Source organism: Mycobacterium sp. NGS63 (assembly GCF_059812295.1).
Genome location: NZ_JCALCJ010000008.1, coordinates 170,394 through 226,657, shown reverse-complemented (window position 1 = coordinate 226,657; position 56,264 = coordinate 170,394). Strand labels below are relative to the sequence as shown.

Genomic DNA, 56,264 nt, shown 5'->3' with positions numbered 1-56,264 from the left:
TTTTTGGCGATCTTGCCGTTCATCATGGGTTCGCTGTCGATGTCGGTGCCGGGCGAGGTGGGCTTCGGCATCCCGAACCCGATGGGCGCCGCGCCCAACGAGCCGGGTCAGATCCTGGTGCTGCTCAACGTCGGCGCGGTCTTCATGGGCACCGCGCTGACCATCCGGGACCTGATCGGGGAGCGGGCCATCTTCCTGCGCGAGCAGGCGGTGGGCCTGTCGACGACGGCCTACCTGCTGGCCAAGGTCTGCGTGTACACGGTGTTCGCGGTCGTGCAGTCGGCGATCGTGACGATCATCGCGCTGCTCGGCAAGGGCGGCCCGACGCAGGGCGCGGTGGCGCTGGGCAAGCCGGGCCTCGAGCTGTTCGTCGACGTCGCGATGACCACCGTCGCCTCGGCGATGCTGGGGCTGGTGCTGTCGTCCATCGCCAAGTCCAACGAGCAGATCATGCCGCTGCTGGTCGTGGCGGTCATGTCGCAGCTGGTGTTCTCCGGCGGGATGATTCCGGTCACCGCCCGCATCGGGCTCGACCAGATGTCGTGGGCGACCCCGGCCCGGTGGGGCTTCGCGTCATCGGCGTCGACGGCCGACCTGATCAAACTGGTGCCCGGCCCGCTGACGCCGAAGGACTCGCACTGGCGCCACACCCCCGGCGCGTGGTGGTTCGACATGGGCATGCTGGTGCTGCTGAGCGTCGTCTATCTCGGCTTCGTGCGGTGGAAGATTCGCCTCAAGGGCGGGTGACCTGCGAGGGGTGGTGCCGGGCGGCGTCGTCATCGGTACTGGTTGCGGCTTGGGTGTCTGCTGAGGTTCGGCTTCGGCATCGTGTGTGAATCCTTGGCTTTGACTGTGAAGCCTGGGCGGTGAAATCGCGGAAGCGCCGCCGTCCGTTCACACTGAAAGCCCTGGGCTCACACTCAACGCCGCAGGCTCGCACCGAAGCAGTCAGGCGCCCTTGCGGACCGCCTCGTCGGCGGCGGCTCGCATCCGGTCGGAAAGCGCAAGCAGCGCATGCTCGCCGACCCCCTGGGGCACCGTGTAGGCCAGCTGGCGTAACTCGACGGCGCAGGTGTGCAGCTCCTGGCGGAGGCGTGACTCGAGAGTGGGCATGACGACTCCCTGTGCGAAAGGTGTGTGCACAAATTCTCGCAGCCTTTGCCCGTATCCGCGATGGGTGCGCAGGGTTTTTACGAGAGGTTTACAGGTTTTTTCAAGGTTGGGCCGCCACGAACGTCTCGTTCGGCACACCGGCGGCGAGCCCCTCGACGTCGAAGGGCCGGCTCAGGCGCGCACGCAGCTTTCCGGGATCGATGAGCAGGCTGATCTCCGCGGTCTGGCGGGCGAACAGCCGCCCGAAAAGCGGGTAGAGCCAACGCATTAGCGCGCGCTCGGCGCGCGTGCACCGCGCCGCGCAGTAGCCGACGTGACCGAGCTCGTCGGTGAGGATCTCGCCGTAGAGCCGTTCGATCCGGGCCGCCACGTCGGGCTCGTCGGCGAACAATTCGACGCCGACGCGGCGCAGCTCGTCGAACATGATGCAGCCGGCCATTTCCGCCGCGCCCACGAACGAAAACCCGATCCGCTCGGGGAGGAAAACCTCCATTTTCACGAACTGGCGCATCACGAACGGCGGCACCACCACGTGGAAGGGCAGGCCGAAGACGTCCAGCACGTAGGCCAGCAGGCGGGTGTGATAGTGCTCCTCGAGCGCGAGATACACGCCCTCGGGCGGCTTGTCCTCGCCGCCGATGCGCCCGTACGTGTCGCCCAGGTCCACGCCGAACCGCTCGGCCTGGTTCAGCTTGGCGGTCGCCAGCAGGAACAGCATGTCGCGGCCGAGCCCCGCCTCGGGCCGGCGCCGCCGCAGGTTGCGCAGGAACACCTGCCGGTCGATGGGCCGGCCGGAGCGAATGGGGTTGGCCTCCAACGACGCAAAGAAGTCCTCGCGGTTGGCCAACCGGCGATGCAGCAGGTCGGCCTCGCCGTCGCGACGCGTCAGGTAGGCCTGGTAGCCCTCGATACCCGTGGCGGTCATGGTGCCTCCATTCCGTGAACAATCGTCCGCACGTACCGATCCAGTAGTGCGGCGCGGGGCTTTGACGGGGTGGGCGCCGTCGCCAGCAACGCGAACAGTCCGGTCATGAAGATGACGCCGAGCTCGCCGGCGTCCGCGTCCCGGGAGGCGCGCCCGGCGGCCTGCGCCTCGGCGATCGCGGCGACGGCGAACTCCGCCAGGGGATGCTCGCCGAGCTGGTCCTCGGCGGGCCGCGACGCGGAGAAGTGCAACCCCAGCATGTCCCGGAAAACCACGGGCCCCAGCCGGTGCTCGGCCTCGAGCACCGCGCGCACCAACGCCGTGAGCAGTTCCAGCAGGTCGCCGTGGCGCGTTTCGCCGAGCGCGGCCGCGATCCGGGCCTCCTCGGCCCGCTCCAGCTCGAGCAGCACGTGCTCCTTGGTGGGGAAGTGGAAGTAGAACGTCCCGCGCGCGACCCCGACGGCGGCGGCGATCGCGGCGACATCCGTGCCCGCCAGTCCCGACCTGCCGATCTCGGCGACCGCGGCGTCGAACAGCCGGCCCCGCGTCTGCAGCCGCTGGGCCTCGCGCGGGCTCGGGGCCGGGGCTGTCGTGGGCACGCCGTCACCGTACGCCACTGGCTGACGGTCGTCAATGACGGGTGTCAGCGGCGCGCCGGCGTAACGTCAGTGCGAAATTCGGTGCCCGCTTCACCGTGGCGTTACGCTGGCGCGGCCTGCAGAAGGGGTCAGGGATGGATTTCGAACTCGACGCCGCGCAGCGCGCGTGGCTGACCGAGGTTCGCGAATTCCTCCAGCAGAACGTCACCGCCGCGCTGCGCGCCGAACTCGCCCAGCACGACCTGGAATTCCCCGGCGGCGAGGTGGCCCGGTTCCGCCGCAAGATCGGCGAGCGGGGCTGGTTCGGGCTCAACTGGCCGCGCGAGTACGGCGGGCTCGGCCTGGGCGCCGTCCATCAGCACCTGCTGATGAGCGAGTTCGAATACTGGGGCGTGCCCGGGCCCGACCTGACGGTCACCTCGGTGGCGCCGATGATCATGCGCCACGGCACCGAACGGAACAAGACCGATTGGCTGCCGCCGATCGCCCGGGGCGAAATGATCTGCGCCGTAGGCTATTCCGAGCCGGAGGCGGGTACCGACCTCGCGAGCCTGCGCACCCGCGCGACGCTCGACGGCGACGAATGGGTGATCAACGGCACCAAGATCTGGAACAGCGGCGCCCAGCGCGCCACCCACGAGTGGCTGTGCGTGCGCACCGACCCGAATGCCGTGCGCCACCGGGGGATTTCGGTCGTCATCGTCCCGATCGACAGCCCCGGCATCGAGATCCGCCCGCTGTACGCGTGGTCGGGCTACCGCACCAACGAGGTGCACTTTGACGACGTGCGGGTCCCGGCCACCAACCTGATCGGCGAAGTCGATCGGGGATGGACGTACATCACCGGCGCCCTCGATCTGGAACGCGGCGCGCTGACCAACGCCGGCGACCTGCGCCGCGCCGTGGACGAGCTGCGCCGGCTGGCGCGGGCGCCGCGGCGCGACGGCACCGTGCCCGCCGTCGACCCCGCGCTGCGGCGCCGGCTGGCCCAAGCCGAGGCCGACGTGGAGGTCGCCACGCTGATGGGCTACGAGGCCGCCTCGATCCTGGACGGCGGCGTGATCCCCACCGTGGAGGTCAGCGTCGAGAAGGTCTTCACCAGCGAGCTGCGCCAGCGCATCGCCGACCTGGCGCTCGATCTCCTCGGACCCGACGGCCTGCTGGCGCATCGCAGCGAAAACGCGCCGCTGGCGGGGACTTTCGAACGGCTCTACCGGGCCGCGCCGCTGATGCGCTTCGGTGGCGGCACCAACGAAGTGCTGCGCGACATCGTCGCCCAGCGCGGCCACGGAATGCCCTCGTATGGACGTTAGGCCCACGGCCGAGCGGCGCGAGTTCGGGTCGTCGTTGCGCAAGCTGCTGGCCTCGGAGCGCCCCGATCGCACCAGCCCGGCGCTGTGGCAGGCGCTGGCCGACGCCGGGGTGTTCGGGCTGGCCATTTCGCCGGAGTACGGCGGGGCCGGGGGCACGCTGGACGATCTCGGGGTCTTCTACACCGAGGCCGGGCGCGCGCTGTGCCCGACGACGGTGCACAGCACCATCGCGGCCGCGCTGGCGATCGACGAGCTCGGCTCGCCGGCCGCCAGGGCGCAGTGGCTGCCGGCGCTGGCGAACGGCAGCATCCGCGGCACGACCGCGCTGTGGAGCGCCCGCGACGCCGCCGTCGTCGCGCCGCTCCTGCGCGCCGATCCGGGCCCGGCCGGCTGGCGGCTCACCGGAGCCGCGGACTACGTCGCCGACGCCGACGTCGCCGACGTCGTCGTGGTATCGGCCGCCGCGGCGGACGGGCGCGCGCTGGTCTTCGTCGCCGACCCGCGCGCGCCCGGCGTCACGGTCGAGGCGCTGGCCATGGCAGGCGGGCACCGGGCGTTCACCGTGCGCTTCGATGGCGCCGTCGTCGACGCGGGCGCGCTGCTGGGCGACGCCACCGAACCCGGGCTGCGCCGCGTCGCCAACGTGGCGGTCGCGCTGGGGTCACTCGATCTGGTGGGCGTCGGCCAGGCCGTGCTGGACCGCACCGTCGACTACACCAAGCTGCGCCACCAGTTCGGGCGGCCGATCGCGTCGTTTCAGGCGGCCCAGCATCTGGTCGCCAACATGCACATCGCGTTGGCCGCAGCGCGATTGGCCGCGCATTCCGCGGTGTTCTGGCTGGCCCGCGGCCGGACGGCGACCCGGGAAACGGCGATCGCGCGCATGCGCGCCGCGACGGCGGCCAGGCTGGTCACCCTGGACGCCCATCAGCTGCACGGCGGGATGGGCTACGTCACCGAAACCGACCTGCACCTGTGGACCGAGCGGGCGCGGCTCGGCTCGACCCTGGGCGGCGGCGCAGACGTGGCCGCAGCATGGCTGGAGGAGGCGATGGATGAGTGAAGATCCCCTGATCGACCCCGAGTCGGCGTCGCGGGTGGGCAGCGTCGCCGCGTCCGCCACTGGCGAGGTGAACCGGCGCGACTGGCAACGCTGGGCGGCCGCGGTGGGGGACCGCAACCCGCTCTGGTTCGACCCGGAATACGCCCGGGCCAACGGCTTTCGCGACATCATCTGCCCGCCGCTTTACCTGCAATACTCCGTGCTGGCCGTCACGCACCTCGACGCGCTGCGGCCCGACGGGTCCTCGGGCGCGGTCTCGGGCAGCCTCGCGTTTCCCCGCGCCCCGAAGCGGATGGCCGGCGGGGAGAGCTTCACGTTCCACCTGCCGGCCTACCACCGCGACGAGATCGAGATGGTGCGCACCATCGAGTCCATCGTCGAAAAGCAGGGCCGCTCAGGTAGATTCGTCCTGGTCACCTGGCACACGGTGTACCGCAACCAGCACCGCGACCTGGTGGCCGAAGCCTCGACGTCGATGATCGCCCGCCCCTAGGAATGTGATGACCGATCCGCAGGTGTTCTTCGAAGACATCGCCGTGGGCGACGACATGCCCGCGCTGAGCGTCACCGTCGACGAAACGCAGCTGTTCTTCTTCAGCGCCGCCACCTACAACGGCCACCGCATCCACTACGACAAGGAGTGGGCCCGCACGGTCGAGGGCTACGACGACGTGCTGGTCCAGGGCCCGCTGCAGGCCGCGCTGCTGGCCCGCGCGATCGGCGACTGGATCGGCGGGCGCGGCCGCCTGGTGTCCTTCTCGGTGCAGAACCGGGCGACCGCCTATCCCGGTCAGCTGCTCAGCTTCGACGGGAAAATCACCGCCAAGCGCGTGGACAACGGCTCCGGGCTCGTCGATCTCGACATCGCCGGGCGTCGCGACGACACCGTGCTGATGCCGGGAACCGCGACCGTCGAGCTGCCGCGCCGGGAGGCGCAGTGACGGGACTGCGGGGCGAGGCGGCCATCGTCGGCATCGCCGAGCTGCCCGCCGAACGCCGGCCGGGCGGCCCGCCGCTGTTCACCCTCGACCAGTACGCCGTGCTGGCGAAGATGGTCGTCGAGGACGCCGGCGTCGAACCCGCGCGCGTCAACGGACTGCTCACCCACGGCGTCGCCGAATCGGCGATGTTCGCGCCCGCCACGTTGTGCGAATACCTCGGCCTGGCCCTGGATTTCGGCGAACGGGTCGACCTGGGCGGGGCGAGCGCGGCGGGCATGGTGTGGCGGGCCGCGGCCGCCGTCGAACTCGGCATCTGCGACGCCGTGCTGGCAATAGTCCCCGGCTCGGCGCACGTCCCGCAGTCGGAGAAAGGCCCCCCGGTCGCGCCCAATTGGTATGGGGCGTCGTCGAACAACTACGGGTCGCCGCAGGCCGAGTTCGAGATCCCGTACGGCAACGTCGGACAGAACGCCCCGTACGCGCAGATCGCGCAGCGCTACGGCGCCGAGTTCGGCTACGACCCGGCCGCGGTCGCCAAGATCGCGGTCGACCAGCGCGCCAACGCGTGCGCGCATCCGGGCGCGGTGTTCCACGGAACCCCGATCACGGTGGACGACGTGCTCGCCAGCCCGATGATCGCGGACCCGATCCACATGCTCGAGACCGTGATGCGGGTACACGGGGGAGCCGGGGTGCTGATCGCCAACGCCGACATCGCGCGACGCGGCCGCAACCGCCCGGTCTGGATCACCGGTTTCGGCGAACACATCGCGTTCAAGACCCCGACCTACGCCGACGACCTGTTGCGCACGCCGATCGCGCGGGCCGCCGAAAGGGCCTTCGCGATGGCCGGGCTGGACCGCACCGACGTCGACGTCGCCTCGATCTACGACTGCTACACCATCACCGTGCTGATGAGCCTGGAGGACGCCGGCTTCTGCGCCAAAGGCGATGGCATGTCCTGGATTACCGACCACGACCTGACCTTTCGCGGGGACTTCCCGCTCAACACCGCCGGCGGCCAGCTGTCGTTCGGCCAGGCCGGGATGGCCGGCGGCATGCACCACGTCGTCGACGGCGCGCGTCAGGTCATGGGCCGGGCCGGCGACGCGCAGGTGCGCGACTGCCACACCGCCTTCGTCACCGGCAACGGCGGCATCATGAGCGAGCAGGTCGCCCTGCTATTGCGGGGGGACTAGCGGTGACGCAACCCCTTCCCGAGCCCACGCCGGTATCCCGGCCGTTCTGGGACGGCCTGGCCCAACACCGGATCCTGGTGCAGTACTCGCCGTCGCTGGGCCGCTACGTCTTCTATCCGCGCACGCTGGCCCCGGGCTCGCTCGCCGACGACCTTCAGTGGCGCGAAATCGACGGCGCCGGAACGCTGTACACCTTCACCGTCGCGCGCAGGCCCACCGGGCCGCCGTGGGCGGACGCGGTGCCGCAGCTGCTCGCGGTGGTGCAGTGGGACGCCGGGCCGAAGATCAGCACCGAGTTGGTGGACGTCGGTCCCGGCGACATCAGGATCGGAATGCGGGTGCTGCCGGTGTTCTACGATCTGCCTGAAAGCGGAATCACCCTGCTGAAGTACCGGCCCGCAGGCTGCGAGTCCGCATGACCGACACGGATGTACTCGTCATCGGCGCGGGATTCGCGGGGCTGTACGCGGTGCACCGGGCCGCCTCGGCGGGCCTGTCGGTGCTCGCCCTCGAGGCGGCGCCCGACGTGGGCGGCACCTGGTACTGGAACCGGTACCCGGGCGCCCGATGCGACGTCGAAAGCGTCGACTACTCCTACTCATTCGACGAGGAACTGCAGCAACGCTGGACGTGGAGCGAACGCTTCGCCGCGCAGCCGGAGATCCTGGCCTATCTGCGCCACGTGGCCGACCGCTTCGACCTGCGCCGCCACTACCGGTTCGGCGTCGACGCGGTCGGCGCCGACTTCGGCGAGGGGCGCTGGCACGTGCGCACCCGGCAGGGCCAGACCTACTCCGCGCCATTTCTGGTGTGCGCCACCGGCTGCCTGTCGGCGGTGAATCGCCCCAACATCTCCGGCGTCGACGACTTCGCCGGCGACGTGTACTTCACGGCCGCGTGGCCGCGCGAGGACCCCGACTTCAGCGGCAAGCGAGTGGGGCTGATCGGCACGGGTTCGTCGGGCATCCAAGCGGTTCCGCTCGTCGCCGACCAGGCCGCACGGCTGGTGGTGTTCCAGCGGACCGCGAACTACAGCATCCCGATGCCCAACCGCCCGTGGTCGCCCGAGGAACAGCAGCGGATCCGCGCGGATTACCCCGAGCGCCGGCGGGTCTCGGCCTACGCCTCGGCCGGCACGCCGCACGGCACCTACCACAAGAACGCCGTCGACACCGAGCCGCAAGAGCGGGCCGAGGCCCTGTGGCGGCGCTGGCGCGAGGGCGGGGTGCTGTTCGCCAAGACGTTCCCCGACCAGAACAGCGACCTCGCGGCCAACGACATCGCCAGGGAGTTCGCCGAGGAGCGGATCCGGGAAATCGTCCGCGACCCCGTCGTCGCCGCCGACCTGATCCCGGTCGACCATCCCATCGGCACGAAGCGGATCTGCACCGACGCCGGCTATTACGCGACCTTCAACCGCGACAACGTCCGGCTGGTGAACCTGCGCCGCGAACCCATCGACGCGATCACGGCCGACGGGGTCCGCACCCGCGCCGCGACCTACCCGTGCGACGCGCTGATCTTCGCGACCGGATTCGACGCGATGACCGGCGCGCTGACCCGCATCGACCCGAAAGGGCCGCGGGGAGATCGGCTGCGCGACGTCTGGGCCGACGGCCCCGTGACCTTCCTCGGGCTGATGGTCCCCGGCCTGCCGAACCTGTTCACCATCAGCGGGCCCGGCAGCCCGTCGGTGCTGTCGAACATGGTGCTGCACGCCGAGGTTCAAGTCGATTGGGCGATCGAGCTGATCCTGGCCGCCCGCCACCGAGGGGCGAGCGAGGTCGAACCCCGCCGCGACGCCGCCGACGCCTGGACCGACCACGTCGCGAAGGCCGCCGAGGCAACCCTGTTCCCCAAGGCCGCGTCGTCGTGGTATCTCGGCGCCAACATCGAGGGCAAGAAGCGGGCCTTCATGCCCTACGCCGGGGGATTCGGCACCTACCGGCGCCACTGCGACGCGGTGGCGGACCAGAACTACCCGGGGCTGGTGTTCACGACGCGATGATCGAGACGGTGCAGCAGCTGCTGCGGCAGCGCAAAAACGACGACACCCCCGCGATCGCCCACGGCGAGCGCGTCTGGACCTGGCGGGAACACCTGGCCGAGGCCGAGGCCGAGGCCGCGGCGCTGATCGGCCTGGCCGACCCCGCGCGTCCGCTGCATGTCGGTGCCCTGCTGACCAATTCCCCGGCGATGCTGCGCGCGATGGCGGCCGCGGCGCTGGGCGGCTACGCGTTGTGCGGCATCAACACCACCCGGCGCGGAGCCGGGCTGAGCGCCGACATCCGGCGCTCCGACTGCCAGATCCTGCTGGTCGACGCCGACCACCTGACACTGCTGGACGGCTTGGAGCTCAACGGGATTCGGGTTCTCGACGTGGGCTCACCGCGCTACGCCGAGGCGGTGGCCGCGGCGCCGCCGCTCGTCGCCCACCGCGAGGTCACCTCCGCCGACACCCTGATGATGATCTTCACCTCCGGCACCAGCGGCGACCCCAAGGCCGTGCGGTTCGCGCACGGGATGGCGATCATGTGCGGGGCCAGCCTGATCTTCCAATACGACGTCACCGCCGACGACGTGTGCTACCTGGCGATGCCGCTGTTTCACTCCAACGGCATCGCCGCCGGGTGGGCGGTCGCGATCGGCAGCGGCGCGACCATGGTCCCGGCCAAGTTCTCGCCGTCCCGCTTCATCGACGACGTGCGCCGCTACCGGGTGACCTACCTGAACTACGTCGGCAAGCCGCTGGCGCTGATCCTCGCCACCCCCGAACGCCCCGACGACGCCGACACCACGCTGCGGATCGCGTTCGGCAACGAGGCCACCGATCGCGACATCGACGAATTCGCACGGCGTTTCGGTTGCCGCGTCATCGACAGCTTCGGCTCCAGCGAGTTCGCGGTGATCGTCGTCCGCGAGGACGGCTCCCCGCCCGGCTCGATCGGCAAGCCCTACCCCGGAGTCGCCATCTACAACCCACGCACCCTGACGGAGTGCGCGGTCGCGCGGTTCGACGAGCACGGCGCGCTGGCCAACTTCGACGAAGCCGTCGGCGAACTCGTGAACACCCAGGGCGCCGGGCCGTTCACCGGCTACTACAACGATCCCTCCGCGACGGCGCAGCGCATCCGGCACGGCATGTACTGGTCCGGCGACCTGGCCTACCGCGACGCCGACGGCTGGATCTACCTGGCCGGCCGCACGGCCGACTGGATGCGGGTGGACGGCGAGAACCTGGCGGCGGCGCCGATCGAGCGGATCCTGGAACGGCTGCCGCACGTGAGCCAGGTCGCCGTCTACGCCGTGCCCGACGAGCGGGTCGGCGACCAGGTGATGGCGGCCCTGGTGCTGCGCGACGGAAACGGTTTGGGGCCGGAGGAATTCGAGAAATTCCTGGCCGCCCAGCCCGACCTGTCGCCGAAGGCGTGGCCACGCTACGTGCGCATCAACGACGACCTGCCGGCGACGGCCACCAACAAGATCCTCAAACGCGAACTCATCGCCGCCGGCATCACCGCGCAGGGCGGCGTGCTGTGGGCGCGCGAACCGCGGGGCACCAGCTACGCGATCACCCGGTGACTCAACCGGATTCGACGGGCTCGGGCGCCTCGCCGAACCGGGCCAGCACCAGCGTCGCAAGCACCGCCACCACGAAACCGGCGACGACCAGCCAGCCGAGCCCGGCGCGCGCCGTGTCACCCAGCCACACCACCCCCACGACGGCCGGGGCGATCGTCTCACCGACGACCATGGCGGCCACCGTCGTCGTCACCGAACCGCGCTGCAACGCGGACGTGAGCAACAGGAATCCCGCGATCCCACCCGCGGCGGCCGCATAGATCGCCGGCTGGCCATAGAAGGCGGCCTTGGTCGGGTCATCCACGTCGATGAGGCGCACGCCGACCTCGACCACACCGAATCCGGTTCCCGAGCCGAACCCGAGGGCAAGCGCGCGCTCGCGTTCGGGCAATCGGCCCGCGGCGGCGCCGGCGACGAATACCGCGGCCACGACCGCGATGAGCGACCACCCGAGCCACGCCGGGGGACGGCGGGAGTGCTCCGGGCCGGCCGCGGCGGCAAGCGCGGCGAGGCTCAGGCAGACCACCCCGACGGCCGACCACTCGATCGACGAAAGGCGCGCCGACAACACCCACGCGGACACGATGCCGGTCACCGCGATCGAGGCCGTCAGCGCCGCGGCGACGACGTAGATGGGCACCAAACGCAGCGCCAGCACCTGAAACACGAAACCCAGGCCGTCAAGGGCGATGCCGGCGAGATAGCGCCACTGCCGCACGGCGCGCATCAGCAGCACGGCGTCGACGCCGGAGTTGCTGGCCGGTTCCACCGACCGCGCCGCGACGGCCTGCAACACCGAGGCCGTCCCATAACAGACCGAGCAACCCAGCGCGAGGAGGAACCCAATCAGCACATCCCGACGATACGAGAGATCGACGCCGAGCGTGGCCCAGTCGCCTACAGTTGTTGGCGTGACCAATCGCGCCGGCAGGATCGTCGCCGCGGTGTGCGGCGGCGCCGCCCTCGTTCTGGCCGCCGGATCGGGTGTCGCCGGCGCCGACGTGCCGCTGGGCGGCGGCGCGTGCATCATCGGGCTCAACTGCGGCTGCATTCCCCACCACACATGTCCCACGCCGCACGCCCGTCCGGGGACCGCGCGGACCGACCCACAGAATCCTCCCGCCCCGGCGCATCCCTAGCTCCCTATGATCGACCGATGAGCGCCTGTGGTCTGGATACCGTGGGTTCGCCGGCCTTCAGCGACGAGGACGCGGCCGCGTTTCGCGCCGCCGGTTGGTGGTCGGATTCGACGCTGTCGGGCGCGGTGCGTCGCAACGCCGAATCCGCCCCGGACCGCCGGGCGTATGTCGACCATCCCGGCGCGTGGCTGAGCTGGCGCGAATTCGACCGGGCGGCAACCCAGTTGGCCGAGCAGCTGGCCGGGGCCGGGGTACTGCGCGGCGACCGGGTCGCGGTGTGGCACGGCGATTCCGCGGCCATCCACGTGCTGTTCGTCGCGATCGAGCGCTGCGGCGCCGTCGTCGTCGGCATCGGCGCGCGCGCCGGCACCCGCGAGGTCGGCGCGATCCTGCGCAGTTCGCGGCCGAAGATCCTGGTCAGCGACCCCCAACGCAGAGACGCCGCCGCCGGCGTGGCCGCCGGATTCCCGGTGACCACGCTGGTCTTGGGCGGGGAGCTCGGCGCGTTGCGGATCGACGTCGCCGCTCCGTCCGTCGCCGTGGGGGAGGACGCGCGACTGGGCGCCGACGACGTCTTCCTCATCAACTCCACCTCGGGCACCACCGGCCTGCCCAAATGCGTTGTGCACACCCAGAATCGCTGGTACTACTTCCACCAGAAGGCGGTCGCCAACGGGTTGCTGACGCCCGACGACATCTTCCTGCCGGTCATACCCACGCCCTTCGGCTTCGGCATCTGGACCAGCCACGTCACCCCGATCTACCTCGGCGCCACCGCGGTGATCCTGCACCGGTTCACCGCCCGCGCGGCGTGCGAAGCGATTGCCCGCCACCGGGTAACCGTGTTGTGTTGTGTCAGCACGCAGTTGACGATGCTGATGGCGGACCCCGCCTGCCGCGAGCACGACCTGAGCTCGCTGCGGGTCGTCTTCGCCGGCGGCGAGGCGCTGCCGTACCGGCCCGCCGCGGAGTTCGAAGACCTCACCGGCGCGACGATCCTGCAGTTCTACGGCTCGAACGAGACCGGGATGCTGAGCGCGACGACGCTCGACGATCCCCGCGAACGCCGGCTGCGCACGGGCGGGCGGATCGTCCCGGAAATGGCGGTGCGGCTCTTCGACGGGGACACCGACGTCACCGGGACGGGCCGTGGCCAGCCCGCGTGCCGGGGCCCGGCGACCAGCCTGGGGTACCTCGGCGGGACCGACCACGACAAGTTGTTCACCGCGGACGGGTGGATGCGGATGGGCGACATCTGCGAGATCGATGCGGAGGGCTACCTCACCGTCACCGGCCGCACCTCCGATTTCATCGTGCGTGGCGGCAAGAACATCAGCGCCACCCAGGTCGAGGACGCCGTCGCGACCCACCCCGCGATCGCGGTGGCGGCCGCGGTCGCGATGCCCGATCCGGTGTTCGGCGAAAAGGTCTGCCTCTACGCCGAACTCGTCGATTCCCGGGCCGTCGACCTGCCCGGGCTGGTCGAGCACCTGCTGGCGCTGGGCGTGTCCAAGGAGCTGCTGCCCGAACGGCTCATCGTGGTCGACGAGCTGCCCCGCTCGTCGGGCGGCAAGATTGCCAAAGGCGGGCTGCGCGAGGATATTCGAGGCAGGATGGAGGCCGATCATGAACGCTCCTGACGCACGGCGAGGCGGCCTCGAGGTCTGGGCGCCCTCGGTGGTGCCCCCGATCGGGGTCGAGCTGTCCGACCAGCAGGCGCTGGCGATCGCCTTCCGCCACCTCGCCGGCATCGGCTTCGCGGAGAACATGGCCGGGCACATCACGTGGCAGCCCGAGGGTCAGACGGACATGCTGGTCAACCCCTGGGGGCTGTGGTGGGCCGAACTCACCGCCTCCGACATCTGCGTCGTGGACAGCGAGGCGCGGGTGGTCTCCGGCCGCTGGGATGTCACCCCCGCCATCCACATCCACACCGAACTGCATCGGGTCCGGGCCGACGCCCGCGTGGTGATCCACAACCACCCGTACTACGCGTGCGTGCTGGCCGCGCTGGGCCGCCTGCCCGACCTGGTGCACCAGACCGGCTCGCTCTACCTCGACGACCTGTGCCTGGTCGACACGTACGACGGCGAAATCGACGGCCCCGCGCGCGCCGCGGAGCTCGCCGCGCGCATCGGGGGCGCCAACCTCACCATCCTGGCCAACCACGGCGTCATCGCGACCGGTCGCAACCTGCCGGAGGCCGTCTACCGGGCGGCGTCGATCGAGCGGGCGTGCAAGCTCGCCTACGACGTCATGCTCACCGGGCAGCAGCCGCTGCAGATGAACTGGTCGGACATGGCGGGCATGCAACGGTCGCTGATCGAACGCGCCGCCGACGTGTACTGGGCGGGCGCCGCGCGGATGACGATCAAGGCCGATCCCGAGGTCCTCAAGTGAAATCGATCGACGACCTGGCCACCGACCTGAACTTCACCACGGCCAGGACCGGCGAGCAACGCTCGGTCACGTTCCTGCCGGATCCGCCGCGCGCCAAACGCCGCTACACCGTGATCTCGGCGGACGACCACATCGTCGAACCGCCGGACACCTTCGCCGGGCGGGTGCCGCGCAAGTTCGCCGACCGCGCGCCCAAGGTCGTCGAGACCGGCGACGGGGGACAGACCTGGGTCTACGACGAGCGGGAACTGCCGAACGTCGGATTCAATGCCGTGGTGGGCCGCCCGGTGGCCGAGTACGGCTTCGAGCCGGTCCGCTTCGACGAGATGCGCAGGGGCGCCTGGGATATCCACGCCCGCATCCAGGACATGGACCTCAACGGCATCTACGCCTCGCTGAATTTCCCGTCGTTCCTGCCCGGGTTCGCCGGGCAGCGGCTGCAGCAGGTCACCACCGATCGCGACCTGGCGTTGGCGTCGGTGCGCGCGTGGAACGATTGGCACCTCGAGGTATGGGCGGGGTCGTATCCGGAGCGGATCATCCCGTGCCAACTGCCGTGGCTGCTGGACCCCCAGCTGGGCGCGGCGATGATCCAGGAGAACGCCGCGCGCGGATTCCACGCCGTGACGTTCAGCGAGAACCCGGCCATGCTGGGGCTGCCCAGCATTCACTCCGGTCACTGGGACCCGATGATGGCGGCGTGCGCCGAGACCGGCACCGTGGTGAACCTGCACATCGGGTCCTCCGGGTCGTCGCCGTCGACCACCGACGACGCGCCGCCCGACGTCGCGGGCGTGCTGTTCTTCGCCTACGCCATTTCGGCGGCGGTCGACTGGCTGTACTCCGGGCTGCCCAGCAGGTTCCCCGACCTCAAGATCTGCCTGTCCGAGGGCGGGATCGGCTGGGTCGCGGGGCTGCTGGATCGCCTCGACCACATGCTCAGCTACCACGCGATGTACGGCACCTGGCAGTCGCTGAACGAAAGCCTCACCCCCGCAGAGGTTTTCACCCGCAACTTCTGGTTCTGCGCCGTGGAGGACAAATCGTCGTTCGTGCAGCGCGACCGCATCGGCGTGGACAACATCATGCTGGAGGCCGACTACCCGCACTGCGACTCCACCTGGCCGCACACGCAGGAAACGATCCACGAGCAGATCGGCGACCTGCCGCCGGACGTGATTCGTAAGTTCAGCTGGGGGAACGCGTCTCGCCTGTACCGGCACCCGGTGCCGCCCGAGATCCAGCGCGACCCCGAGGCGTTCTAGAACGCGAAGCGGTTGAGCACGTCGTAGTTGCGCAGCGGTGTGGCGTTGACCAGCCGCCACACCAGCCGCAGCGGCGCCGAGGGGATGCGCTGGCAGACCGCCCCCACCGGGGACTGCTCGAGGAAGCGCAGCCGCGGGTTCCACCGCTCGAGTTCGCGGACGTCGCGGATGCCCCACTTGGTGATGCCCTTGGCGAACAGCTTGGACAGCCGCGGCCCCATCGGCGACGTCGTGTCGAAAAGCAGCTCCCCGCTACCGAATCGATCCGTGAGCCGTTGCAGCAGCGCGCGCACCTCGGCTTCGGTGAGGTACATGACCAGCCCCTCGGCGATGATCAGGGTCGGGCGATCGGCGGGTACCTCGCGCAGCCACGCCTCGTCGGTCACAGACGAGCCGATCATCCGGTAGCCGGCGCGGTCGTCGTAGAGCTTGCGCCGCAACGCGATCACGTCGGGCTGATCGACGTCGAACCATCGCACGGATTCCGGCGGGTGCAGCCGGAACGCGCGGGTGTCCATGCCGCATCCGAGATGCAGCACGACGGCGTCCGGATGGCGGCGCAGGAAATCTGTGCTCCAGTCGTCGAGCTGGGTCGCGCGCATGCTGACCAGATACTGGTTGGTGCCCGGCCGCATGGCCCGGCGCATGCGGGCCCAGTCGTAGTCGATGCGGTCCACCGCCTCGGCGGCCGCCGCGTCACCGAGAATCGCTGCCGGCGAGCGGCTTTCGTATGCCCGCAGGTACAGCGTGCACAGGTTCGTCCATTCCACCGATCCCCACGCCACGTCCGTGAAGTCGACCTTGTCCGTCGAGGTCATCGCTGCTTCTTTCCCTCCCGGTATTCGGTCCACATCCGCATGAGCTGTTCGCCGTACGCCTGGGCGCAGAAGAGACAGAAGTCGCGGAAGTCCTCGACCCGCTGCCGCTGTTCGGCGCGGTCCCCGCCGAGCACGGACAGCGCGAACTCGGCGGGCTCGATGCCCAGGCGCATCAGCGAAAGCTGCGTTTTGAGCACGCTGGTGAACCCGCCCGGCGTGACCCGATAGAGGTGCTGCCGGTCGGGGCTCGGCAGCCGCTCCAGCATGCCGCCCTCCTGAAGCTGGCGGGCGACGGTGCTGATCGAGGCCTTGCTCACCGACAACGCCTCGGCCAACTGGGTCAACGACTGCTGGGGTGGATCGCAGATCAACAGCCACCCGTAGACGCGGCCCATCGTGCGGGTGGCGCCGAGGAGCTCGAAGAACAGCCCGAGGCGGTCGGCGAATTCCGCTTCTTCCGGTGACATCAGGGTCCACTTCGTTAAGTACGTACTTAACGTACAGTATCGCAACCGGGACGGCCGATGGAAGAGCGCAGGCCGCGCAACTAGAGACCGGACGCCAATCGGCGCAGGATGTCGGCCGCGGGCTCGGCGGTGGCGTTCCGGTATCCGGTGCCCGCCCACAGGTGGACGTACTCGGGTTTGCCCGCCGCGGCCGCGGCCTTGCGCATGGGGCTGGTGAGGTGGTGAACGGCCGGGTAGCCCAGCGGGGCCTGCGCCTCGTGGGCGTCGATGAACGCGTTGCGCAGGCCGCGCGCCGGGCGGCCGGTGAAGGCCCGCGTGATGACCGTCTCGGTGTACGCGGGATCGGTCAGCGCCGCCTGGTGGGTGGCCGACGCGCCACTTTCGTTGGCGCGCAGCAGAACCGTCCCGACGACAGCGGCGGTGGCGCCCGTCTGGATCACCTCGGCCACCGCGCCCGGGGTGGCGAGCCCACCGGCGGCCAGGACGGGCAGCGGCACGGCCGCGACGACCTGGCGCACCAGCTCGCCGATCGGCACCGGCGGCGCCAGTGGTGTGCGCGGCGATAGCGTCCCGGAATGCCCGCCGGCGGCCGACGCCTGCACGGCGAGCATGTCGACCCCGGCGGCGTGGGCCTGCGCGGCCTCGTCCGCGGTCGTCACCGTCTGGACGACGACGCTGCCGGCGCGTTGCAGGGCGGCGATCGCGGCGCGGGGCGGTATCCCGAACGTGAACGACACCATCGGCACGGGGTCATCGAGCAGCAGCGCGATCTTCTCGTCGAACCAGTCGGTGTCCTCGACGGGTTCGGTGGGCAGCGTCACATCGAACCGGTCGGCGTCGGCCTGGACGATCGCCGCATAGGCCCGGTAGCCGTCCGGGTCGACTGGCAGCGGGTTCGGCGCAAACACGTTGACGCCGAACGGGATTCCCTCGGCCCGAACGGCCCTGATCTCCGCTTCGACGGCCCCGACCGTCTTGTAGCCGGCCGCCAGCATCCCGAACGCGCCCGCCCGGGTCGCGGCCGACACCATCGCCGGGGTGGTCGGGCCGCCCGACATCGGGGCGGCGACGAGAGGGATGGACATTCCGAACTGGGTCAGCACACGAGCCAGCATTCCATCCCGGCGCCGGACCTGAAAGGATGCTTCAGCGTGAAGCGACCGAACTTTCTGGTGATCGTGGCGGACGACCTCGGATTCTCCGACATCGGCGCCTTCGGCGGCGAGATCAACACCCCGAACCTGGACCGGCTGGCCTGCACCGGCGTCCGGTTCACCGATTTCCATTCCGCACCGGCGTGCTCGCCGACGCGGGCGATGCTGCTGACCGGGACCGACCACCACATCGCCGGGATCGGCACCATGCTCGAGGTCGCGGCCCCCGCGTTCCGGGGCGCGCCGGGCTACGAGGGCTACCTGAACGAGCGGGTGGTGGCGTTGCCCGAGCTGCTGCGCGACGCGGGGTACCTGACGCTGATGTCGGGCAAATGGCACCTGGGCGACACCATCGAGACGTCCCCGTGGGCGCGCGGATTCGAGCGCTCGTTCGCGTTGCTGCCCGCCGGCGCCAGCCACTACGGGGGCGCCGCGGGCGGCGGGTTCTCGCCGGTGCCAACGCTTTACACCGAGGACGACCACTTCGTCAACGTCGGCGACGACTTCTACTCGTCGGACTCGTACACCGACACGCTGCTGCGGTATCTCGGCGAGCGCTCCGACGACGACGACCGGCCGTTCTTCGCCTACCTGCCCTTCCAGGCGCCGCACTGGCCGCTGCAGGCGCCCGACGAAGACATCGCGACCTACCGCGGCCGCTACGACGACGGCCCCGACGCGTTGCGCGAGGCCCGTCTGGGCGCGCTCAAGAAGCTCGGCCTGTGCCCGGCCGAGGTCGTCGCCCACCCCGTCGTGGCCGACGGCGCCCCCGAGTGGGACGAGATGAACGACGACGAGCGCGCGCGTTCGGCCCGCACCATGGAGGTCTACGCCGCGATGGTGGACCGGATGGACCAGAACATCGGGCGGGTGATCGACTACCTGGCCGGCAGCGGCGAGTTGGACGACACCGTGGTGATCTTCCTGTCGGACAACGGCGCCGAGGGCGCGATGGTCGAGGCGATGCCGCTGCGCGGCGCCCAGATCGCCGCGCAGATCGAAAAGAACTGCGACAACAGCCTCGACAACCTCGGCCGCCCCAGCTCGTTCGTCTGGTACGGGCCCCGCTGGGCGCAGGCGGCCACCGCGCCCTCGCGGCTGCACAAGGCGTTCACCACCGAGGGCGGCATCCGGGTGGTGGGCTTCATGACCTGGCCGGGCTTCACCCGGCAGGCCGAGATCGGCACGGCGTTCGCGACCGTCATGGACATCGCCCCGACCGTGCTCGAGCTGGCCGGCGTCACCCATCCCGGCACCGGCTACCGGGGCCGCGAAATCGAACCCATGCGGGGGCGCTCCCTGGTGACGTACCTGTCGGCGGACAGCGACGCGGTCCACGACGCGCAGACGGGCACGGGCTGGGAGTTGTTCGGGCGCCGCGCGATTCGCCAGGGCGACTGGAAGGCGGTTTACCTGCCCGCGCCGTACGGACCGGGCGACTGGCAGCTCTACGACCTCTCCGCCGACCCCGGCGAGATCGACGACCTGGCCGGGTCGCGGCCCGACAAGCTGGCCGAGCTGCTGGGGCTGTGGGACCGCTACGTCGAGGAGACCGGCGTGATCCTCGACCCGGTCTCCGTGTTCGACGTGGAGCTGTGATGCCCGAGACGACCACGTGCGCGGTGATCGGCGGCGGCCCGGCCGGGATGGTCCTCGGGCTGCTGCTGGCCCGGGCCGGGGTCGAGGTCACGCTGCTGGAAAAGCACGGCGACTTCCTGCGCGACTTTCGCGGCGACACAGTGCATCCGACGACGATGCGGTTGCTCGACGAGCTGGGCCTGTGGGACCGCTTCGCGGAGTTGCCATACACCGCTGTCAGCAACGCGAGGTTCGAATCGAACGGGCGCTCGGTGACGTACGTCGACTTCGGTCGCCTGCGCCAGCCCCACCCGTTCGTTGCGATGGTGCCGCAGTGGGACCTGCTGAACCTCCTCGCCGACGTCGCCCAGGCCGAGCCGAGCTTCACGCTGCGGATGAAGACCGAGGCGACCGGGCTGTTGCGGGAGGGCGGCAGGGTCACCGGGGTGCGCTACGAGGGACCCGACGGCCCGGGCGAATTGCGGGCCGAGCTGACCGTGGCGTGCGACGGCCGGGGGTCGATCTCGCGCCGAGAGGCCGGGCTGAAAACCCGCGAATATCCGGTGAACTTCGACGTGTGGTGGTTCCGGCTGCCGCGCGACGGCGAGGCGAAATTCTCCTTCTTGCCGCGGGTGGGTCCCGGCAAGGCGGTGGGGGTGATTCCGCGGGAGGGCTATGACCAGATCGCCTACCTCGGCGCCAAGGGCACCGACCCCGAGTTGCGTGCCCGCGGGATCGAGGCGTTCCGCCGCGACGTCAGCGCGCTGATCCCCGAGTCGGCCGAGTCGGTGGCGACGCTGACGTCCATGGACGACGTCAAGCACCTCGACGTGCGGGTGGATCGGCTGCGCCGCTGGCACACCGACGGCCTGCTGTGCATCGGCGACGCCGCGCATGCGATGTCGCCGCTCGGCGGCGTCGGCATCAACCTGGCGGTCCAGGACGCCGTCGCGGCGGCAACGATTTTGGCGGAACCGCTGCGGCGGCACCGGGTTTCGGATCGCGACCTGGCCGCGGTGCGCCGCCGCCGCTGGTTCCCGACGGCGGTGACCCAGGCGGTGCAACGGGTGTTGCAGCGACGGCTGGTCGGCCCCCTGCTGCGCGGCGCGGACCCGACGCCGCCCGCGGCCCTCTTGGGTGTGGTGGAACGACTGCCGTGGCTGGCGGTGCTGCCCGCGTACTTCATCGGCGTCGGCGTCCGGCCCGAGCACGCCCCGGCGTTCGCCCGCCGCTAACCGGACGCCTTGGCGCGGTCGGATGCTAGCGTCAAGGCCGTGTCCGGACGCGCGAACTCGGTTCGCATCGGAATCCTGGGTGCGGCACGCATCGCGCCGTTGGCACTCGTCGGCCCGGCCAAGGGAAACACCCACGTCGAGGTGGCCGCCGTGGCCGCGCGGGACGCGTCGAGGGGGCGGGCCTTCGCCGCCAAACACGGCGTCCCGCGGGTGCACGACAGCTACGACGCACTGATCGCCGACCCCGGCCTCGACGCCGTCTACATCCCCCTACCCAACGGTTTGCACGGAAGGTGGACTCGGGCCGCGCTGGCCGCCGGCAAGCACGTCCTGTGCGAAAAACCGTTCACCGCCAACGCCGCCGAGGCCCGGGAGATCGCGCAGATCGCGGCGAATTCGGACCGGGTGGTGATGGAGGCCTTTCACTATCGCTACCATCCACTGACCCGGCGCGCCGAGGAGATCATCGCCTCGGGCGAGCTCGGCGAGATCCGGCACGTGGAAGCCGCCCTGTGCTTCCCGCTGCCCCGGTTCTCCGACATCCGCTATAACTATGCGCTGGCCGGTGGGGCGACGATGGACGCCGGTTGTTACGCGGTCCACATGGTGCGCACCTTCGGCGGCTCGACCCCGGAAGTCGTTTCGGCGCAGGCAAAATTGCGCGACCCGCAGGTGGACCGGGCCATGACCGCCGAGGTGAAGTTCGCCGGCGGTCACACCGGCGTGATCCGCTGCTCGATGTGGTCGTCGCGGCTGCTGCAGATCAACGCGCGCGTGGTCGGTGACCGCGGCGAGCTGCGCGTACTGAACCCCGTCCTGCCGCACGTTTTCCATCGGCTCACCATCCGCTCGGCCGGCGGCAGGCGCGTCGAGCGCTTCCCGCGGCGCCCCTCCTACGCGTATCAGCTCGACGCGTTCGCCGCCGCCGTGCTGCGCGGCGAACCGGTGGTAACCAGCCCGCAGGACGCGATCGAAACCATGACCGTCATCGATGCGATCTACCGCGCCGCCGGTCTCCCGCTGCGCGATCCGAGTTAACCCCTTGGCCCGCCGCCGATTCCGGTGAGCAGGCGGCGGCCGGCCGCGACGCAGGGGCGCAGGCGTTCGGCGGGGCTGACGCCGGCCAGCGCCAGTGACCGCCGCGGCACCTCGATTTCGATCACGACGTCGGAGGGGAGCGCGGCCAGGATGTCGCGCAGCGGCAGTTCGCCCTCGCCGGGAATCATGCGCTCGAACATGGCTTCGCGCATATAGTTGTCGCCACGCGGCCGCAGCGTCGTGTCGCAGAGTTGGGCGTAGCCGATGTGCCCGGCGTCGATCGCCGCGACATCGGCGGCGCCGGATCCGGATCGCACCAGGTGCATGGTGTCGATCAACAAACTGAACTCGGGGCGCGCGACGTGTCGCACGGCGGCCAGCGCGGTGGGCACGTCGCCGACGGTCAGGCCCGGCACCGGCTCCACGACGGCCCGGATGCCGCGCTGGGCGGCGAGATCGGTCAGGATGGCGAACTGGTCGAAGGTGCGGCCGCGATCGGGGTCGAGGCTGACGACGTTGATCCGGGGCACGTCGAGTGCGGCCAACGCATCGAGATCGTCGGCGAACGCGTGCGCCTCGGCGTCGGGCGTGATCAGGAACCCGTCGCCGAGCGAGATCGCCACGCCGCGGTCGCCCATGGCGGCGCGCACGTCGCGCCGCAGCTTCGGATCCTTTAGCGAGAACGGCGGATAGTCGAGCGCAATTAGCGGCGCGCCCCGCACGACGGCCGACATGTACCCGCAGCCGAGATCCGCGGTGAGGTTGACGAATTCGACTGGCGGAAGGCCGAATCCGTTCAGGAAGCCGATGCCGAGCCGGTCCATGTTATGCGGGACGACCCGCCAATTGGGCCAGCTGGTCGGCGGCCTGGGGCGTTTGGGTGGTCAGCGCGATCTTGCCGGAGGTGACCGGTTCCACGATCGTCGGCGCCTCCAGGACGAGATCGTCGCGCACGAACGCCACGTGATCGTGCAGGTGCGCGGCGGTGAATTCCGCCCACGCCGCCGCGGACGGCGGATCCAGGGTCAGGCTCACCTCGTAGAACCCCGACGTCAACGACGTGGGCGGGTCCACGTGCGTCAGCCCGAGCCGCATCGACTCGGGCCCGAGCGTGTAGACGGTGGTCCGCACGAGGTCGCAGGTAACCAGGGAGTTCCCCGGCGCGGCAGGCGCACCCGGATTCGTGGCGGGGCACTTGTCGGGCGCGGTCGGCTGCGACTTCTGCACCGGCCGAATCGGCAACGGCTGGATGGTGACCGCGGGCGCCGGCGGTGGTGTCGTCGTCGGAGCGGCGCTGACGGTTGGCTTGCTGGTGGTGGACGCGGGCGCATGCCGCGCCGAGTGACAACCACACGCCAGCGCGCCGATCAGCAGGATGCTCGCGAGCGTGCGGATGCCCATCGCATCATTCCAGCACAGTTTTCCCGCCCTTTACCGACACTACGAATATAGAGTAGGGTGCGGTCCAACGGATCTGTGATGGACAAACGACGAAAGCCCAACCCCACCGAACGCCGCCGCGACCTCTGCGATGCGGCGATCCAACTGCTGGCCCGCGACGGGGCAAAGGGGTTGAGCCATTTGAAAGTCGACCGGCAGGCCGAGGTGCCGGACGGCACGACCTCCTTCTACTTCCGGACCCGCGCGGCGCTGCTGCGCGCCGTCGCCGAGCGGCTGGCCGAGCTGGATCTTGCGAGCCTGCAGTCCATTGCGGACGGGGCGGACGCGCGTCCGGTGCATCGCCCGTCGCCGTCGCGGCTGTCGCAGGTGGTGATCCAGGCCGGCAGCGAGCCGCAGCTGTCGCGGACGAAGGCCAGGTACGAGCTGACCATGCAGGCCACGCGCGACCCGGCGCTGGCCGCGATCCTGCAGCAGGCCACCGACGGGTTCACCAAGCTGCACCGCGAGATCCTGGTGCAGCTCATGCCGCGCGGCGCCGACCTGGACCCCGGCGTGGTGGAGGACCTGAGCAACATCACGCTCACCTTCATCAACGGGCTGCTGCTGCGCTTCGCGCACGGCGACCGGATCATCGACAGCCCCGAGCAACTCGACGCGATCCTGACGGCCATCGCCACCGGGGTCCTGAAGACGTCGGGCCGGGGCCGGCTGACGGATGCGGGCGGATCCCGTTGAGCGCGCCCGTGGGGTTCGCCGTCGCGGGGCCTTGCCAGGGCACCCGCCGTATGGTTCTCTACGAGAATAGAGTCGGCGAAATGGCGGCGGTAGGAGGGATTTCGTGACGGCGAGCACCGACAGCGACGTTCATTTCGACCCCTATGACGTCGACCTGATCGCCGACCCGTACCCGATGTTCGCCCGCCTGCGGGACGAGGCGCCGCTTTACTACAACGCCGAATACGACTTCTTCGCGCTGAGCCGCTACGCCGACGTCACCAAGGCGCTCGTCGATCACACCACGTTCAGCTCCGCGCGCGGCGCGATCCTCGAACTGATCAAGGCCAACCTCGAAATCCCGTCGGGCATGCTGATCTTCGAGGACCCGCCGATTCACGACGTGCACCGCAAGCTGTTGTCCCGCATGTTCACTCCGCGCCGGATCGGGGCGCTCGAGCCGATGATCCGCGAATTCTGCGCCCAGGCCCTGGATCCGCTGGTGGGATCGGGCCGATTCGACTTCGTCGCCGATCTGGGCGCGCAGATGCCGATGAAGGTCATCAGCTCGCTGCTGGGCATTCCCGAAGACGATCAGGAGTACATCCGCGACCGCGGCAACGCCCAATTGCGCACCGAGGCCGGCAAGCCGATGCGGGCCGCCGAGCAGGGCCTGTCGGTCGGTGAGCAGTTCGAGGCCTACATCGAGTGGCGCGCCGAGCATCCGTCCGACGACATCATGACCGATCTGCTCAACGTCGAGTTCGTCGACGAAAAGGGCATCACGCGGCGGCTGACCCGCGAGGAGATCCTCGTCTACCTCAACGTGGTCGCCGGCGCGGGCAACGAGACCACCACGCGCCTGATCGGTTGGGCGGGAAAGATTCTCGCGGAGCATCCCGATCAGCGCCGCAGCCTCGCCGAGAATCCGCAGCTCATCCCGCAGGCCATCGAGGAGCTGCTGCGCTACGAGCCCCCCGCGCCGCACGTATCGCGGTACGTGACCCGCGACGTCAGTTTCTACGACCGCACGGTGCCCGAGGGCAGCGTCATGATCACGCTCCTCGGGGCGGCGTGCCGCGACGAGCGCCAGTTCGGCGCCGACGCAGGCACATTCAACGTCCATCGCGGCGCCCGCCCACACCTCGCCTTCAGCGTGGGCACCCACTTTTGCCTGGGTTCGGCGCTGGCCCGCCTGGAAGGCCGCATCGCCCTGGAGGAGATTTTGAAACGCTTCCCCGACTGGGAGGTCGATTTGACCAAGGCCCGGCTCAGCCCGACGTCGACGGTGCGCGGCTGGGAGTCCATGCCGGCGCTGGTGGCATCATGACCGGCCGCGTCGCGGGCAAGGTCGCGCTCATCAGCGGCGCCGCCCGCGGTCAGGGCCGCAGCCACGCGGTGCGCCTGGCGCAGGAGGGCGCCGACATCATCGCGTTCGACATCTGCGGGCCGATCGACAACATGGCCTACCCGCATTCGACGCCGGACGATCTCGCCGAAACCGCCGACCTGGTCAAGGCCCTCGACCGCCGCATCGTGGCCGAGCAGGTCGACGTGCGCGACTACGACGGGCTCAAGGCCCTGGTGGACAGCGGGGTCGAACAACTCGGACGGCTCGACATCATCGTCGCGAACGCCGGCATCGGCACCTTCGGCAACAAGCTGCACAAGATTCCGGAGAAAACCTGGCAGGACATGATCGACGTCAACCTCTCCGGTGTGTGGCACACCGTGAAAGCCGGTGTGCCACACATCCTCGCCGGTGAACGGGGCGGCTCGATCGTGCTGACCGGCTCGGTCGGCTCGCACAAGGCGATGGCCTACACCGGCCACTACATCGCCGCCAAGCACGGTGTGCTGGGCCTGATGCGCTCGTTCGCGGTCGAGCTGGGCCAGTACAACATTCGGGTGAACTCGGTGCACCCGAGCCAGGTCAACACGCCGATGACGATGAACGAGATCACCTACAAGCTGTTCCGGCCGGACCTGGAAAACCCCGGGCCCGACGACTTCGCCCCGTTCTCGCAGATGACGCACATGATGCCGGTCCCGTGGGTGGAGGCCATCGACATCAGCAACGCCGTCCTGTTCCTCGCCTCGGACGAATCCCGTTACGTCACCGGCGTTTCACTGCCCGTCGACGCGGGCGCCTTACTCAAATAGGAGACAACTCATGCCTGAATATGATTACGAAAAGCTGAAGAAGGAAGCCGAACAGTACATCCGGTTCGAAAAGGACAAGAAGAACCGGATCGCCTACATCACCTTCGATCGTCCGCAGGCGCAGAACTCCACCACGCTGGGGATGCGGCAGAACTACGCCGACCTGATCCACAAATGCAATGTGGACGATGACGTCAAGGTCGTCGTGATCCGCGGCGAGGGCGAGGATTTCGGGAGCGGCGGCGACCTGCCCGAGCAGCGCCCGATGCTGGAGAACCCGGGCCTGCCCCTGCACCACGAGCTGGCGATCAACGACGACGACGTCAAGTACCCGCCCGGCGGCTCCTACCGCTACCTGTCCACGGTCACCGACTTCTACGCCAAGGCCAGGGCCGGAAACCGTCCGCTGCAGGAGCTTCGGAAGATCAGCATCATCGAGGCCAAAGGCTACTGCTACGGGTGGCACTTCTACCAGGCCGGCGACGCCGACCTGGTGATCGCTAGCGACGACGCGCTCTTCGGGCACCCCGCGTTCCGCTACGTGGGCTGGGGGCCGCGGCTGTGGTGGTGGGCGGAGACGATGGGGCTGCGGAAGTTCTCCGAAATGCTGTTCACCGGGCGGCCATTCAGCGCCAAGGAGATGTACGACTGCGGCTTCGTCAACAGCGTGGTGCCGCGCGACAAGCTGGAGGCCGAGACGGAGAAGTACGCGCTGGCGTGCTCGCGGTCCCGCCCGACCGACACGGTCGCGGTGCAGAAGACCTTCCTGGAGTTGTACAAGCAGCACAAGGGCGAATACTTCGGCAGCCTGCTCACCGGCATGGTCGAGGGCATGCTGCCGATGATCAAGAACGACGCTCAAGAGGTCGACCTCACCGAGGGCACCTTCGAGAAGGGCCTCAACAACGTGGTGAAGGACAACGACCTCAACTTTCCGCCGGAGTGGCGTCTGAGCCGCTCGGGGCGCAAGAAGCCCTGACCCCGGCATGTCGGCGCTGACGGGCATCCGGGTCGTCGAGCTGGCCGAGACCGTCGCGGGGGAGTACTGCGGAAAGCTGCTGGCCGACTTCGGCGCCGAGGTGATCAAGGTCGAGGCGCCGCGGTCCGGCAGCCCCACCCGCGCGCTGGCGCCGGTCCTCGCCGACGGGCCCGAGGGCAGCGCGTTGTTCGCCTACCTGAACACCAACAAGCGCTCGGTGGTGCTGGACGCCGGTCGCCTGGACCTGCTGATCGGGTCGGCCGACGCGGTCATCGAGGACCGCGTGTCGGGACGGTCGGAACAGCATCCGAGCGTGGTGTTCTGCTCGATCACCCCGTTCGGCAACGAGGCGCCCGCCGAGTTCGCGAACGCCAAGAGCAGCAACGTGTTCCACGCCAGCGGCTGGGGCTACCACACGCCCAGCCACGCCGATCCGACCAGGCCGCCGCTGCAGGGGCCGGGGCGATTCCTGGTGGACTACGAGGCCGGCCTGGACGCGGCACTGTGCGTCGTCGCGGCCCTTTTCGGGCGCCTGCACCGCGGCGCAGGCGAGCTCATCGACGTGTCCGAGCATGCCGTGCTGGTCTCCCGCGCCGATTGCATCCTGGGCCGATTCATCACCGGGGAGGTTGCCGCCGAAGGCCACCGCGGCGACTACGACCAGGCCGGCCCGGCCGCGTTCTTCGCCTGCGCCGACGGGTTCGTCTACCTGTACATGACCAGCCGCGCGCACTGGCTCGGCGTGAAAGAGCTGATGTGTCACCCGGATTGGCTGGACGCGTTCGACGACGACTGGCTGGAGTTCTCCGTCACCGCCGAAAAGGTCGCCACGTTTCGGCGGGGCTTCGCCGCGTGGGTCGAGGGCCTGCCCAAGGAAACCGCCGCCGACCGGGCGCAGCGGCTGGGGGTGCCGCTGGTCCCGGTCAACGACGCCGCGGACCTGCACCGCTCGCCGCAGTACCGGCATCGCGGCTTCTTCCAAGAGGCGACCCACCCGGTCTTGGGCACCGCGGCATACCCCACCGTGCCGTACGCGCTCAGCGCGTCGCCGGCCCGGATCGCCGCCGCCGCACCGGCTCTCGGCGAGCACTCGGCGGCGGTGCTGGCTGGCCTGGACAGCCCCCGCACGCCGCCCGCGGTCAGGGCGTCGCAACTCAAGGCGCCCAAGGATGCGCGCGGGGGTCCCCTGGAAGGGGTCCGCGTCGTCGAGCTCACCAAGGTGTGGGCCGGCCCGTACGCCGGCAAGCTGCTGGCGCAGCTGGGCGCCGAAGTGATCAAGGTCGAGACGGTGGCCGCGCCCGAGGAGATGCGTGCCTACGGTGGCACGGACATCGATCACGCCCCCTACTTCCTGAGCATCAACCCCGAGATCCTCAGCGTGGACCTGGACATCAAGTCCGACGAGGCGATGGCGCGGCTGCGTGAGCTGATCGCCCGCAGCGACATCGTCATCAACAACCTGCGGCCGGGCGCGATGGAGCGTCAGGGCCTGGGCTACGAACAGCTCAAGGCGATCAAGCGCGACATCATCTCGGTGTCGATCAAGATGTGGGGCAACGACGGCCCGCTGGGGCACCAGACCGGCTACGCGCCGTGCTTCGCCGCGCTGGCCGGGCTCGCATCGCTGGTCGGCTACCCCGGCGGGCCCCCACTCGGGACGAGCATGCGCTACGGCGATTCCACCGTCGGCGCCGCCGCCGCGTACGCCGCCGTGGTGGCGCTACTGCACCGGGAACTCACCGGCGCGGGGCAATTCGTCGACGTCTCCGCGGTCGAAACGCTGTCCTCGATGATCGGTGACTGCCTGCTGGAACAGAGCCTCACCGGAAACCGCCTCGGCCCCAACGGCAACCACCACCCCGACCTGTGCCCGCACGGGTGCTACCCGTGTAGGGACGATTCCTGGGTGGCCGTGGCCGTGGCCGACGATGCCGAATGGCGCGCGCTGTGCTCAGCGCTGGGCGCCGCGGAGCTGGCCGAGGACGCACCGTACGCCACTCCCGAAGCGCGGCGGCGTCATGTTGAGGCGCTGGACTGTGCGATCGCGCGGTACACCCGGGACCACGACGCCGAGCGGCTCGCGCACACCCTGCGGGCGGCCGGCGTGCCGGCGACCAAGAGCGCCACCGCAATCGACGTGATCGGCGATCAGCGATTGTGGGACCGAGAGTTGTACCGCTTCGTCAGCGATCACCGCGAAGGCCAGCGCCCGATCGTGGGGCCGTCGTGGCGGTTGACGCGGTCGCCGGCGCGGATCGAGCGCGGTGCACCGGATTTGGGGGAGGACAGTGAGTACGTGCTGCGGGAAATCCTGGGGGTCCGAACATGACGACGACACTCGCCGGCACGACAGCCCTGGTGACCGGGGCCAGCAGCGGCATCGGCGCGGCGACGGCGAAGGCGCTGGCCGCCGAAGGCGCCGCGGTGGCCCTGCTCGCCCGTCGCGCCGACCGGCTCGCCGATCTGAAAAGCGAGATCGAATCCGCCGGTGGCACAGCGCTTGTCGTGGCCGCCGACGTCACCGAGGCCGAGGACGTCTCGGCGGCCGTGGCGCGAACGGTCGCCGAGTTGGGGCGCCTCGACACGGTGGTGAACAACGCCGGCCTCATGCAGTCCGGGCCCGCGGCAGAGGCGCGCCTGCAGGACTGGGATCAGATGGTCGCGGTGAACGTGCAGGGGGTCCTCTACGTCACCCGCGCGGCGCTGCCGCACCTGATCGACGCGGCCGCTGGCTCACCGCGCGGCGTCGCCGACCTGGTCACCGTCAGCTCCACGGCCGGCTGGGTGGCCCGGCCCAACACCGCGGTCTACTCGCTGACCAAGTTCGGGGTTAACGCGTTCAGCGAGGGCATCCGTCAGGAGGTGCTCGGGAAGCGGGTGCGCGTCGGGGTCGTCGGTCCGGGGACCGTCGACACGGAGATCTTCAGCCACCTGCCCGCCGCGTCGCAGGAGGCATTCGAGCGCCAGACCGCCGGCATGGTCAAGCTGCGTCCGGAAGACATCGCCGACGCGGTGCTGTACATGGTGACGCGCGACCGGAGGGTCGCGGTCAACCACATGTTAGTGCGCGCGGCCGAGCAGACGTGGTGACCGGCGACCAGTTCGGCCTCGCGATTCCGCCCGACCCCGCGGCCTTATGCAGAAGAGGGGCGCCATTTCTCACCGAGGCGTTTCGGGCATCCGGCACGCTCGCGGACGGCAACGCCGTCAGGGGCATCACCGAGATCCGCGAGTTCGCCGGGGGCAGCACCGGACGCAAGGTCGTGCTGTCGGTGGAGTACGAGCGACACGAGCCCGGCCTGCACAACGACCTGTTCGTCAAGTTCTCGCGCGATTTGGACGATCCGGTGCGCGACCGCGGCAAGACCCAGATGGAGTCCGAGGTCCGGTTCGCCACGCTGTCGCGGGTCCCCGGCTTTCCGATCGCCGTGCCCTCGGTGTTGTTCGCCGACTACGAGCGCCGGAGCGGGACGGGAATTCTGATCACCGAGCGAATCCCCTTCGGCAACAACGGTATCGAACGCCAATACCACAAGTGCCTCGACTACGACATGCCCGATCCCGTCGGCCACTACCGCGCACTGTTGACCGCGCTGGCCCGGCTCGCGGGCCGCTACGGGCGCCTTCCCGCGCACTTTCCGCTGGACCTGGCGGCGGCGACGGTGGGCGAGCGGGCGACGGTGAGCGCCGCCAAACTGGAGCGCCGCGTGGCCCAGCTCGCCGCGTTGGTCGAAGCCCACCCCGGCCTGGTGCCGCACGGCGTCGGCTCACGCGAGTTCCTGGCGCGCTTGCGCGAAGACGTGCCGCGGGTCGCCTTGGCCGAACCGGCGATCATCCGCGGGCTCGCCGCCGACTCCGACTATGTCGCGCTGTGCCATTGGAACGCCAACATCGACAACGCCTGGTTTTGGCGCGAGGGCGACGGCGATCTGCGCTGCGGCCTGCTGGACTGGGGATGCGTCGGCCAGATGAACATGGGCATGGCCATCTGGGGGGCGATGTCGGGCGCCGAAACCTCGATGTGGGATCGGCATCTCGACGACTTGCTGGATGTGTTCGTCGCCGAGGTGCGGCGCTGCGGCGGCCCGCGCCTGGATCCCGACAGGTTGCGCCGGCACACGCTGCTGTACGCCGCGGCGATGGGCGTCGCCTGGCTGCTGGACGTGCCGGCGTTGCTGCACAAGCGATTCGGCACCGCCGCCCCCGCCAGCCGCACGGATCCGCGCATCCGCGACGACGAGAGCGTGCGCGCTCCGCTGCAGATGTTGTCGAACTTGTTGAACCTGTGGCGGCGTCATCGGGTCGGCGATCTGCTCGACGAGGCGCTCGGCGAACGGGACTCGGGGCCCGGATCGATCCGATGGAACCGGACGACGGGTTTCTGCGTCTAACGGAGGCGGGTCCAGGGGCCCGCGAAATTTCTTGTGTCACTTTGGTTTCTGTGGTCACATTTCGGGGTTTCTTGTCGGTGGTGGTTCGTAGTGTCGGGGTATGGGTTGCAGCAGTCGCGAGGAGATCGTCGAAGCGTTCGGCGCGCTCGATGCTGGCCTGGACCGGTTGGGCGGGTTGTCGTTTGACGTGTTGACCACTCCGGAGCGGTTGCGGGTGTTGGAGCGCCTGGAGCGCGCCGCGCGCCGGCTGCGCTCCCCCCAGCACACGCTGATCAACGAGCTCGATGCCCAGGCCGGCCCCGCCGAGCTGGGCGGCAGCCTGCGCACCGCGCTGGCCGACCGGTTGCGGATCACACCGGGCGAGGCGTCGCGGCGCATCGGAGAGGCCGAGGACCTCGGCGCGCGCCGCGCCCTGACCGGACAGCCATTGGCGCCGCGGCTGGACGCGACGGCGGCGGCGCAGCGCGACGGGCTCATCGGCGACGGGCACATCAAGGTCATCCGCGACTTTTTCGCCCACCTGCCCGAGCAGGTCGACGCCGCCACCCGGGCCGCCGCCGACCACGACCTGGCAACCAAAGCCACCCAGTACCGCCCCGACGAGGTCGCCAAGTATGCGAGACGGATCCTGGATTGGCTGCACCCCGACGGCGACCTCAGCGACCGCGAGCGCGCCCGCCGGCGCGGCATCGTCTTCGGCAAGCAGGAATTCGACGGCATGTCACGCATCAGCGGGCTGGTCACCCCGGAGTTGCGCGCGGCCATCGAGGCGCTGTTGGCCAAGCTGGCCGCCCCCGGCGCCTGCAACCCCGAGGACGAAAAGCCGGTGGTCGACGATCCTCCGGATGAGGCCGCGGTGCGCCGCGATCACCGTTCGACAGCTCAGCGCAACCACGACGCGTTCGTGGCCGCGCTGCGCGCCCTGTTCGCCTCCGGCAAGCTGGGCAGCCACAACGGGCTACCGGTGGGGATCGTGGCCATCGCCTCGCTGCGCGAGCTCGAGGCCGCCGCCGGCAAGGCGCTGACCGCCGGCGGGAGCCTGCTGCCGATGGCCGACGTGATCCGCATGGCCGCCCATGCCCATCACTACCTGGCGATTTTCCACGACGGCAAACCGCTGGCGCTGTATCACACCCAACGCGTGGCCTCTCCGGCGCAGCGAATCGTGTTGTACGCCAGGGACCGTGGGTGCACCAAGCCGGGCTGTACCGCCCCGGCGTATCACAGCCAGGTCCACCACGTAAACGGCTGGCAAGCCACCCGGCGCACCCACATCGACGAACTCACCCTAGCCTGCGGCCCCGACAACCGACTCGCCGAGGAAGGCTGGACTACGCGCATCAACGCCCAAGGCCAAACCGAATGGATCCCACCCGCACACCTGGATCACGGGCAGCCCAGAACCAACGCCTATCACCACCCCGAACGCTTCACCGAGGACGACGAAGACGACCCCTAGTCGTGCCAGGACGGGCCGGCCGTCAGCACATCGGCTCCGTCGTCGGTGATGTGGACCGTGTCGCGGCGGAACACCGCCCCGACGCCCTCCTGCCACACGTAGCCGGTAAGCGCCAGCATCATTCCGGCGTCCAGGTGGTCGGCGGTGGACGCGAGCGCCTCCGTCACGACCGGCGGATCGAAACCCAGCCCCAGGCCGTGCGCGACCGGCATCGGCGGCAGCGGCTCACCGACCGCCTCGTAGGCGGCCAGCACAGCGCGCGTCGGCGCACCTGGGCGGCAGGCGCCAAGCATGCTGTCGTACAACGCATCCGAACGCGCGAACAGCGGATGGGTCGAACCGTCGAAGTCGCGGCCCGCAACCCAGGTCCGGCCCACCTCGCCGACGTAGCCGTCGGCCAGCGCCCCGGCGGCCAGCGCGACGAGATCGCCCGGCTGCACCGGTCGATTGGCGCGCCGCCACGGGTGTTCCCGCGACGTCACCCAGGCCACGTCCTGGGTGGCCGGGGTACTGACCCCGCCGGCCGCCATGGCCTCCAGCGCGGCCCCGGTCAGCGTCCGCTCGGCGACGCCCGGCCGCAGCTCGGCGACGGCGGCGGCCAATCCACGTTCGGCCACGCGAAGCGACGGACCCATCGCCGCGATTTCGTCGGGCGTCTTGATGCGTCGCGCCGCCGCCATGGCGGGCTCGCCGTCGACGAGCTCCGCGTTGGGGAAGGCCTCGGGCAGCAGAGCCGCGAAAGTCGGTGTGATGGCGTCGGTTCCGACCCGTCGTGCGGTCGCCGCGCCGTCGACGTTCTTCAACACCTCGATCAGGGTCATGGGATTCCAGGCCAGCCCGTAGAGCCGGCCGCGCCCGATTTCCTCCGGCACCCCCTCGTCGTCGGTGCTGTTGAGATAGATCTCCCCGGAGGCCCGCACCACGACGCAGACCGGGCCGAACGGCCGTGTCCCGGCGATCCACAGCTGTGGTGCGCCGGTGACATAACGGACGTTGGCCTGGCGGCCCAGCACCAGGATGTCGAGGTCGTGCGCGTCCATCTGGGCCAGCGCCCGTTCCCGACGCCCCGCCCGCAACCCCAGGGGATCGGGCGCAACCTCAGTCGCCATAGGGGGCATACGGGTAGTCGGTGATCGGCGTGTAGCCGTCGTCGGTGATCACCACGATCTCCTCACTGCGGTAGCCGCCCGTGCCGTCCTCCCACACGACCGGTTCGAGCACGAGCACCATGCCCGGCGGGAAGACGAAGTTGTCGTCGAATTCCTCGCCGAGATCCGTTCCGATCATTGGGGATTCGGCGGGATAGGTGCCGATCCCGTGACCCAGATAGAAGTGCGGCAGCCACGGCTTGCGGCCGCCGTTGGCGGCGATCGCCGCCCGCGCGAGGTCCCCGGACGTGACACCGGCCTTGGTCACGGCGAGCACCTCGTCGAGGATCGCCCGCCACCGCCGGAACTGGTCCCGCTGCCGCGGCGAGGGTTCGGCACCGACCAGCCAGGTGCGCCCGAAGTCCGAGCAGTATCCGGCGTAGCTGATGCTGATGTCGGTCCACAGCACGTCGCCGGCCTCGAGTTCGCGGGCCGTGGGAAGCAGGGGCAGCGCGAGGTCGCCGTGGGTGGTCCACACGCCGGCCTCCCGGGACTGGGGCATCACCTGCCAGATGGCCTCGAGCATGTTGGTGGTGGCGCCCAGCTCAAATGCGCGCCGCACCAGCTGCGCCGACAGGTCGATCTGCCGCACCCCCGGCGCCAGCGCCGCCTGCACGTCGGCCACCGCCCGCTCGGTGATGCGGGTGGCCCGGCGCAGGCAGGAAAGCTCGTCGCGCGTCTTGACCAGCTGCGCGGCACCCACCACGATCGCCGCGTCCGATGGCGGCCCCGACGGGAACAGCGTGGCCGCCGAGCGCCGCATCGCACCGGTGAGCTCGTCGACGGCCACGGACGCGCCCCGGGGGATCAATTCGGACAGCGCGTGCGCGAAATCCGCTACGCCCTGGTCGAATTCGAGATACACGGGTCCGTGCAGATGGTCGGCGGGTACGGGCGGATCGGGCGGCTCCAGGAAGGAACCGGCGCGATGCGGCAGGAACAGATGCGGATGCTCGTCGTCGGCCAGGACGACGGCCACGGGGCGCTCCACGTGCGAAAGGCCCGCGTCGAGCAGCGGCCAGCTGGCCCCCGTCGCATACCCGACGTAGCCGTTCATCAGCAGGACGAGCGCGTCGACGCCGTGCTCGGCCATCGCCGCGCGCAGCCGCGCGCCGATCTCGGCCCGCATCCGCGCAAAGTCCGGCTCGTCGGGAATGTCGAAACCCGAGCCGCGGGCGGTGAGCGAATTAGTCAAGACCCAGAAACCTTTTGATATTGCCCCCGACGACACGGACGGCGTCCTCGGGGCCGACGGCGTCGACCACCGCGGCCAGCGACCTCTCCGAGTAGCCGAAAGTGCTCTCGTTGTGCGGGTAGTCGGACGACCACATCACCTTGTCGATCCCGATCTCGCCGATCTGGTTGAGCCCCAGGCCGTCGACCATGAACGAGGCGCACATGTGGGTGTCCCAGTAGTAGCGGATGTCGTGTTCGGGGTGCCGTTTGAGCATGTGCCGATACGACGCGAGCACGTGCTCGGCATCCTGCAGAGTCGTTGGGACCCAGGCGATTCCACCCTCGAACCAGCCGACGCGCAGGGCGGGATGACGGTCGAGGATGCCGCCGAAGACATACTTGGAGAACATCTCCCGGAACGAGTCGATGTTGACCATCATGGCCACCGCCACGCTGTTGACCTCGCTGGGGCACTTGGGCTGGCTTTCGCCGATGTGATGGGTGACCGGCAGGCCGGCCTCCTCGATCTCGTCCCACACGGCGCTCATCGCCGTGCTGGAGAAGTCGATGACGTGGCCGTTGTCGTCGTTGCCGGGGTTGAGCGGCATCAGAAACGTCTTGAGCCCCAACGCTTTGAGCTCCGCCAGCGTGCGCCGGGCCCCGCGCGGGTCCCACCAGTTGATCAGGCCGACCCCGTAGCAGCGGCCGTTGGATCGCTCCTGGACGCCGGCGATGTGCTCGTTGTAGATCCGCAGAATCCGCTCGCGCAGGTCCTTGTCGGGATAGTGGAACAACGCCAGCACCGCGTTGGGGAACACCAACTCCTTGTCCACCCCGTCCTCGGCGAGTTCGCGGATCCGCGCGTCGACGTTGTTGGTGGCCGCGCCGGCCAGATCGTCGTATTGCATGAGCACCGCGCTGAAGTCGCCGACCACCATGGATTGCCCGGGGCGGCCGAGCAGGTAGGCGCCGTCCTCGTACCAGATTCGCGGCGCGTGCTCCTTCAGGTCGTCGGGAAAGTTCTCGTAGAAGATGTCGTCGGCCACCGAAATGTGGTTGTCGGCGGAGAAGACCTCGGTGCCGGCGGGCAGCCCGGTCACCGATTGCGCGGCGTGGCCGCGGCGGTGCTTGGGCGCGCCGATCACGCCCTCGGGATACACGGTTTGACGTGACATCATCGTCCCTCCCTTCCGCTCAGTATGCCGAGCTGCTCGAGGCCGTCGAGGTACTTCTCGATCAGCTCCTTCGACAGGTGGGGAATCGCGCGGCCCGCCCCGTCCACCGCCGACCGGAAGCGCTCGCCGGGAACGGGGGAGCCGGGGACGGCGGGCATGGGCTCGCGGTACACGTCGAGCACGGCCAGCACCGACTGCGCGCGCCGGGTTTCCGGCAGCGCCCGCATCGCCGTCTCGAAGCGGGCCAGCCAGGTCTGGTAATCGTCAATCCGCTCAACGGGATACCCCGCGGCGACGATCCAGTCGACGAACGTGTCCAGCGAGATGCCGTCGTCGTGCGGGTTGGTGGTGTTGAACGTGACGAAATCGCTTCCGCGCCGCGGGCCGATCGTGGCGATCGCATCGGCCAGGAAATCCACGGGGAGGCCCTCGTAGTGCGGGCGCGCGCCCCCGCCACGGTAGAACGACCGCGGCGCCACACCGGTGGCGACCAGGCTGAACAGCAGCCGGGTGAAGATGTCGGGCACGTTGAGCTGCCCCGCATACCGGGTGTCGGCCAGGATCATGCCCGGCCGGAACACCGCGACGGGCAGGCCGCACAGGTCATGCGCCTCGCGCATCAGCACCTCGCCCGCCCACTTGCTGATCGCGTAGCCGTTGGCGTAGGCGTCGCCGACGGTGCAGGCGGGCACCGCGCGCCGGATGTCGGTGTCTTCGTCGACGAGGTAGTCCGCGGCGGCGGTGACGCCGAGCGTGGAAATGTAGTGAATCGGCTTGAGCCGGGCGGTGATCGCGAGCCGGATCGCCTCGGCGGAACCCACGACGTTGGGGCCGAACAACTGGTGGTAGGGCAGCAGGTGGTTGACGTGAGCCGCCGGATGCACGATGAGGTCGACGGTCGCGGCCAGGCGCTCGAACGTGGCCTGATCCAGCCCGAGGTTCGGCTCGCCGATGTCGCCGGCCAGCACCTCGAGGTGCCCGTCGGCGAGTCGCCGGAATTCCGCGAGCAGATCGGGGTTGGTCCCCAGCCCGGCCTCGATCCGCTCCCGCGCCCGCGCGTGGTCGGCGCCGCGCGTGACGCAGACGAGTGTGCCGCCCGCAGCGGCCAATTCCCGTAACCATGTCATGGCGAGGGAGCGGCCGAGGAAGCCCGTCGCGCCGGTGAGCAGCACCGTGCGGACGTCACCGGCGCACCCGGGCAGCGACGCCGCGGTCTTCAGGGTGGCAGCGTCGATGAACTTGTCCAGGGTCAGCTCCGCGGCGCGCACCGTGCCGCTCTCGCGCATTCCCGCGTGTACCGACGCGCATGCCGGCCGCTGGGCGCCGTCGGAGTTGCGATGGCGTTCGATGTGATTGGCCACAGCGAGCAGGTCGCCGGCCGGATCCACGACCACGCCCACCGGAACCTCGATGCCGTAGATGTCGGCGAGCAGCGTCGAAAAGGTCAGCGCCGAAAGCGAATCGCCACCCAGATCGATGAACCGCGATTCGGGGGAGACGTCGGCGGCCGCCACGCCGAGCGTGGCCTGCACCGCCCTGCCGACGGTCGCCAGTACCGGCTGGTCCGCGCCGCCGGCGCGCAGCGCGCGCAGCCGGCCGAGCTGATCGTCGGCCATCCGCGCGTACAGCTGCTCGAGGCGGTCCCCGTAGCGGGCTTTGAGCTTGGGCCGCAAGAACTTTCCGACACCCGACAGCAGGCCGTTGGCCAGGCTGAACGGCTCGGTCTCGATCAGGAAGTCGCGGGGGATCTCGTAGCCGTTGAGCTGGTTGTCGCGCGCGATCTGGCGCAGCGACGCCGCGATCGCCGCCGGGTCCGCCGGGTCGTCGGTGGGCACGATCACGGCGAGCAGGAAGGAACGTTCGCTGTTGCCGTAAACATAGATCTGGTGGATCAGCGGGCTCGTGGCGTACAGCGCCTCGAGCCGCGACACCGCGACGAATTCGCCCTGCGCCAGCTTGATCACGTTGTTGCGCCGATCGACGTAGCGCAAGCGGTCCGGGCCGAGCTCGGCCATGATGTCGCCGGTCTTGTAGTAGCCGTCCTCGTCGAACATCGTGGCCGTCAGGTCCGGACGGTTGTAGTAGCCGGCCATGAAGCGGGACGTTTTGACCGCCAATTCGCCTCGGGGATAGGGCTTGTCGGTGTTGAAGTAGCCGAACTCGGGGACGTCGAGCAGCTTGTAGTCGATCACCGGCGGCCGCAGCACGTGCTCGTCGGCCACGACCATGCCGCCGGCGATCTCGGTGGACGAATAGCCGATCAGCAGGTGCTGGTCGAGGACCGCCTCCATGAACGTCTTGATCTCGGGTGACAGCGCCGCCGAGCCGCAGCCCACGGCCAGCACGCGGCCGCCCAGGATCTGCTCGCGGATGGCGGTGGTGAGTTCCTCGGCGGCCTCGCCGGGGTCGCCGGCGGACGGGGTGCGGCGGTCCAGCTCGCGCTGGTAGTGGTGGTAGAACATCTCGCAGACGCGCGGCACCAGGCTCATCGACGTGGGCCGCACCATGGCCAGGTCGTCGAACAGCGTCGAAAGGTCGCTCTTGGCGGCGAAATAGCTGACGCCGCCGTTGGCCAGCGTCAGGATGACGTAGCCATAGCCGATCAGGTGGCTCATCGGCATGTAGCTCAGCGTGATGACGGGCTGGTCCGACTGGGCGAGCCAGGTGCCGATGCACAGGCTCTCGGTGAACATCGCGCCCTTGGGGGTTCCGGTGCTGCCGGAGGTGTAGAACACCCACGCCAGTGGGTCTTCGCCGGCCGGGGCGACATGCAGCGGCGCGGGCTCCAATGACTTCCCCCGCGCCACAACGTCGTCGAACGTCTCGACGTCCAGGCCGCCGCCCGCCACGGCCAGCCGGGCGCGCGCGGCCTCGTAGGTGGCGTGCTGGTCGTGGTCGCGGGGCTCGTAGTCGAACACGATGAGGCGGTGCGGTGCGGTGCCGGCCAGGACCGCCTCGACGGCGGTGTCGAGGTTGTCGATGCCGACGGCGAGGATGCGCGGGCGGGTCTCGGCGAGGATCGGCGCGTGCTGGGTGGCCGGGGCGCTCGTCTGCAATGGCACCACCACCGCACCCAGATGGATGCAGGCGCATTCGATCGCCGTGTACTCGATGCTGGCGAACCCCAGCACGCACACGAAGTCCCCGGCGCGGACGGGATGGCGTTCGTGGTGGTGCCACTCGGCGGCGGCGGCCCGCACGCGCGCCCACAGGTCGGCGTAGGTGATGGTGTCGAAGCGCGGCAACAGATGCAGAGCCGGCTTCCCGGTGGCGGGATCGGTGAGGATTTCGCGCGCGCGCTGCCCCAGCGCGGGCCGGTCGGCGTAGCCCCGTAGGACGGTCGCCATCACCTCGGCGATCCGCAGCCCGGGCGCGCGTGCCGCCGCGGCGACCTCGTCGTCCGGGCGGGTGATGCGGAACTGCTCGTCCTCGGCGTACAACCGCTCGCGCCGGCGCGCCAATCGTTCCCATTGGTCCTGTTGTGCCCCGGGATCTTTGACATCGGTGCGACCGACAAACGCCATAGCTGGACCTCAAACCCGGTACGTGACGCGGGTGAGTTGTTCGGAAAGCTCCCACAGCCGCACCATGTCGGCCTCGCTGCGCGCCATCCTGGGAACCCCGGCGAAGGTGACTCCGCCCCCGACGGTTTCGTAGAAGCCCCGCGGTCCGTAATACGTGCCGCCGTGGGCATCCGGCGAGACCGCCGCGTACAGCGAGGGTTTGATGCCCTCGTCGACGTCGAGCCACATGAACGGCAGCAGCTTCCAGGTCAGCTTGGTGAGCCGGTTCTGCAGCGTCGGCCGGTCGCGGCCGTAGGATGCGCCGCTGAGCAGGTTCGTCTTGCTCAGGCCGGGATGGGCCGCGTTGGACATCACCCCCCAGTCGCCGAGCTGGCTGCGCCGGTCCAGCTCGATCGCGAACATCAGTTGGGCAAGCTTGGCCAGCCCGTAGGACCGCATCGGCTTGTACCCGTGCTGTGCGTTGGGATCCGTGTACTCGAGATTGCGCTGGGCCGCGGCCAGGCTGCTGACCGTCACCACCCGCGCCGAGCCGGCCGCGCGCAGCAGGGGCAGCAGGTGCCCGGTCAGCGCGAAGTGGCCCAGATGGTTTGTGCCGAACTGCAATTCGAAGCCGTCGCGGGTTTCCTGGCGCTGCGGCGGCGTCATGACGCCGGCGTTGTTGATCAGGATGTCGATCGGGCGGCCGTCGGCGTTCAACTCCTCACCCAGCGCGGCAACGCTTTTCAGCGACGACAGGTCCAGGTGCCGGATGGCCAGCTTGGCCGACGGCGCGTCCCGGCGGATCTCGGCGATGGCGGCCTCGCCCTTGGTCCGGCAACGGATCGCCATGACGACGTCGGCGCCCGCGGCGGCCAGCCGCTTCGCCAGGCCGAGCCCCAGGCCGCTGTTGGCCCCGGTCACGACCGCGAACCTGCCGGACAGATCCGGTACCGCCAGCCGCAGGTCGGGTTTCACCATGTCACGGGAAGCTCGTAGACGCCGTAGGCGAGCGTGTCGTGTTTGAAGGGCAACTCGTCGAGCGCAACCGCCAACCCCAGCGTCGGAACCCGGCGCAACAGGGTGGGCAGGACGATCTGTAATTCCATGCGCGCCAACTGCTGTCCGACGCACTGGTGGCGGCCGTAGCCGAACCCGACGTGGGCGCCGTCGTCGCGCAGCAGGTCCAGCCGGTCCGGGTCGGGGAACCGGCGCGGATCCCAGTTCGCCGGGGCGACGTCGAGGATGATGCCTTCCCCGGCGCGGATCGTCTCGCCGCCGACCTCGATGTCCTCGACCGCGATTCGCCGCTGTCCGGTCTGGATGATGCTCAGATACCGCATCAGCTCCTCGACCGCGGTGGCGATCACCTTGGGATCGTCGGCGTCGCGCAGCAGCGCCCGCTGGTCGGGATGCTCGAGCAGCGCCGCGATGCTCAGGCTGATCATGTTGGCGGTGGTCTCGTGACCGGCGATCAGCACGCCGAGGGCCAGCTGCGTGGCCTCGCGCACGCTCAGCTCCTCGGCGTTGACCCGCTCGGCCAGGTCGGACACCAAATCCTCTGAGGGGCTTTCCATCCGGGCCCGGACCAGCTTCGCGATGTACTTCGCCAGCGACGCGGCACCCTGCGCGGTGTCTTCTTCCGTCGCGTAGCGTCCCGTGCCGCGCTGGGCCTGTTCCTGGAAGAAGTCCGCGTCCTCGTAAGGCACCCCCAACAACTCGCTGATGACCAGCGAGGGGACCGGCAGCGCCACGGTGCTGACGACGTCGCCGGGGTTGGGGCCGGCCAGCAGGGCGTCGATGCGATCGTCGACGATCTTGCGCACCGCCGGGCGCAGCCCCTCGACGCGCTTGAACGTGAACGGTTTTGACAGCATCCGGCGGAAACGGGTGTGCTCCTCGGCATCCGAGGTGAACACCGAGCGCGGCCGCTTGTGCACCGTCGCCAGCATTCCCTCGTTCCAGTGCGGGTAGCCCGGGAGCCGGTCGTCGACGCTGGTCCGGGAGTCGGTGAACAGCGACCGGATCGCGTCGTAGCCGTGGATCAGCCACGGCGTGCTGCCGTCCCAGATCCGCACCCGGCTCAGCTGCCGGTTCGCGTTGAGCGCCAACGATTCCGGCGGGGGAGCGAACGGGCAGCCCGGCGTCCTCGCCATCGGGAACTCGGGGATGTCGGTGGTGGTCGAGACGTCGGTCATCGGGCTCCTCGGTTCTCCGATACTTAATCGTGTGCCGCGCGGACGTGCACCGGCGCGCGCCACAGCCCGACGATGGCGTCGATCAGCCCTTCGCCGGCGACGGGCCAGCTGGACCGCGACCGCGGACCGTGCTCGGCCAGCGCGCCCTCGTGCTCGGCGCAGGTGTGCATAAGTAGGTTGCGCACCATCACGATTCGCTCGACCCGCACCCGGTTGGGCAGGTCGGGAAGGCAGCGGTTGATGCCCTCGATCGTCTGGACCAGCCTCGGCGAGGTGAGCGCGTCCTTGGTGACGACGTGACGATACGTCGGGTCGGCCATCGCCTGGGCGGCAAACCGCGCGTACCAGCTGGGGGTGCCCAGCGCGGCCAAGTGGTCGGTGAGCGGGCGGACCAGCGTGCCCACCCAGTCCCGCAGCTCGGTCGAGTCGCCCACGTCGGCCAGCATCTGCGCGCGCAGCTCCTCGATGGGCTCGCGGTGCTTGCTTTCGATCGCCCGCAGCAGGTCGGTCCGCGTCCCGAAGTGATAGCAGGCGGCGGCGTTGTTACCCTGCCCGGCGGCCTCGCTGATCTGCCGGTTGGACACGGCGTACATGCCGCGCTCGGCGAACAGCACCTCGGCGGCCGACAGCAGCGCCTCCCGGGTGCCCGTCGCCCTGTCGGAGCGGGCCATGCGCTCGGCGGTCACCGCCTCAGTGAACACCGCGCGCGAAATTAAATCAAGCAGTTTATTTAGGGGCGTGGCGCCGCGAAAACGGTCTCGGCCAGCATGCGCCGGCACCAGCCGCGGTAGGCGTCCGCGCTCCACCCGTCGCGGTTGGTCATCCGCAGGTAGGTCTCGACACTGCACAGCACCGCGCAGGTCTCGACAAGTTCCTCGAACGAGACGTCGTCGCGCAGCCAGCCGCGGTCGCGATGCACCTCGAGGACGCGACGGGCCTGCGCGTTGATCCCGGCGATGAAATCGTCCAAGTACCTATCGAGCTCGGGGTCGGAGGCGGCGCCGCCGAACAGCGCGGGCGCCAATCGCGCCGTCCGCCGGTGCACGTCCGTCACGGCCGCGACGATGAAGTCGAGCGCCGCGGCGGGGTCGTCGATGGCGATCATCTCGCGGCCGACCTTGAGGTTGAGGATGTTCTCCTCGCCGCTCACGCCCACCCCCGCGTACTCGATGGCGGCGATCAACAGGGCCGCCTTGGAGCCTTGACCCTGGACCGTCTCGGCCGAAACCCCCGCCGCGGCAGCGATTTTCGGCATCGTGGTGCGCGCATAGCCCTCGACGGCGAACACTTCGGCCGCGGCGGCGATCACCCGCGCCCGCGTCTGCTCCGCCTGCTGCCGGCGCAGTTCGGATCGGTAAGTGCGCTTCGACGCTATTGACTCCGGTGGCACAGTAATGAATACTACCATCACCCAGCTAATTGGGGGCCCGGAGGTGCGCAATGCCGTCCATCATCGTCGCGAGCATTCCTGCGCATGGGCACGTCACGCCGTTGCTCGCCATCGCGGAGAACTTCGTCAAGCGCGGCGACGACGTGCGTTTCATCACCGGAGCGGCGTTCGCCGACAGGGTCACGGCCACCGGGGCGACCTTCCTGCCGGTAGCCGCCAAAGCGGACTTCGATCAGAGCATCCTCGCGACTTTTCCCGAGCGAGCGAAGTTGAAGGGCGTCAAGGCGATCGCGTTCGACGTCGAACACGTCCTCGCGCGGCCGGCCAAGGCGCAGTACGAGACGCTCATGGCCGCGCTCGCGGCACAGCCCGCCGACGCCGTGCTGGCCGAACCCCTGTTCTTCGGCGCCGCGTTCCTGCTGGCGCACCGGCGGCCGGCACGCCCCGCGGTCGTCCAGTGCTCGGTGGTCCCGCTGCCCGTCGACAGCCGCGACACCGCGCCTGTCGGCATGGGGCTGCGGCCGTCGCGCGTGCTCAACCGCCAGCGCAACGCCGTCCTGGCCGCGCTGAGCCGCCGGATGTTGCGGCGTGCAAACCGGCTCATCGACGAGCTACATCGCGAGGTCCACGGCAAGGACATGCCCGGCACCATGCCCGACTGGGGCCGCCGGGCCGACGCGCTCGTGCAGTTCAGCGTGCCCGCGTTCGAGTACGCGCGCTCCGACGCGCCCGCGAACCTGCGTTACGTCGGGCCTTGCCTGCCGGCGACGGGTTCGCAGGCTCCGCTGCCGCAGTGGTGGGGTGACCTCGACGGGACCCGGCCCGTCGTCCACGTCACGCAGGGCACGGTGGCCAACACGGACTACGAGCAGCTGATCGCGCCGACGCTGCGCGCGCTGGCCGACGAGGACGTCCTCGTCGTGGTCGCGACGGGCGGCCGGCCGCTGGACACCCTGCCACCGTTGCCGCCGAACGCCCGTGCGGGTGTCTTCCTGCCGTACGACGAATTGCTGCCCCGCACTGCGGTTTACGTGACGAATGGCGGCTACGGCGGCGTCCAGTGCGCGTTGCGCTACGGGGTGCCGATCGTGGCCACCGGCGGCAAGGAGGACAAGCCGGAGGTCGGGGCGCGTGTCGCGTGGTCGGGCGTCGGCCGGCGCATCAGGACCGAACGACCGACGCCGCGTACGCTGCGCCGCGACATTCTCGCCGTGCTGGCCGAGCCGCGCTATCGCGAGGCCGCCCGCCTCGTTGCGGCCGACATGGCCGCGGCGCCCGGCTTCGCCGGACTGGCCGGCATCGTGGACTCAGCCTGCCGCGGCGAGCTGGTCGGTGATGTGAGCCAATAGATCCCGGGCCGCCCCGGCGGGCGGGGTGCGTCCGCCCACCCAGATGGCACGCAACGGACGGCGCAGGTTCAACTCGGGCACCGCGACCGCGCGCAGCCGTCCGATCGCCAGGTCGTCGGCGACGGCCAGCCGGCTCATCACCGCGGGCCCGGCGCCGGCGACGACGGCGGCGCGCACCGCCGCGGCGGAGGACAGTTCGAGGACCGGGGGCGGCTGGTCTGTCGACTCGCCCAGCGCGTGGCGCAGCGCCGCGGTCAGCGAATCCCGCGTCCCCGATCCCGGTTCGCGGGTCACCAGCGGCGTGCGGCTCAATTCCGCCGCCGTGACCGGTCGCTGGCGCTGCGCCCAGGCGTGGTCGGCGGGCACGACCAGGACGAGTTCGTCGTGCCCGACCACCCTGCTGCGCAAACCCTTTGGCAGATAAGGGGTCTCGATGAATCCGAGCTCGGCCTTGCCGGCGCGCACGGCGGCGATCGCCCGATCGCTGTTGGTAGCGGTCATGATCACCTCGGGCGCGGCGGCGCCCGGTCGTTGCGCCGCGACCTGAAGCGACACCAGCCAGCGCGGCATGAGTTGTTCGGCGATGGTGAGGCTGGCGACCACTTTGACGCGCTTGCGCCTTTCGGATCGCAGTGAGGCTAACCCGGCGTCCACGTGGCGGGCGACGTCGAGCAATTGATCCGCCCATTCCGCGACGACGACCCCTGCGGGCGTCAGGCGCGAACCGCGGGGGGTTCGGATGACGAGCGCGACGCCGGTCTGCGCCTCGATCGACGCCAGCCGCGCCGACACGGCCTGCTGGCTCAGCCCGAATTCCCTGCTCGCGGCGCCGAGGCTGCCGGTCCGGGCGATGGCCAGGAAGACTTCGAACGCCGACAACTCGGGCAGGCGGGCGCTGAGCGGCATGACGATCCTTCCTGGCCTTCCCCGGCCCTGCACACAAGGTCACCTTGTGGGCGGGCCCGAGCGGTCGCCTGGCCACAAAGCAAACTTGTGAGCCCACAAAACTTACCCCCCTGGCCCTGGCCCGCGAAAGGAGGGACGATTCCTGACATCGCCCGGCGAATGGAAAGCGGTGACAATGAGCCTTATGACGGCGGCCACGGCAGCGTGGGACAAGCGCGACGACATGATCGTGCGCGCACTCCTGCCGTACAACGCCGAACCGCCGCCCGCGGTGCTGGCCGGCAGCGACATCACCCCGATCGGCGCGTTCTACGCCCGCAATCACGGTGCCTTCCCCGACATCACGCCGCGGCAGTGGCAGCTGCGCGTCGACGGGTTGGTCGCGCGGGCGCTCACGTTGACCTATGAGCGGCTGACCACCGAGTTCGAGCAGCACGACGTGGTGGCGACGCTGGCCTGCGCCGGCAATCGGCGCGCCGAGCTGCTGCGGGTGCGTCCCATACCGGGGAAGGAGCCGTGGGCGCACGGCGCGATCTCGACCGCGAAGTGGCGGGGCGTGCGGCTGGCGGACGTCCTCGCGGCCGCGGGAGCCGATCTCGACTCCGACCCCGACGGGTTGCACGTCGCCTTCCAGGCCTGCGACGTCGCCGAGGAAGCCCGCCCCGCCCAGCCATACGGCAGCTCGATCCCGCTGAGCAAGGCGGCCGCACCGGAAGTGCTGCTGGCGTGGCGGATGAACGACCAGCCGCTGCCGCGCGTCCACGGCGGCCCTGTCCGGGTGGTGGTGCCCGGATATATCGGCGCGCGCAGCGTCAAGTGGGTCACCGGCGTCACCGTGCAATCCGGCCCGTCGGCCAATTACTTCCAGTCGCAGGACTACCGAATCCTGCCCGCGGACGCCGACGTCGACGCCGCCGCGGCGGGCGAGGGGATTTCGCTGTCGTCGTTGGCGCTCAACTGCGACATCCTCGATCCCACCGACGGCGACCGGGTGCCGAGCGGACCGTTGACGATCCGCGGCTACGGGCTGGCCGGCGACGGCCGCAGCATCGAGCGGGTCGACGTGTCCCTCGACGACGGGCTGAGCTGGCGGCAGGCCGAGCTGCACCGCGCACCCAGCCAATGGTCATGGCGCCCATGGACGTTGACCGTCGACGTCGCGCCCGGGCCGCTGCGGATCACCGCCCGCGCCTGGGACGACACCGGCACCACCCAGCCGGAATCGGCCGCGTCCCTGTGGAATCCGCGCGGGTACGGCAACAACGCATGGGCGAGCGTCGCGTTGATCGTTATATGAGGCGTTACTCGCCAAGCCCTTTCTTGACAGCCGCCAGTTGCTTCCGGGCCACATCCGTGACAAAGTCCTCCGGCGGCAGCGTCTCGGCTGGCCCAACGAATTCCAGGGTGACGAGCACCCTGCCCTCGGTGAACAGCAGGATCTCGACGCCTTTGGAGCCGTCAGGCGACTTTCCGGACAGGGTCGTACCGCCGGTGCCGACGTTGAACGGAGCTGTAATCGGATTCATGACCGGGTAGCCCGCTTTGACCCTCGCGGCGTTTAGCGCATTCGTGGCGGCGGCGGGGTCGGCGAGGACCTGAACGGTGTCCCTGATTTGGTGGCTGTTGTTGTCGGTGCTAAACGTGATGGCGGCACCCGGTTGCCCGTTGGGGTCATTCGCCGGGGGGCCGCCGATGAACTGGATCGGTGCGTCAATGTCGGAAGACTGCATCAGCAGACTGGTGTAGTCAATCGGCTGTGGTATTGCTAAAGACCTAGAGATGGTCGTGGTCGGTGTGAGTGCGTCGGACACGCGTGCGCCGTCAGTGGGCGACGAGTCTTTGTTATTGCCAGTGACGACCGCGGCGATAGCCAGGCCGGCAATTGCGAGGAGGACAGCCACGCCGGCGGATATCAGCATGCCCCGGTTTGATCGGGCAGGCAGGGACGCTCGCGTTCCGGGCGGTGGGGTGGTATCTGAGCTACTGGGTATCCGATGGTCCGATGCAGCCCCTGGGCGGCTCGTGGCTGTGGCGTTGCTAGAAAGCGTCGAAGACGCTTTGCCCGTCGGGGCCTCGATAGGGGATCGCTTATAGCCTCTGAGGCTCTCTGCACCCGACGCTTCTAGCGTCTCACTCAGTTCGGTGCGCGATTCTGCATCGCCGCTAGTTCCGGATGTGCCATATGGTCGCACGTCTTCGTGCGATCGCGAGCCCGCTGGGCGGACAGCGAACGCCGCTCGCGCGGCGGCTGCTAGTTCCCTGGCGGTCTTGTATCGGTCGTTGGGGGTTTTGGCCATGCCGCAAGCGATGACCTCATCCATTGAGGCCGGTATCCCGGGTCGCAGCAATGATGGTTTGGGTGGTGGATCGAACATGTGGGCAACGGCGATCTGTTCTAACAGCTTGGCAGGAAAAGGCGGCCGGCCCGTCAGTGTTTGATGTAGGACGCAAGTCAGTGCATACGTGTCGGCGCTGGCATCAGCGACGCCGCTACGGAAGCGCTCCGGCGCCATGTAGCCCCAGGTCCCGAGGGTTGCGCCGGTACTGGTCAGGCCGGTCTCGTCGGCGCCTCGGGCGATACCGAAGTCGATAAGGTACGCAAAGTCGTTGGCGGCGACCAAAATGTTGGACGGTTTGACGTCACGGTGCACGAGTCCGACTTTGTGTGCGGCATCGAGTGCGAAGGCAACCTGCTCGATTATGTTGACGGCGCGGACAGGCTCAAGCGGACCGTTCTCAAGAAGCTTTTGAAGATCTTGACCCTCGATCAGCTTCATCGTCACGAACAGCCGGTTCTCAACCTCGCCAAAGTCGTGGATGGGCACCACATGTGGATCGTCTAGCCCTGCGGCGGCCCGCGCTTCACGGCGGAACCGCTCTTGGAAGACCCGATCACCGGCGAAATTCGGGGGGAGGACCTTGAGTGCGATCATCCGGTCGAACGTCGGGTCATATGCTCGCCAGACTTCCCCCATCCCGCCCCGCCCTAGCAGATCGACCAACCGGTAGCGGCCGAACGGAACTTCTTGCACGTTTCCTCCCGTGGCGGTGAACAGGCACACCATAGGCTCTACCGAGAGATCCTGGCCCCAAAGTGGCCAAATAAGCGAAACTCTGACTTGCGGTGCCAGAGTCGTCCACCGTCGTTCTGCAAAATTGCGAACTCGTCGTCAGGAAACGTCCTCATCAGATGCATAGATCAACCCAGATGATCATGCAGGTCTTCGATGGACTACCACTGCACAGCGCGCAACGTTCGTAATGAGATTGGTTGAGCTTCAGTCGCAGCCAAAAGTTGTTTAGCCACCGAGCACTTTCTTTATGGCGTCGAGTTGCTTTTGTCCGACGCTGGTGACGTAGTCCTCCGGCGGCAGCGTACCGGCCGGACCGTCGAATTCCAGCGTGACGAACGCCCTGCCTTCGGTGTACATCAGGATTTCGACGCCCTTGGAGCCGTCCGGCGACTTTCCGGACAGCGTCGTTCCGCCGGTGCCGACCTTGAACGGACGCGTGTCCGGAGTCTTGACCGCGTTGCCCTGGTTGCCCTTCGCGGCGTTCAGCGCGTTGGTGGCGGCGGGGGGGTCGGCGAGGACCTGAACGGTGTCCTTGATCTGGTAGCTGTTGTCGTCGGTGCTGAACGTAATGGCAGCACCAGGCTGCCCGTTGGGGTTGTTCGTGACGGGGCCAGCGGTGAACGGGATCGGCGCATCAATGTCGGAGGCCTTGATCAGCATCGCGGCGTAGTCGTTCGCCTGTGAGGGCGCCGAGGTCGCCGAGGTAGCCGATCCCGACTTCGACGGCGGCGAATTCGACGTCGACGAATGTTTGCCGCCGCAACCTCCCACGGATACGGCCAGCGCGGCCGCCGCCGCAAAGCCCGCGACCACCGTCCGAGAAACCCTCATGGCATAGCGCTCCTTCCGGGCCGCGTACGGCGACACCGTCGGCTCTTTCCCGAGTCGCACAGTACATCGCGCCGGGGCGCCTCGAAGGTACGGCCGGGCCGCCTCGAAGGTCCGGTCGGGGCGTTCGGCGGGAGTGCTACTCCAGTTGATCGCGCAGGCAGCGCAGGGTGTTGGCCAGGATGCGGGAGACCTGCATCTGCGATACGCCGATCCGGTCGGCGATCTGGCTCTGGGTCATCGACTCGAAGAACCGCATGTGCAGCACCTGACGCTCCCGCTGGGGAAGCGCGCTCAGCAGGACGCGCACCGCTTCGCGGTTGGTGATGTGCTCGATTTCCGGATCGGCGTCACCGACCGCGTCGGCCACCAGCCGGGGTTTGCCCGAGCCGTCGGCGCTCAGCGGCGCGTCCAGGGAGTCCAGCCGGTAGGCGTCGCCCGCGACGAGGCATTCGATGATCTCCTCGCGCGGAACCTCCAGCACCTGGGCCAGCTCGCCCGCCGTGGGCGCGCGGCCCAGCCGCTGGGACAGATCGCTTGTGGTGCGGCTGATTTGGACGTGCAGCTCGCGCAGCCGGCGCGGCACTCGCATGCCCCAGCTGTAGTCGCGGAAGTAACGCCTGACCTCACCCATCATGGTGGGAACCGCGAACCCGATGAAACTGGGCCCCTTGTCGGGATCGAACCGGTTGATGGCGTTCATCAGCCCCAGCCGGGCAACCTGGATCAGGTCCTCGAGGCTTTCGCCACGCCGGGAGAAGTGGCTGGCCACGTGGTCCGCCAGGGGCAGGCAGCGCGAGACGATGTTGTCGCGCTGCCGGGCATACTCGTCGGATCCCGCCGGCGCCTGGCGCAGCGCGACGAACATCTCGACAACGTCGTCGTAGGAATCGTCGGATTGCGTGCGGGCTGGCCGGGTGGGTCGGGATGGTGTAGCTACGCCGCTCATATGGCGAATCGGTGGTCCCGGTTCCGACACGTTCTGAAAAAGTAAGCGTACGAACAGGTTTGCATCACTGGCCCACTTTCTGGGTCGTGTGCAGCAACGGCACCGCAGCTACGTTGCACAGTGGCCTCCGCCGCACCCGTATCCGCAGACGCGTCGCGAACCAGCACATGCAATACCGAGGCGGGTGACTGTGCTTGATATATCGCCTGAGCCACTCCGAGCCCCAGCCATGCGGCTGGTTGACCGCTTTGAGCTAAACGGCGACACGTCCAGATCGGACTTCATCAGCGACTATACGCGCGATCACGAGGACCTGCGATCGCGCGACCGGGGACGGGGCCGCCCCCGCACCGCAAATGTTCGCTGCCACCGCCGTTAGTTTTCCGTCGCCGCTGGCCAGCCGCATAGAGCACACCCAGGCGTCGGTAGCCGGGCGGTCTCAGCGAGATCTCAGGAACGGGTTCTCATTCGACGCGCGCGTCGGTACTGTTCGGACTCATGTTGATGACCCCGCCGCGGCGCGTCCCCCCGCCGGCCGCCCAGATGGCCACGCGCACAAGACGTTCCGAAGCCCATGCCTGACGCGAAGCTGCTGGGCGGGCGCGGCGTGGTGGTGTCCGGCGGCAGCCGCGGCATCGGGCGCGCCGTCGCCGAACTGATGGCCGCCCTCGGCGCCGGCGTGGTCGTCAACGGGCGCGACGCCGACGCCGTGACGGAGACCGTCGCGGCGATCACCGCCACGGGAGGCCGAGCCATCCCGCTCGTCGGAGCCGCGAACGAGGAGCGCGTCGCGGGCGCGCTCGTCGACGAATGCGTGCGCGGTTTCGGGCGGCTGGACGCCATGGTCAACTGCGCCGGGGTCGCCGAACCGCCCGGCTCGTCGATCCTCAACATCGCGCCGGACGAATTCGACCGGCTGATCGGAGCGCACCTCGGCACCGCGTTTCACACCTGCCGCGCCGCGGCGCGCGTGATGGCCCCGCAGGGGCACGGCGCGATCGTCAACACCGGCTCGGCGGCCTTCCTCGGCGACTACGGCGGCACCGGCTACCCCGCCGGCAAGGGCGCCGTCAACGGGCTGACGATGGCCGTCGCCGCGGAGCTCAAGGCCCACGGCGTTCGCGCCAACGTGGTCTGCCCCGGCGCGCGGACGCGGTTGTCCAGCGGCGCCGAGTACGAAAACCACATCGCGGACCTGCACCGCCGCGGCCTGCTCGACGAGGTGACGATGCGGGCCTCCCTGGATGTCGCCCCGGCCGCGTTCGTGGCCCCGCTCTACGCCTACCTCGTCAGCGACCTGTCCCGCGGCGTGACGGGCCAAATCTTCGTCGCGGCGGGCGGATTCGTGGGCAGCTACGATCGGCCGGCGCCGCGGCTGCTGGGATATCGCGACCACCACGGCGCCGAACCCTGGTCGGTCGAGGAGCTGCACGCGATGATCGGCGCGACCGCGGCCACCTAGCCGGGTGAACCGGGCGGCGCGCGCCGACGTGTCCCATGACGTGACGGGTCCGCTTCGGGTGCTTGTCATCGGCGCCGGGGTGAGTGGCATTTCCGTCGCGCGGGGACTGCTGCGCGACGGCCATGACGTGACGGTCTTCGACCGGCGCCAGGATGCGAGCGCCGGCGGGGGCGCGGTGACCGTCTGGTGCAACGGCGAGACGGTGCTGCGGCAGCTGGGCGTCGACATGGCCGGGGCCGGCCAACTGCTGTCCCACGTGCGGGTGCTGACGGCGCGCGGCCACCGGCTCGCGACCCTGGACGTGGCCGCGATGGTGGACCGGCTCGGCGCCCCCGTTCGGATGGTCCCCCGCCGGGTCCTGCTGGAACGGCTCCTGGACGGCTTCCCCGTCGACCGCATCCGGTGCCGCTCGCGCGCGGTCGGGGTGGCCGCCACCCGCGCGGGCGCGGAGGTCGAATTCGAGGACGGCAGCGTGGCCGCCGGCGACCTGGTGATCGGGGCCGACGGCCTGCACTCGATCGTTCGCGACGTAGTCGGAGCGCCGCCCCCCGAACCGACCGGCTGGTGCAGCTGGCAGGGACTGGTCGTCGTCCCCGAGCTCGCCGACTCCCGCGCGGCGATGATCGCGATCGGCGCGCGCGGCAACACCGGCGTGTGGCCGGCCGGCGGCGGCGAGGTGCAGTGGTGGTTCGACCTGCCGTGGTCCCGCGGCTTCGTCAGGCCACCACATCCGGTCGAGTTGATCCGGTCCCAGTTCGGCGGCTGGTCCGCCGAAGTCGACCTCGTTCTGGCCCGCCTGACCGACGAAGACCTGGCGGATTCGCCGTATCCCCACTTCCGTCACCCGATCCCCCCGGTGTCGGTCCCCGGCGCGCTGACCTTGCTCGGCGACGCCGCCCACACCATGCCGCCCACCCTCGCGCAGGGCACCAACCAGGCCCTGCTCGACACCATGGTGTTGCGCAGCGCGCTGTCGGCGTTCCGGGGCGCCGAGGAGTTTTCCGGGGACCGCTCGCGGGACCTGTGCGCGGCGCTGCGCTGGTACGAGAAGACCCGGCGACACCGCGTCGGCGCCGTGTCGCGGGTCGCGTCGCTGCAGGTGGCCCACGGGGAGGCCGCGCTGCGGCCCGCGGCGTTGCTCTCCGATTCGCTGCACACCTGGATGCTGACCACGTTCCTGCGCTGGACGAGCCACCGCCGGATGGCGGCGGCGATCGATCGCGGCCTCGGGACGGCCACCGCGATCCCGGTGACCCGCCGGTGAGCGGCGCCGACGGTCCCGTGCGGGTGCGCGGCGACCTCGACGCGCCGTCGCACTGGCTTTGGCTGGTCAAGTGGTGCGTGCTGGCGGTCCCGCACTATCCCATCCTGATCGTCCTGTATCTGCTGTATCCGCTGCTGACAATCGCGGCCGGCGTCACGATCCTGTGCACCGGGCGCTACCCGCGGCCGATCTTCGAGTTCAACGTCGGGGTGCTGCGGTGGTCGTGGCGGGTGATGAACTACCGCTTCCCGATGAACAGCACCGACAGGTATCCGCCCTTCACGCTCGCGTCGCGGCCCGACTATCCCGGCGACCTGGCGGTCGACTACCCGGGGCGGCTCAGCAAGGGCGCCGTGCTGGTGAAGTGGTGGCTGCTGGGGCTGCCGCAGATACTGGTGTGCTGGGCGATGGAGCCCCTGCTGCAGGTGCTGTGCGTGATCTCGGCGGTGTGGTTGTTGTGCACCGGATCCCACCATCGCGGCATGTTCGATCTGCTCATGGGCATCGTTCGGTGGCGCTACCGGGTGGCGGCGTATGTATCGTTGATGCGTGACGAATACCCGCCATTCCGGCTCGATCTAGGCGGCCGCTGACGCGCGCAAATCCGTTGTTCCCCTATGTATATCGGTTCGGTCAACCGATCTTCGACCGGCTCTTCTACAACCGGTACCGCCGGGCGGCCATCGCGCACGCGACCGGCCGGCTGCTGCTGGTGGGCCTCGGACCCGGGACCGACCTGAAGTTCCTGCCGCCCGCGGTGACGTCGGTCGCCGCCGTGGAACCGGTGCCGGCGTTCCGGCGGATGGCGTCGCATCTCGCCGACCGCCACGGCCTCGCCGTGGACGTCGTCGACGGGACGGGGGAGTCGATTCCGTTCCCGGACAACAGTTTCGACTCGGTGCACGTCGGCCTGGTGCTGTGCTCGGTCGATGACGTCGCGGCGACGCTGGCCGAGATCCGGCGGGTGCTGGTCCCGGGGGGCCGGCTGGTCGTGCTCGAGCACGTCCGCGGCAGCGGCGCGACGGGCCGGCTGCAGGACCTGGTCGCGCGGCCGTGGTCGTGGTTGGCGGCCGGCTGCCATCCCAACCGCCGGACCGTCGACGCCATCGCGGCGGCCGGCTTCGACACCGCGGGGCTGCGCGGCATCCGGACCCCGGTGCCGTTTCCGTGCAAACCGCACCTGCAGGGGTTCGCCACCGCGATCGGGGACACTCCCGGTTCGTTTTGAACCATCCGGCCGCCGATCTCGTGTCGTGGTACAGCCGCTACGGAAACGGACTGTGATGATGAATTTTTCGGTGTTGGCGCCGGAGGTCAATTCGGCGCGGATGTTCGCCGGCGCGGGAACGGCCCCGATGTTGGACGCGGCCGCGGCGTGGAACTCGCTGGCCTCCGAGCTGGGGTCCGCGGCGTCGTCGTTCTCGTCGGTCACCGCGGGGCTGACGCAGCAGGCGTGGCAAGGCCCCGCGTCGGCGGCGATGGCCGCGGCGGCGGCCCCCTACGCGGGCTGGCTCAGCGCGGCCGCGACACAGGCGACGGCGGTGTCCGGGCAGGCACGCGCGGTGGCCGGAGCGTTCGAGGCCGCCCGGGCGGCGACCGTCCATCCGCTGCAGGTGGCGGCCAACCGCAATAGCCTTGTGCGGCTGGTGATATCGAACGTGTTCGGGCAGAACGCGCCGGCGATCGCGGCCGCGGAGGCCGAATACGAGCAGATGTGGGCGCAGGACGTGGCCGCGATGGTCGGCTACCACGCCGGCGCGTCGGCCGCCGCCGCCCAGCTGCCGCAGTGGCAGCAGGCGGTGCACGGCCTGGCGAGCCGGCTCGCCGCGGCGCTGGGCCTCAGCCCGGTCACCAACCCCGTGCCCGGCGACCCGGACCTGATGAGCCAAACCGGAGGTTTCGCGGGTTTGTTGTCGACCACCTCGCTGGCCGACCCCGACGACAACAACTTTGTCGCGACGAACGTCTCGACCCCGCTGTTCACGGCCATGGTCACGTCCGGTTCCGAGCCGACGCTGGGCCTGGGGGCGCCCGGGCAGACCATCCTGACGTTCCGGAGCCCGGTCGCCCCGTTCCTGAACAGCTCGATCGCGCTGCCGGTCACCGACCCGTTGGCGCCCCTGTTCACCGCCCTGCTGCCGCTCGGGTTCTGAAGGCTAGTCGACGCTGACCGCCTCGATGATGTTGAGCCGGGCGGCGCGCCGCGCCGGCGGCAGCGAGCCGAGCAGGCCGATCGCCAGCGCGCCGAGGGCGAAGCCGACCGCGGCCGGGCCGAGGTGGAAGGCGACCCGGAAGTTCATCAGGTCCCCGCTGACCACGCTGAACAGCCACTGGTCCGCGCACCCGAACAACAGCCCCAACGCTCCGCCGACGACGCCGATGCCGGTCGCCTCGGCCAGCACCATGCGGAGCGTAAAGCGGCGGCTCGCCCCCATCGCCCGCAGCACGCCGAGCTCGCGGCGCCGTTCGAGCACCGACAGCGTGAGGGTGTTGAGCAGGGCCACCCCCGCCACCACCACGACGATGATCCACACGGCGTTGGCGATGAACATGCTCTGGCGCATCGGCGCCTGCAGCCCGGCCAGCTTGGCGCGGCCGTCGTACACGCGGTTGGGCGCCGGCACCACACGGCGGACGTCGGCGAGCAGGCGCCCGGCGTCCACGCCCGGGGCCGCCGCGATCTCGAGCGTGGTGGCCACCGGCCGGTCGAACCACGCGCGCAGCGAATCGAGGCTCAGCCCGACGGTGCCGATGACCGTCGAGAAATACGGGACGAGCGCCAGCACCGTCGCCTGCCGGACGCCGTGCGGCGTCTGCATCCGCAGCTGGTCGCCGGCCCGGACGTGCAGGGCCGTGCCGAGGTTCTGCGAGAGCACCACGCCCCGCCCGGCGAGCACCTCGGCGCGCAC

The 56,264-nt window shown here is 69.7% G+C and carries 52 protein-coding genes and 1 pseudogene (2 of these 53 cut by a window edge); 31 read left to right on the top strand and 22 right to left on the bottom strand.

The window, feature by feature from the left end:
- Window positions 1-747, top strand: partial view of an ATP-binding cassette domain-containing protein gene (locus AC5Y4Z_RS20920; RefSeq protein WP_499966667.1) — the final stretch only. It extends 1,926 nt beyond the left edge of the window; 747 of the gene's 2,673 nt are visible here — the last part of the coding sequence; its start codon lies beyond the left edge, outside the window; it ends in the stop codon at window positions 745-747.
- Window positions 748-948: 201 nt separating this feature from the next.
- Here AC5Y4Z_RS20920 and AC5Y4Z_RS20915 read toward each other — a convergent pair whose 3' ends face one another.
- From AC5Y4Z_RS20915 to AC5Y4Z_RS20905, 3 genes are all read right to left on the bottom strand, one after another.
- A complete protein-coding gene (locus AC5Y4Z_RS20915) occupies window positions 949-1,113 on the bottom strand; it encodes a hypothetical protein (protein WP_499966665.1) in 165 nt (54 codons plus the stop codon).
- Window positions 1,114-1,213: 100 nt separating this feature from the next.
- Complete coding sequence (locus tag AC5Y4Z_RS20910) at window positions 1,214-2,038, bottom strand: hypothetical protein (protein WP_499966664.1); 825 nt, start codon at window positions 2,036-2,038, stop codon at window positions 1,214-1,216.
- Complete coding sequence (locus AC5Y4Z_RS20905) at window positions 2,035-2,637, bottom strand: TetR family transcriptional regulator (RefSeq protein ID WP_499966662.1); 603 nt, start codon at window positions 2,635-2,637, stop codon at window positions 2,035-2,037. Before AC5Y4Z_RS20905 ends, AC5Y4Z_RS20910 begins: the two co-directional genes overlap by 4 nt.
- A 134-nt stretch (window positions 2,638-2,771) precedes the next feature.
- On the opposite strand from AC5Y4Z_RS20905, the gene AC5Y4Z_RS20900 reads away from it, so the two are divergent.
- Genes AC5Y4Z_RS20900 through fadD1 form a run of 8 tightly spaced genes read left to right on the top strand, consistent with a single transcriptional unit; the run spans window position 2,772 to window position 10,735 of the window.
- The gene (locus AC5Y4Z_RS20900; protein WP_499966661.1) at window positions 2,772-3,950 is read left to right on the top strand and encodes an acyl-CoA dehydrogenase family protein; all 1,179 of its coding nucleotides are present in this window, start codon (window positions 2,772-2,774) and stop codon (window positions 3,948-3,950) included.
- Window positions 3,940-5,013 (top strand): acyl-CoA dehydrogenase family protein, encoded by a 1,074-nt coding sequence (locus tag AC5Y4Z_RS20895; RefSeq protein WP_499966659.1) that lies wholly within the window; start codon window positions 3,940-3,942, stop codon window positions 5,011-5,013. The genes AC5Y4Z_RS20900 and AC5Y4Z_RS20895 overlap by 11 nt, the downstream gene beginning before the upstream one ends.
- Window positions 5,006-5,506 (top strand): MaoC family dehydratase, encoded by a 501-nt coding sequence (locus AC5Y4Z_RS20890; protein ID WP_499966658.1) that lies wholly within the window; start codon window positions 5,006-5,008, stop codon window positions 5,504-5,506. Before AC5Y4Z_RS20895 ends, AC5Y4Z_RS20890 begins: the two co-directional genes overlap by 8 nt.
- A gap of 7 nt (window positions 5,507-5,513) precedes the next feature.
- The gene (locus AC5Y4Z_RS20885) at window positions 5,514-5,954 is read left to right on the top strand and encodes a MaoC family dehydratase (protein WP_499966656.1); all 441 of its coding nucleotides are present in this window, start codon (window positions 5,514-5,516) and stop codon (window positions 5,952-5,954) included.
- Window positions 5,951-7,153 (top strand): thiolase family protein, encoded by a 1,203-nt coding sequence (locus tag AC5Y4Z_RS20880; protein WP_499966655.1) that lies wholly within the window; start codon window positions 5,951-5,953, stop codon window positions 7,151-7,153. The genes AC5Y4Z_RS20885 and AC5Y4Z_RS20880 overlap by 4 nt, the downstream gene beginning before the upstream one ends.
- 2 nt (window positions 7,154-7,155) lie before the next feature.
- A complete protein-coding gene (locus AC5Y4Z_RS20875; protein ID WP_499966654.1) occupies window positions 7,156-7,572 on the top strand; it encodes a Zn-ribbon domain-containing OB-fold protein in 417 nt (138 codons plus the stop codon).
- Window positions 7,569-9,161: a flavin-containing monooxygenase gene (locus tag AC5Y4Z_RS20870; protein ID WP_499966652.1), complete on the top strand. Its 1,593-nt coding sequence runs from the start codon at window positions 7,569-7,571 to the stop codon at window positions 9,159-9,161. The genes AC5Y4Z_RS20875 and AC5Y4Z_RS20870 overlap by 4 nt, the downstream gene beginning before the upstream one ends.
- Window positions 9,158-10,735, top strand: coding sequence for a fatty-acid--CoA ligase FadD1 (gene fadD1, locus AC5Y4Z_RS20865; protein ID WP_499966650.1), 1,578 nt, complete (start codon window positions 9,158-9,160; stop codon window positions 10,733-10,735). The genes AC5Y4Z_RS20870 and fadD1 overlap by 4 nt, the downstream gene beginning before the upstream one ends.
- A 1-nt stretch (window position 10,736) precedes the next feature.
- On the opposite strand, the gene AC5Y4Z_RS20860 is transcribed toward fadD1, so the two are convergent.
- Complete coding sequence (locus tag AC5Y4Z_RS20860; RefSeq protein WP_499966649.1) at window positions 10,737-11,588, bottom strand: DMT family transporter; 852 nt, start codon at window positions 11,586-11,588, stop codon at window positions 10,737-10,739.
- Between the two features lie 58 nt (window positions 11,589-11,646).
- Between AC5Y4Z_RS20860 and AC5Y4Z_RS20855 the strand changes: the two genes are divergently transcribed.
- The 4 genes from AC5Y4Z_RS20855 to AC5Y4Z_RS20840 are packed head-to-tail and all read left to right on the top strand — an operon-like array spanning window position 11,647 to window position 15,539.
- Entirely contained in the window at window positions 11,647-11,874 is a 228-nt protein-coding gene (locus AC5Y4Z_RS20855; protein WP_499966647.1) for a hypothetical protein, read from the top strand.
- 17 nt (window positions 11,875-11,891) lie between these two features.
- On the top strand, window positions 11,892-13,514 hold the full coding sequence (locus tag AC5Y4Z_RS20850; protein ID WP_499966646.1) for a class I adenylate-forming enzyme family protein: 1,623 nt from the start codon (window positions 11,892-11,894) through the stop codon (window positions 13,512-13,514).
- On the top strand, window positions 13,501-14,274 hold the full coding sequence (locus tag AC5Y4Z_RS20845) for a class II aldolase/adducin family protein (RefSeq protein WP_499966645.1): 774 nt from the start codon (window positions 13,501-13,503) through the stop codon (window positions 14,272-14,274). The genes AC5Y4Z_RS20850 and AC5Y4Z_RS20845 overlap by 14 nt, the downstream gene beginning before the upstream one ends.
- A complete protein-coding gene (locus AC5Y4Z_RS20840; protein WP_499966644.1) occupies window positions 14,271-15,539 on the top strand; it encodes an amidohydrolase family protein in 1,269 nt (422 codons plus the stop codon). Before AC5Y4Z_RS20845 ends, AC5Y4Z_RS20840 begins: the two co-directional genes overlap by 4 nt.
- Here AC5Y4Z_RS20840 and AC5Y4Z_RS20835 read toward each other — a convergent pair.
- The 3 genes from AC5Y4Z_RS20835 to AC5Y4Z_RS20825 all read right to left on the bottom strand — a co-directional run bounded on the left by AC5Y4Z_RS20835 (window position 15,536) and on the right by AC5Y4Z_RS20825 (window position 17,882).
- On the bottom strand, window positions 15,536-16,357 hold the full coding sequence (locus AC5Y4Z_RS20835) for a class I SAM-dependent methyltransferase (RefSeq protein ID WP_499966643.1): 822 nt from the start codon (window positions 16,355-16,357) through the stop codon (window positions 15,536-15,538). The two genes, AC5Y4Z_RS20840 and AC5Y4Z_RS20835, sit on opposite strands and share 4 nt — an antisense overlap.
- Complete coding sequence (locus tag AC5Y4Z_RS20830) at window positions 16,354-16,824, bottom strand: GbsR/MarR family transcriptional regulator (protein ID WP_499966642.1); 471 nt, start codon at window positions 16,822-16,824, stop codon at window positions 16,354-16,356. The genes AC5Y4Z_RS20835 and AC5Y4Z_RS20830 overlap by 4 nt, the downstream gene beginning before the upstream one ends.
- An 80-nt stretch (window positions 16,825-16,904) precedes the next feature.
- Window positions 16,905-17,882 carry an NAD(P)H-dependent flavin oxidoreductase gene (locus AC5Y4Z_RS20825; protein ID WP_499966761.1) on the bottom strand — a complete coding sequence of 326 codons (978 nt, stop codon included), beginning with the start codon at window positions 17,880-17,882 and terminating at the stop codon, window positions 16,905-16,907.
- Between the two features lie 93 nt (window positions 17,883-17,975).
- Here AC5Y4Z_RS20825 and AC5Y4Z_RS20820 point away from each other — a divergent pair, with 93 nt between their 5' ends.
- Genes AC5Y4Z_RS20820 through AC5Y4Z_RS20810 form a run of 3 tightly spaced genes read left to right on the top strand, consistent with a single transcriptional unit; the run spans window position 17,976 to window position 21,829 of the window.
- A complete protein-coding gene (locus AC5Y4Z_RS20820) occupies window positions 17,976-19,577 on the top strand; it encodes an arylsulfatase (RefSeq protein ID WP_499966641.1) in 1,602 nt (533 codons plus the stop codon).
- The gene (locus AC5Y4Z_RS20815) at window positions 19,577-20,791 is read left to right on the top strand and encodes an FAD-dependent oxidoreductase (protein ID WP_499966640.1); all 1,215 of its coding nucleotides are present in this window, start codon (window positions 19,577-19,579) and stop codon (window positions 20,789-20,791) included. Before AC5Y4Z_RS20820 ends, AC5Y4Z_RS20815 begins: the two co-directional genes overlap by 1 nt.
- Before the next feature lie 39 nt (window positions 20,792-20,830).
- Entirely contained in the window at window positions 20,831-21,829 is a 999-nt protein-coding gene (locus tag AC5Y4Z_RS20810) for a Gfo/Idh/MocA family protein (protein WP_499966639.1), read from the top strand.
- Here AC5Y4Z_RS20810 and AC5Y4Z_RS20805 read toward each other — a convergent pair.
- On the bottom strand, window positions 21,826-22,653 hold the full coding sequence (locus AC5Y4Z_RS20805; protein ID WP_499966638.1) for a sugar phosphate isomerase/epimerase family protein: 828 nt from the start codon (window positions 22,651-22,653) through the stop codon (window positions 21,826-21,828). The two genes, AC5Y4Z_RS20810 and AC5Y4Z_RS20805, sit on opposite strands and share 4 nt — an antisense overlap.
- Before the next feature lies 1 nt (window position 22,654).
- Window positions 22,655-23,230: a SecDF P1 head subdomain-containing protein gene (locus tag AC5Y4Z_RS20800; protein WP_499966637.1), complete on the bottom strand. Its 576-nt coding sequence runs from the start codon at window positions 23,228-23,230 to the stop codon at window positions 22,655-22,657.
- A gap of 78 nt (window positions 23,231-23,308) precedes the next feature.
- Here AC5Y4Z_RS20800 and AC5Y4Z_RS20795 point away from each other — a divergent pair, with 78 nt between their 5' ends.
- The 8 genes from AC5Y4Z_RS20795 (at window position 23,309) to AC5Y4Z_RS20760 (ending at window position 32,936) form a co-directional block, all read left to right on the top strand.
- A complete protein-coding gene (locus AC5Y4Z_RS20795) occupies window positions 23,309-23,965 on the top strand; it encodes a TetR/AcrR family transcriptional regulator (RefSeq protein WP_499966636.1) in 657 nt (218 codons plus the stop codon).
- Between the two features lie 103 nt (window positions 23,966-24,068).
- On the top strand, window positions 24,069-25,274 hold the full coding sequence (locus tag AC5Y4Z_RS20790; protein WP_499966635.1) for a cytochrome P450: 1,206 nt from the start codon (window positions 24,069-24,071) through the stop codon (window positions 25,272-25,274).
- Window positions 25,271-26,107 (top strand): mycofactocin-coupled SDR family oxidoreductase, encoded by an 837-nt coding sequence (locus AC5Y4Z_RS20785; protein WP_499966634.1) that lies wholly within the window; start codon window positions 25,271-25,273, stop codon window positions 26,105-26,107. Before AC5Y4Z_RS20790 ends, AC5Y4Z_RS20785 begins: the two co-directional genes overlap by 4 nt.
- 10 nt (window positions 26,108-26,117) lie before the next feature.
- A complete protein-coding gene (locus AC5Y4Z_RS20780) occupies window positions 26,118-27,086 on the top strand; it encodes an enoyl-CoA hydratase/isomerase family protein (RefSeq protein ID WP_499966633.1) in 969 nt (322 codons plus the stop codon).
- 7 nt (window positions 27,087-27,093) lie between these two features.
- The gene (locus AC5Y4Z_RS20775; RefSeq protein WP_499966632.1) at window positions 27,094-29,415 is read left to right on the top strand and encodes a CaiB/BaiF CoA-transferase family protein; all 2,322 of its coding nucleotides are present in this window, start codon (window positions 27,094-27,096) and stop codon (window positions 29,413-29,415) included.
- Window positions 29,412-30,176 (top strand): SDR family NAD(P)-dependent oxidoreductase, encoded by a 765-nt coding sequence (locus AC5Y4Z_RS20770; RefSeq protein ID WP_499966631.1) that lies wholly within the window; start codon window positions 29,412-29,414, stop codon window positions 30,174-30,176. Before AC5Y4Z_RS20775 ends, AC5Y4Z_RS20770 begins: the two co-directional genes overlap by 4 nt.
- Window positions 30,173-31,477 carry a hypothetical protein gene (locus tag AC5Y4Z_RS20765; RefSeq protein WP_499966630.1) on the top strand — a complete coding sequence of 435 codons (1,305 nt, stop codon included), beginning with the start codon at window positions 30,173-30,175 and terminating at the stop codon, window positions 31,475-31,477. Before AC5Y4Z_RS20770 ends, AC5Y4Z_RS20765 begins: the two co-directional genes overlap by 4 nt.
- 100 nt (window positions 31,478-31,577) lie before the next feature.
- Window positions 31,578-32,936 (top strand): HNH endonuclease signature motif containing protein, encoded by a 1,359-nt coding sequence (locus AC5Y4Z_RS20760; protein ID WP_499966629.1) that lies wholly within the window; start codon window positions 31,578-31,580, stop codon window positions 32,934-32,936.
- Here the strand turns inward: AC5Y4Z_RS20760 and AC5Y4Z_RS20755 are convergent.
- From AC5Y4Z_RS20755 to AC5Y4Z_RS20720, 8 genes are read right to left on the bottom strand one after another with little or no spacing between them, the layout of a single operon-like run.
- Window positions 32,933-34,045: a M24 family metallopeptidase gene (locus AC5Y4Z_RS20755; protein ID WP_499966628.1), complete on the bottom strand. Its 1,113-nt coding sequence runs from the start codon at window positions 34,043-34,045 to the stop codon at window positions 32,933-32,935. The genes AC5Y4Z_RS20760 and AC5Y4Z_RS20755 overlap by 4 nt on opposite strands.
- Window positions 34,035-35,279: a M24 family metallopeptidase gene (locus AC5Y4Z_RS20750; protein WP_499966627.1), complete on the bottom strand. Its 1,245-nt coding sequence runs from the start codon at window positions 35,277-35,279 to the stop codon at window positions 34,035-34,037. The genes AC5Y4Z_RS20755 and AC5Y4Z_RS20750 overlap by 11 nt, the downstream gene beginning before the upstream one ends.
- Window positions 35,272-36,438: an amidohydrolase family protein gene (locus tag AC5Y4Z_RS20745; protein ID WP_499966625.1), complete on the bottom strand. Its 1,167-nt coding sequence runs from the start codon at window positions 36,436-36,438 to the stop codon at window positions 35,272-35,274. The genes AC5Y4Z_RS20750 and AC5Y4Z_RS20745 overlap by 8 nt, the downstream gene beginning before the upstream one ends.
- Window positions 36,435-39,959 carry a carboxylic acid reductase gene (car, locus tag AC5Y4Z_RS20740; protein WP_499966623.1) on the bottom strand — a complete coding sequence of 1,175 codons (3,525 nt, stop codon included), beginning with the start codon at window positions 39,957-39,959 and terminating at the stop codon, window positions 36,435-36,437. Before car ends, AC5Y4Z_RS20745 begins: the two co-directional genes overlap by 4 nt.
- Before the next feature lie 9 nt (window positions 39,960-39,968).
- Window positions 39,969-40,916, bottom strand: coding sequence for an SDR family oxidoreductase (locus AC5Y4Z_RS20735; RefSeq protein WP_499966622.1), 948 nt, complete (start codon window positions 40,914-40,916; stop codon window positions 39,969-39,971).
- The gene (locus AC5Y4Z_RS20730) at window positions 40,910-42,133 is read right to left on the bottom strand and encodes a cytochrome P450 (RefSeq protein WP_499966621.1); all 1,224 of its coding nucleotides are present in this window, start codon (window positions 42,131-42,133) and stop codon (window positions 40,910-40,912) included. Before AC5Y4Z_RS20730 ends, AC5Y4Z_RS20735 begins: the two co-directional genes overlap by 7 nt.
- 23 nt (window positions 42,134-42,156) lie before the next feature.
- Window positions 42,157-42,834 carry a TetR/AcrR family transcriptional regulator gene (locus AC5Y4Z_RS20725; protein ID WP_499966619.1) on the bottom strand — a complete coding sequence of 226 codons (678 nt, stop codon included), beginning with the start codon at window positions 42,832-42,834 and terminating at the stop codon, window positions 42,157-42,159.
- Between the two features lie 29 nt (window positions 42,835-42,863).
- Window positions 42,864-43,523, bottom strand: coding sequence for a TetR/AcrR family transcriptional regulator (locus AC5Y4Z_RS20720; protein WP_499966617.1), 660 nt, complete (start codon window positions 43,521-43,523; stop codon window positions 42,864-42,866).
- A 50-nt stretch (window positions 43,524-43,573) separates the two neighbouring features.
- On the opposite strand from AC5Y4Z_RS20720, the gene AC5Y4Z_RS20715 reads away from it, so the two are divergent.
- On the top strand, window positions 43,574-44,872 hold the full coding sequence (locus AC5Y4Z_RS20715; protein WP_499966616.1) for a glycosyltransferase: 1,299 nt from the start codon (window positions 43,574-43,576) through the stop codon (window positions 44,870-44,872).
- On the opposite strand, the gene AC5Y4Z_RS20710 is transcribed toward AC5Y4Z_RS20715, so the two are convergent.
- Entirely contained in the window at window positions 44,831-45,778 is a 948-nt protein-coding gene (locus tag AC5Y4Z_RS20710; protein WP_499966615.1) for a LysR family transcriptional regulator, read from the bottom strand. The genes AC5Y4Z_RS20715 and AC5Y4Z_RS20710 overlap by 42 nt on opposite strands.
- Before the next feature lie 184 nt (window positions 45,779-45,962).
- On the opposite strand from AC5Y4Z_RS20710, the gene AC5Y4Z_RS20705 reads away from it, so the two are divergent.
- Window positions 45,963-47,075 carry a sulfite oxidase gene (locus tag AC5Y4Z_RS20705; RefSeq protein ID WP_499966614.1) on the top strand — a complete coding sequence of 371 codons (1,113 nt, stop codon included), beginning with the start codon at window positions 45,963-45,965 and terminating at the stop codon, window positions 47,073-47,075.
- Between the two features lie 4 nt (window positions 47,076-47,079).
- Here the strand turns inward: AC5Y4Z_RS20705 and AC5Y4Z_RS20700 are convergent, their stop codons facing one another.
- The 3 genes from AC5Y4Z_RS20700 to AC5Y4Z_RS20690 form a co-directional block, all read right to left on the bottom strand.
- Window positions 47,080-48,843, bottom strand: a complete 1,764-nt coding sequence (locus AC5Y4Z_RS20700; protein WP_499966612.1) for a serine/threonine-protein kinase — start codon at window positions 48,841-48,843, stop codon at window positions 47,080-47,082.
- A 234-nt stretch (window positions 48,844-49,077) separates the two neighbouring features.
- On the bottom strand, window positions 49,078-49,683 hold the full coding sequence (locus AC5Y4Z_RS20695; protein WP_499966759.1) for a hypothetical protein: 606 nt from the start codon (window positions 49,681-49,683) through the stop codon (window positions 49,078-49,080).
- A 136-nt stretch (window positions 49,684-49,819) separates the two neighbouring features.
- Window positions 49,820-50,629: a SigB/SigF/SigG family RNA polymerase sigma factor gene (locus AC5Y4Z_RS20690; protein WP_499966611.1), complete on the bottom strand. Its 810-nt coding sequence runs from the start codon at window positions 50,627-50,629 to the stop codon at window positions 49,820-49,822.
- Between the two features lie 574 nt (window positions 50,630-51,203).
- On the opposite strand from AC5Y4Z_RS20690, the gene AC5Y4Z_RS20685 reads away from it, so the two are divergent.
- From AC5Y4Z_RS20685 to AC5Y4Z_RS20665, 5 genes and pseudogenes are all read left to right on the top strand, one after another.
- Window positions 51,204-52,091, top strand: coding sequence for an SDR family NAD(P)-dependent oxidoreductase (locus tag AC5Y4Z_RS20685; RefSeq protein ID WP_499966610.1), 888 nt, complete (start codon window positions 51,204-51,206; stop codon window positions 52,089-52,091).
- Between the two features lie 40 nt (window positions 52,092-52,131).
- On the top strand, window positions 52,132-53,355 hold the full coding sequence (locus AC5Y4Z_RS20680) for an FAD-dependent oxidoreductase (protein ID WP_499966608.1): 1,224 nt from the start codon (window positions 52,132-52,134) through the stop codon (window positions 53,353-53,355).
- 23 nt (window positions 53,356-53,378) lie between these two features.
- Window positions 53,379-53,948, top strand: coding sequence for a DUF4389 domain-containing protein (locus tag AC5Y4Z_RS20675; protein WP_499966758.1), 570 nt, complete (start codon window positions 53,379-53,381; stop codon window positions 53,946-53,948).
- Window positions 53,945-54,583 carry a class I SAM-dependent methyltransferase gene (locus AC5Y4Z_RS20670; RefSeq protein ID WP_499966757.1) on the top strand — a complete coding sequence of 213 codons (639 nt, stop codon included), beginning with the start codon at window positions 53,945-53,947 and terminating at the stop codon, window positions 54,581-54,583. Before AC5Y4Z_RS20675 ends, AC5Y4Z_RS20670 begins: the two co-directional genes overlap by 4 nt.
- 58 nt (window positions 54,584-54,641) lie before the next feature.
- A pseudogene (locus AC5Y4Z_RS20665) lies at window positions 54,642-55,146 on the top strand (PPE family protein); the annotation flags it as partial.
- 365 nt (window positions 55,147-55,511) lie between these two features.
- Here AC5Y4Z_RS20665 and AC5Y4Z_RS20660 read toward each other — a convergent pair.
- On the bottom strand, window positions 55,512-56,264 hold the final stretch of the coding sequence (locus AC5Y4Z_RS20660; protein ID WP_499966756.1) for an FtsX-like permease family protein. Its footprint extends 1,641 nt past the window's final position; 753 of the gene's 2,394 nt are visible here — the last part of the coding sequence; the start codon falls outside the window, past its right edge; the stop codon is at window positions 55,512-55,514.

Excerpts from the sequence above, each read along its gene's own strand:
- AC5Y4Z_RS20915 (WP_499966665.1), bottom strand. The coding sequence starts at position 1,113 with ATGCCCACTCTCGAGTCACGCCTCCGCCAGGAGCTGCACACCTGCGCC.
- AC5Y4Z_RS20910 (WP_499966664.1), bottom strand. The coding sequence starts at position 2,038 with ATGACCGCCACGGGTATCGAGGGCTACCAGGCCTACCTGACGCGTCGC.
- AC5Y4Z_RS20900 (WP_499966661.1), top strand. The coding sequence starts at position 2,772 with ATGGATTTCGAACTCGACGCCGCGCAGCGCGCGTGGCTGACCGAGGTT.
- AC5Y4Z_RS20895 (WP_499966659.1), top strand. The coding sequence starts at position 3,940 with ATGGACGTTAGGCCCACGGCCGAGCGGCGCGAGTTCGGGTCGTCGTTG.
- AC5Y4Z_RS20890 (WP_499966658.1), top strand. The coding sequence starts at position 5,006 with ATGAGTGAAGATCCCCTGATCGACCCCGAGTCGGCGTCGCGGGTGGGC.
- AC5Y4Z_RS20885 (WP_499966656.1), top strand. The coding sequence starts at position 5,514 with ATGACCGATCCGCAGGTGTTCTTCGAAGACATCGCCGTGGGCGACGAC.
- AC5Y4Z_RS20870 (WP_499966652.1), top strand. The coding sequence starts at position 7,569 with ATGACCGACACGGATGTACTCGTCATCGGCGCGGGATTCGCGGGGCTG.
- fadD1 (WP_499966650.1), top strand. The coding sequence starts at position 9,158 with ATGATCGAGACGGTGCAGCAGCTGCTGCGGCAGCGCAAAAACGACGAC.
- AC5Y4Z_RS20850 (WP_499966646.1), top strand. The coding sequence starts at position 11,892 with ATGAGCGCCTGTGGTCTGGATACCGTGGGTTCGCCGGCCTTCAGCGAC.
- AC5Y4Z_RS20845 (WP_499966645.1), top strand. The coding sequence starts at position 13,501 with ATGAACGCTCCTGACGCACGGCGAGGCGGCCTCGAGGTCTGGGCGCCC.
- AC5Y4Z_RS20835 (WP_499966643.1), bottom strand. The coding sequence starts at position 16,357 with ATGACCTCGACGGACAAGGTCGACTTCACGGACGTGGCGTGGGGATCG.
- AC5Y4Z_RS20830 (WP_499966642.1), bottom strand. The coding sequence starts at position 16,824 with ATGTCACCGGAAGAAGCGGAATTCGCCGACCGCCTCGGGCTGTTCTTC.
- AC5Y4Z_RS20825 (WP_499966761.1), bottom strand. The coding sequence starts at position 17,882 with ATGTCGGGCGGCCCGACCACCCCGGCGATGGTGTCGGCCGCGACCCGG.
- AC5Y4Z_RS20815 (WP_499966640.1), top strand. The coding sequence starts at position 19,577 with ATGCCCGAGACGACCACGTGCGCGGTGATCGGCGGCGGCCCGGCCGGG.
- AC5Y4Z_RS20805 (WP_499966638.1), bottom strand. The coding sequence starts at position 22,653 with ATGGACCGGCTCGGCATCGGCTTCCTGAACGGATTCGGCCTTCCGCCA.
- AC5Y4Z_RS20800 (WP_499966637.1), bottom strand. The coding sequence starts at position 23,230 with ATGGGCATCCGCACGCTCGCGAGCATCCTGCTGATCGGCGCGCTGGCG.
- AC5Y4Z_RS20795 (WP_499966636.1), top strand. The coding sequence starts at position 23,309 with ATGGACAAACGACGAAAGCCCAACCCCACCGAACGCCGCCGCGACCTC.
- AC5Y4Z_RS20785 (WP_499966634.1), top strand. The coding sequence starts at position 25,271 with ATGACCGGCCGCGTCGCGGGCAAGGTCGCGCTCATCAGCGGCGCCGCC.
- AC5Y4Z_RS20780 (WP_499966633.1), top strand. The coding sequence starts at position 26,118 with ATGCCTGAATATGATTACGAAAAGCTGAAGAAGGAAGCCGAACAGTAC.
- AC5Y4Z_RS20775 (WP_499966632.1), top strand. The coding sequence starts at position 27,094 with ATGTCGGCGCTGACGGGCATCCGGGTCGTCGAGCTGGCCGAGACCGTC.
- AC5Y4Z_RS20770 (WP_499966631.1), top strand. The coding sequence starts at position 29,412 with ATGACGACGACACTCGCCGGCACGACAGCCCTGGTGACCGGGGCCAGC.
- AC5Y4Z_RS20760 (WP_499966629.1), top strand. The coding sequence starts at position 31,578 with ATGGGTTGCAGCAGTCGCGAGGAGATCGTCGAAGCGTTCGGCGCGCTC.
- AC5Y4Z_RS20755 (WP_499966628.1), bottom strand. The coding sequence starts at position 34,045 with ATGGCGACTGAGGTTGCGCCCGATCCCCTGGGGTTGCGGGCGGGGCGT.
- AC5Y4Z_RS20745 (WP_499966625.1), bottom strand. The coding sequence starts at position 36,438 with ATGATGTCACGTCAAACCGTGTATCCCGAGGGCGTGATCGGCGCGCCC.
- car (WP_499966623.1), bottom strand. The coding sequence starts at position 39,959 with ATGGCGTTTGTCGGTCGCACCGATGTCAAAGATCCCGGGGCACAACAG.
- AC5Y4Z_RS20735 (WP_499966622.1), bottom strand. The coding sequence starts at position 40,916 with ATGGTGAAACCCGACCTGCGGCTGGCGGTACCGGATCTGTCCGGCAGG.
- AC5Y4Z_RS20730 (WP_499966621.1), bottom strand. The coding sequence starts at position 42,133 with ATGACCGACGTCTCGACCACCACCGACATCCCCGAGTTCCCGATGGCG.
- AC5Y4Z_RS20715 (WP_499966616.1), top strand. The coding sequence starts at position 43,574 with ATGCCGTCCATCATCGTCGCGAGCATTCCTGCGCATGGGCACGTCACG.
- AC5Y4Z_RS20710 (WP_499966615.1), bottom strand. The coding sequence starts at position 45,778 with ATGCCGCTCAGCGCCCGCCTGCCCGAGTTGTCGGCGTTCGAAGTCTTC.
- AC5Y4Z_RS20705 (WP_499966614.1), top strand. The coding sequence starts at position 45,963 with ATGACGGCGGCCACGGCAGCGTGGGACAAGCGCGACGACATGATCGTG.
- AC5Y4Z_RS20700 (WP_499966612.1), bottom strand. The coding sequence starts at position 48,843 with ATGGTGTGCCTGTTCACCGCCACGGGAGGAAACGTGCAAGAAGTTCCG.
- AC5Y4Z_RS20695 (WP_499966759.1), bottom strand. The coding sequence starts at position 49,683 with ATGAGGGTTTCTCGGACGGTGGTCGCGGGCTTTGCGGCGGCGGCCGCG.
- AC5Y4Z_RS20690 (WP_499966611.1), bottom strand. The coding sequence starts at position 50,629 with ATGAGCGGCGTAGCTACACCATCCCGACCCACCCGGCCAGCCCGCACG.
- AC5Y4Z_RS20685 (WP_499966610.1), top strand. The coding sequence starts at position 51,204 with ATGCCTGACGCGAAGCTGCTGGGCGGGCGCGGCGTGGTGGTGTCCGGC.